We start from the raw sequence: 52,839 nt of genomic DNA, 5'->3' as shown, positions 1-52,839 counted from the left end.
GATTTTGCACTCCCCGCTGCGCTGTTTAGCGCCACGGTACAAACGCCCTGGACGGGTATTGTCGCGCAGTCGCCGCTGATTCTGGTGCTGACGCTGGCGATGTGGATCACCTACGCCGCTATCTATTTTCTGGCAACGAAGGTATTTAAAAAATCACCGCAGGATGCGGCCGTGCTGACCCTGACCGTCGCTCTGCCAAACTACGCCGCGCTTGGCCTGCCGATTCTCGGTAGCGTGCTGGGCGAAGGGCCGTCAACGTCGCTCTCCGTCGCGGTTTCCATTGCCTGCGGTTCCGTGCTGATGACGCCGTTCTGCCTGCTGATTCTGGAGCGTGAGAAAGCGCGTGCGGAAGGCGGTAACTCAGGTTCTACTCTGTCTATGCTGCCGGTGCTGATGTGGCGTTCAATCAAGAAACCGATCGTGATGGGGCCGCTGCTGGGGGTCATTCTCTCCGCTATCGGTATCAAGATGCCGGAGCTGGTTCTGGCGGCGATCAAACCGCTGGGCCTGGCCGCCACTGCGGCGGCGCTGTTCCTGACCGGGGTGATCCTTTCTGCGCGTAAGTTGCAGATCAACACGATGGTTATTACCTCCACCATTGCCAAGCTACTGATTCAACCGGCGATTGCCTGGGGGATCGTGCTGATTTTCGGCCTGCATGGCTCGGTGGCGATCACCGCTATCCTGATGATTGCGCTGTCTGCCGGTTTCTTCGGCGTGGTGTTCGGTAATCGCTTCGGCGTGCAGTCGCCGGATGCAGAAGCCGTGCTGCTGTTAAGCTCGGTCCTGTGTATCCTGTCGCTGCCGTTGTTTATCTCGTTGACTTCAGGACTCTAAAGCATGAACACAACATTACGCCCCCACGATCTTATCTGGCTTAACGCGCGAAGCGCGCTGGAAGGTGTCACGGAATCCTGGGTGGATGACGTCTGGCATACCCGCCTGCCGGTGGTGGTACGGCGTGATGTTGATGCGCAGGGGCGCATTCCCGTCGGCGTTCGCGGCATAAAGCGCGACCAGCGCGCGGCGGGCTGGGCTCAACCAGATGCCATTACCCGCGTCTGTACGCCGGAATCGCTGGTTGACCCACAGATGCTGCTGCGCTCGCCCTTTATCTCGCAGCCACCAGTTCAGGTGGCGTTATTACTGACGCAACAGGCATGGCCGTGGACGTGGGGGATTACCGGCAGTACCGGCTACGCGCTGGCGACCGGGCTCCCGGTGATCCACGCCGCAAGCGATCTGGATTTGCTGATTCGCGCCCGGCAGCCGCTCTCTCGCGAGCTGCTGGAGAAATGGCGGCAGCAACTGACGGGCGGGCTTTGCCGTGCGGATACCCAGGTGGAAACGCCGCACGGCGCGTTTGCGCTGAACGAATGGCTGCGCGATGGCAAAGCGCTGTTAAAAACGTCGCAGGGGCCGCGGCTGGTCAGCGACCCGTGGCGCAGGGAGGAGTAAATGAAAATCCTGTTTACCTTTCCGGGGCAGGGGACGCAGTATGCAGGTATGCTGCAAAACCTTCCGGGAACGGAGTTAGCGCTGGCGCGCGAGGTGCTGGGGGCGGAGGCGAATACGCTTGATACCCCGGACGCGCTGCAACATACCCGGGCGGTACAGCTTGCTCTGCTGATTGCCGGGGTGGCGTGGGCGCGCGAGCTGGAACGTCGCGGCGTCGCGCCGGATATTGTCAGCGGCCTGTCCATCGGCGCGTATCCAGCGGCGGTGATCGCCGGAGCGCTGGAGTTTACCGACGCGCTGACGCTGGTGGCCCTGCGCGGTGATTTGATGGAGCAGGCGTATCCGCACGGTTACGGCCTGACGGCGATTATGGGGCTGACCTTGCCGCAGGTGGAGTCGCTGGTTGCAGGCAGTGGAACCTTTATCGCTAACCTGAATGCGGAAACCCAGATTGTGATTGCCGGTAACGATGAGGCGATGGCGGATGTTGCGAAGCGGGCGCTGGATAAAGGCGCGAGTAAAGCCCACCGTCTGGCGGTGAGCGTGCCGTCGCACTGCGCTCTGCTGGCGGAACCGGCACAGCAGCTGGTGGAGGCGTTCCGTCATGTGACGCTCTCCCGTCCGCGCTGTGCATACCTCAGCGGTAGTACCGGGCGTGTGCTGTGGCAGCCGGAACGTATTGCTGACGACCTGGCGATGAACATGGCGCGGACGGTGCGCTGGCAGGATGCGGCGATCTCCGCCAACGAGCGCGAGGCGCGGCTGGCGATTGAAATGCCGCCCGGCGGCGTGTTGACTTGCTTAACGCGACAGGCGGAGTGGGAAGGTGAGTCTGTTTCGCTGGAGCGCAGCGGGGTGGATGTCGCGGTGCATCTGGCAAAACGGCTTAGAGGCTAGTGCGATTGCCCGATGGCGCTGCGCTTATCGGGCCTACGGCTCGCACCCGTTGTAGGCCGGATGGCCAACACGCAACCTCGTAGGCCGGATAAGACGCGCAGCGTCGCCATCCGGCGATCAGGCGCCCGGATTAAGGCTACGCGCGTACATGCGCCCTTCGGCGGCCAGCGCCAGCAGATTAGGGTCGCGCTCGCGGTTGCGGGCGAAGACAATGGCGATGAGCTGCTGCATCTGGTATGGCTGCGACAGCTTCAGCAACTGTACGGAATTCTCGTACATCTTCTTCATGCGTCCCGGCATCAGAGTGAAACCGACGCCCGCCTGCACCAGACTGAGCATCGAGAAGATGTCGTTCACACGGGTGACAATCTCTGGTTCAAACCCGGCAATATGAAAGGCTTCCTGGAAGCCCGCATAGGTGGCAAAGCCTTCCGCCAGTGAGACAAACTTCTGATCCCGGTAATCACGCAGATCGGCGGGCGAGGAGGTGTCAAGCGTTGCCGTCGCCGGTGCGGCGAGATAAATATCGTCATGAAACAGCGGCAGCACTTCCAGACTGTTGCGATCGATAGCGCTTTCCGAAATGGAGATCAGGATCGCATCCAGCATTCCGTCTTCCAGCATTCTCAGCAGCGCTTCGTTGGAGCCCATTGTCAGATCCAGTTCGAGATCCGGTCGGCGCAGTTTCATCCCCATGATCAGATGCGGGACGGTTTCCAGCGTCAGAGAGTAGAGCGTACCCACGCGCAGACGCCCCTGGCCGATCCCTGCCGTTTTGCGCGCCTCTTCCAGCCCGCGCGCCATCAACTGGCTGACCTCCTGGCAATACTCCAGCAGCGTCCACGCCGCCGGTTGCGGGATCAGATTACGTCCTTTATGCACGAACAGCGGACAGCGAACATTCTCTTCCAGCGTATGCAGCGCGCGATGAACGCTGACCCCGCTGATATCCAGCGCCTCCGCCGTCCGGGCAATATTGCCTTTCTCCATAAACGTCATGAAGATGCTTAACTTGCGAAAGGTGATATCGTTGGTTATCAGCGGATTCATCGTCATATTCCCGAAGTTAGTCGGCCAGCATCTGCTCAAGCTGTTCCTGCGCTTCCAGCCAGGCCATCTCGCACTCTTCCAGCCCGGATTTGGCGCTGGCCTGCTGTTGCAGGCATTCTGTCAGTTCCGCTTTGCGGCTCTGGTCGTACAGTTCGCTGTCGCCCAGTTTTTCTTCCGCTTGCGCCAGTTTCGCGTTCAGCTTTTCCATCTCTTTTTCCAGACGGGCGATCTCTTTACGCAGCGGCTGGGTCTGGGCACGCAGTTCGGCTTCGCGACGCTTCTGATCCTTACGCGCCTGGGCGCTGTTGGCGTTCTCTTTCGGGGCGTCATCAGGCTGGTTTTCCTGTTTCTGCACGTCGCTCAGCCACTGCTGATAGTCTTCCAGATCGCCATCGAACGGCTCGACTTTATGGTCGTGAACCAGATAGAGATCGTCGGTGGTGGAGCGTAGCAGGTGACGGTCGTGCGAGACGACCACCAGCGCGCCTTCAAATTCGATGAGCGCTTCGGTCAGCGCCTGACGCATATCGAGGTCAAGGTGGTTGGTTGGTTCATCAAGCAGCAGCAGATTAGGGCGCTGCCAGACGATCAATGCCAGCACCAGACGCGCTTTTTCACCACCGGAGAAGCGGCGGGTCTCTTCGCTGACCTTATCGCCCTGGAAGCCAAACCCGCCGAGGTAATCGCGCAGTTTCTGCTCCAGCTCCTGCGGCGCCAGTCGCGCCAGATGTTGCAGCGGCGATTCATCCGCTCGCAAATACTCCAGCTGATGCTGAGCGAAGTAACCGAGTTTAATGCCCTTCGCCAGACCGATTTCACCGCTGGCAGGCGCAAGCTCGCCCGCCAGCAGCTTGATGAGCGTTGATTTACCGGCGCCGTTGCGCCCCAACAGCCCGATGCGTGAACCGGGCACCAGATTCAGCTTAATGGAGTCCAGAATGATGCGATCGCCATACCCGGCGCTCACTTTCTCCATTTTCAGCAGCGGGTTGGGCAGGCTTTCCGGCGCGCGGAAGCTGAAGTGGAACGGGTTATCGACATGCGCGGGGGCGATAAGCTCCATACGCTCCAGCATTTTGATACGGCTCTGCGCCTGCTTCGCTTTTGTCGCTTTGGCGCGGAAACGGTCGATATAACTTTGCAGATGCGCCACGCGCTCCTGCTGGCTCTCGTACATCGCCTGCTGCTGGGCCAGCCGGGTCGCGCGCTGCACTTCAAATGCGCTGTAGTTGCCGGTGTATTCGAACAGGGTTTGCTGTTCGATATGAATGATTTTGTCTACCACCGGATCGAGGAAGTCGCGGTCGTGCGAAATCAGAATCAGAGTGCCCTGATAGCTCTTCAGCCATTTTTCCAGCCAGATAACGGCATCAAGATCGAGGTGGTTGGTCGGTTCATCGAGCAGCAGCAGGTCAGAACGGCAAATCAGCGCCTGGGCCAGGTTAAGGCGCATGCGCCAGCCACCGGAGAAGTCGCTGACCGGACGTTCAAGCTGTTCGTTGCTAAAACCGAGGCCGTGGAGCAGGCTGGCGGCGCGTGAGCGCACGGTCCAGGCGTCGATGGCGTCGAGCTTGCCGTGTACGGTGGCGATGGCGTGTCCGTCGTTACGTTCGTTGGCGTCGTGCAACTGCGCTTCCAGCTGGCGGTATTCGCGATCGCCATCAATCACGTACTCCAGCGCGGGCTGCGCAAGCGCGGGTGTTTCCTGATTCACCCACGCCAGCTGCCAGTTACCGGGAAAGGTCACGCCGCCTGCATCGGCGCTGATTTCATTTTTCAGCAATGCCAGCAGGGTAGATTTACCGCAGCCATTCTTACCCACCAGGCCGACCTTCTGTCCCGGGTTGATGGTGGCGGTGGCATTGTCCAGCAAGACGCGCACGCCGCGACGAATTTGTAACGAGGAGAAAACAATCATAAGGCGCCGTATGTTCAGACTATGTTAATTTATCATTATGATAATGTAATATGCGGGCATTCTGCCGCGCCGGAGCGCAATGGTAGCCCAAAACAATAACGATACACAAAATAACCGGGAGGGGGATGATGTCCCAGCCAGCAAAGGTACTGCTGCTGTATGCCCATCCAGAATCTCAGGACTCGGTCGCGAACCGGGTGCTGCTTAAACCGGCCATGCAACTCAGTAATGTGACGGTGCACGATCTCTACGCGCACTACCCTGATTTTTTTATCGATATCGCGCATGAGCAGGCGCTATTGCGTGAACATGACGTGATTGTTTTCCAGCATCCGCTGTATACCTATAGCTGTCCGGCGTTGCTTAAAGAGTGGTTAGACCGCGTGCTCAGCCGTGGTTTCGCCAGTGGCCCAGGGGGGAACCAACTGGCGGGAAAGTACTGGCGGAGCGTGATTACCACCGGTGAACCGGAAAGCGCGTATCGCTACGATGCGCTGAACCGCTATCCGATGACCGATGTGCTGCGGCCATTTGAGCTGACGGCGGCGATGTGCCGGATGCACTGGATGAGTCCGATTATTATCTACTGGGCCAGGCGACAAAGTGAGCAGGAACTGGCCAGCCACGCGAAAGCCTACGGCGAATGGCTGGCAAACCCTGTTCTGGCGGGAGGTCGCTAATGGAAGGTTCCGATTTATTGACGGCGGGGGTAATGTTCCTCTTCGCGGCGGTCGCTGCGGTGCCACTGGCATCGCGGCTGGGTATTGGCGCGGTACTGGGATATTTGCTGGCAGGGATTGCGATTGGCCCCTGGGGGCTGGGATTTATCAGCGACGTTGATGAAATCCTCCACTTTTCTGAGCTGGGCGTTGTCTTTCTGATGTTTATCATCGGCCTGGAACTCAACCCTTCCAAACTCTGGCAACTGCGTCGCTCTATCTTTGGCGTCGGGGCGGCCCAGGTGATGCTGAGCGCTGTTGTGCTGGCCGGGCTGCTGATGCTTACCGATTTCTCGTGGCAGGCGGCGGTGATCGGCGGGATTGGTCTGGCGATGTCATCGACCGCGATGGCGCTGCAACTGATGCGGGAAAAGGGGATGAACCGCAGCGAATCCGGCCAGTTGGGTTTTTCGGTGCTGCTGTTTCAGGATCTGGCGGTGATCCCCGCGTTGGCGCTGGTGCCGCTGCTGGCTGGCTCGGCAGATGAACATTTTGACTGGATTAAGGTCGGCATGAAGGTGCTGGCCTTTGCCGGGATGCTGATTGGCGGTCGCTATTTGCTGCGCCCGGTGTTCCGTTTTATCGCCGATTCCGGCGTGCGTGAAGTGTTTACTGCCGCCACGCTGTTGCTGGTGCTGGGGTCTGCTTTATTTATGGATGCGCTGGGGCTGTCGATGGCGCTCGGTACGTTTATCGCAGGCGTGCTGCTGGCGGAAAGCGAATACCGTCATGAGCTGGAAACGGCCATCGATCCGTTCAAAGGGCTGCTGCTGGGGTTGTTCTTTATCTCCGTGGGGATGTCGTTAAACCTTGGCGTGCTCTATACCCACCTGTTGTGGGTAGCGGTGAGCGTCATCGTGCTGGTGGCGGTGAAAACGCTGGTGCTTTATCTGCTGGCGCGTCTGTACGGGATTCGGAGTTCGGAGCGGATGCAGTTTGCGGGCGTGCTGAGTCAGGGGGGCGAGTTCGCGTTTGTGCTCTTTTCCACCGCCTCGTCCCAGCGGCTGTTTCAGGGCGACCAGATGTCGCTGCTGCTGGTCACCGTAACGCTGTCGATGATGACCACGCCGCTGCTGATGAAGCTCGTCGATAAATGGCTCTCCAGACAGCTTAACGGCCCGGAAGAGGAAGATGAAAAGCCCTGGGTGGATGATGATAAACCGCAGGTGATTGTCGTGGGATTCGGGCGTTTTGGTCAGGTAATTGGCCGTTTGTTGATGGCGAATAAAATGCGCATCACCGTACTGGAGCGCGATATCAGCGCCGTTAACCTGATGCGAAAATACGGCTACAAAGTATATTACGGCGATGCGACTCAGGTGGAGCTACTGCGTTCGGCAGGAGCGGAAGCGGCGGAGTCTATCGTCATTACCTGTAATGAACCGGAAGACACCATGAAGCTGGTGGAGATATGCCGGCAGCATTTCCCGCATTTGCATATTCTTGCGCGAGCGCGCGGACGTGTGGAAGCGCATGAGTTATTACAGGCGGGTGTCACGCAGTTTTCCCGCGAGACGTTTTCCAGCGCGCTGGAGCTGGGGCGTAAGACGCTGGTGTCGTTAGGGATGCACCCACACCAGGCGCAGCGTGCGCAACTGCATTTCCGTCGGCTGGATATGCGTATGCTAAGGGAGCTTATTCCGATGCATACCGACATGGTGCAAATTTCTCGTGCCAGAGAAGCCAGACGCGAACTGGAGGAGATTTTCCAGCGAGAGATGCAGCAAGAGCGGCGCCAGCTGGATGGCTGGGATGAGTTTGAGTAGAGGGTAGGTATGGCGATTCGTAAACGTTTTATTGCAGGGGCGACGTGTCCGGCCTGCCAGACGCAGGATTCAATGGCGATGTGGCGCGAAAATAATGTCGATATTGTTGAGTGTGTTAAGTGCGGTCATCAGATGCGTGAAGCCGATAAAGCGGCCCGCGAGCACGTTCGCAAAGAAGAGCAAGTGATCGGGATTTTTCATCCAGACTAGCGATATGCCGCAGGTTTTTTTAAGCTAGTGGGTACACGGGTGCAGAATTCCGCTACAATCTGCGCCACTATTCTTCCCATGCTCAGGAGATATCATGAAAGTAGCAAAAGACCTGGTGGTCAGCCTGGCCTATCAGGTACGTACAGAAGACGGTGTGTTGGTTGATGAGTCTCCGGTGAGTGCGCCGCTGGACTACCTGCATGGTCACGGTTCCCTGATCTCTGGCCTGGAAACAGCGCTGGAAGGTCACGACGTTGGCGACAAATTCGATGTGGCTGTTGGCGCGAACGACGCTTACGGTCAGTATGACGAAAACCTGGTGCAGCGCGTGCCTAAAGACGTCTTCATGGGCGTTGACGAGTTGCAGGTTGGCATGCGTTTCCTGGCGGAAACTGACCAGGGCCCGGTACCGGTAGAAATTACCGAAGTGGAAGACGACCACGTTGTGGTTGACGGTAACCACATGCTGGCTGGCCAGAACCTGAAATTTAACGTGGAAGTTGTGGCGATCCGCGAAGCGACCGAAGAAGAACTGGCTCATGGCCACGTTCACGGCGCGCACGGTCACGACCACGACCACGGTCACGACGGTTGCTGCGGCGGCCACGGCCACGATCATGACCACGGTCATGAGCATGGCAAAGGTGGTTGTGGCGGTAACGGCGGCTGCGGTTGCCATTAATCGTCTGTAATGCCTGATGGCGCTGCGCTTATCAGGGCTACAGTAGGCCGGATAAGGCGTTTACGCCGCCATCCGGCACAAAAAAGCGGGAATATCCCGCTTTTTTTACGTCTCAATAATGCGGTGGCGGCGTCTCTTCGGCCTGCGAGGCGATATTCGACGGTTGGCTGGCTTTAAGCTTCTCCGTCAGCAGGCGCAGATGATCGCGCAGTTTCGCCATCTCCATCTCGTGCGCGGTCACCGTTACGTTGAGTTCTTCAATGGTGATCTCCTGAAACGCCAGACGGCTCTCCAGTTCAGCCAGGCGAGCTTCCATCGTTATATCTTGCATGATTCACCTCTCTTGTTGTCTCCGGCACTTCTTGGGTCGCGGCGGATTCTACTGAACTTTATCGGATTACACAGCACTCATTCGCCCTCTACGAAACTAATTTAAACAAAAAGAGTCTGAAAAGGGGTGATAATAGGGCGTGTCCGTATGTTGATTTGTTCTACAACGTTTTATAGTACGCTTCTCATGTAAGTTAACCCTGGGGTGAGATGCCCCGGCCCTGGAGATATGGATGAAATCACTGTTTAAAGTAACGCTGCTGGCGACCACGATGGCCGTTGCTCTGCATGCACCGCTCACTTTCGCTGCGGACGCCGCGAAACCAGCTGCAACTGCTGACAGCAAAGCCGCGTTCAAGAATGACGACCAGAAATCTGCTTATGCGCTGGGCGCTTCGCTGGGTCGTTACATGGAAAACTCCCTGAAGGAACAAGAAAAACTGGGGATCAAACTGGATAAAGATCAGCTGATCGCGGGTGTCCAGGATGCATTTGCAGACAAGAGCAAACTGTCTGACCAGGAAATCGAACAGACCTTGCAGGCATTTGAAGCGCGCGTGAAGACCTCCGCTCAGGCGAAGATGGAAAAAGACGCCGCTGACAACGAAGCGAAAGGTAAAGCGTTCCGCGAGAAATTTGCTAAAGAGAAAGGGGCGAAAACCTCTTCAACAGGTCTGGTTTATAAAGTAGAGAAAGCCGGTACTGGCGAAGCGCCAAAAGACAGCGACACCGTTGTGGTTAACTACAAAGGTACGCTGATCGACGGTAAAGAGTTCGATAACTCCTACACCCGTGGCGAACCGCTCTCTTTCCGTCTGGACGGCGTGATCCCGGGCTGGACTGAAGGCCTGAAGAACATTAAGAAAGGCGGTAAGATCCAGATGGTTATCCCACCGGATCTGGCCTACGGTAAAACGGGCGTTCCGGGTATTCCGGCTAACTCCACGCTGGTATTCGATGTAGAGCTGCTGGACATCAAACCGGCGCCGAAAGCCGATGCGAAACCAGACGCAGCGGCCGACGCCAAATCGACAGATGCTGCTAAAAAATAAAAACTGAGAACCGCCGCCTGTCATGGCGGCGGTTTTTTTATTGCAGGCCGGATATAATTAATACTGGAAAGCGGAACCCCCGCTGTATTAATTTAATCATCCGCGTAAATAATGAGCCTGCCCTGAAAACATAACGACAGGCTCCTGAAAAGGAGTGTTTTTTTTCATGACCAGGTCGCTTTTAACCAACGAAACCAGTGAGCTTGACTTACTGGATCAACGTCCTTTCGATCAAACCGACTTTGATATTCTGAAATCCTACGAAGCGGTGGTGGACGGGTTAGCGATGCTCATTGGTTCCCATTGTGAAATCGTATTGCACTCTTTGCAGGATTTGAAATGCTCAGCCATTCGCATTGCCAACGGTGAACACACGGGGCGCAAAATTGGCTCGCCGATCACTGACCTTGCATTGCGCATGCTGCATGATATGACGGGTGCGGATAGCAGCGTATCGAAGTGTTACTTCACACGCGCGAAAAGCGGTGTCCTGATGAAGTCAGTGACGATTGCCATTCGCAACCGCGAGCATCGCGTAATTGGTCTGCTGTGCATCAACATGAACCTTGATGTGCCGTTCTCGCAGATTATGAATACCTTTATTCCGCCGGAAACGCCGGAAGTGGGTTCCGCCGTGAACTTTGCCTCCTCGGTGGAGGATCTGGTCACTCAGACGCTGGAATTCACCATTGAAGAGGTGAATGCCGATCGCAATGTCTCTAATAACGCGAAGAATCGTCAGATTGTGCTGAATCTGTATGAGAAGGGGATCTTCGATATTAAAGATGCGATTAACCAGGTGGCTGACCGCCTGAACATCTCCAAACATACGGTCTACCTCTATATTCGTCAGTTCAAAAGCGGCGACTTCCAGGGGCAAGATAAGTAATGCGTTTTGCCATTGTGGTGACGGGGCCAGCGTACGGAACGCAGCAAGCGAGCAGCGCGTTGCAGTTTGCACATGCCTTAGTTAACGAAGGGCATGAGCTGAGCAGCGTCTTTTTCTACCGGGAAGGCGTGTATAACGCCAACCAGTTGACCTCTCCGGCCAGCGATGAATTCGACCTGGTGCGCGCATGGCAGCAGTTGGGCGCGCAGCATGGCGTCGCGTTGAATATCTGCGTTGCGGCGGCGCTGCGTCGCGGCATTGTGGATGAGACCGAAGCAAAAAGGCTGGCGCTGGCATCAGCCAACTTACAGCCAGGGTTTTCGTTGAGCGGGCTTGGCGCGCTGGCGGAAGCCTCCCTGACCTGCGATCGCGTGGTGCAGTTTTGATGAAACGTATTGCTTTTGTATTTTCCACCACGCCGCACGGCAGCGCATCGGGTCGCGAAGGACTGGATGCGTTACTGGCGACGTCGGCGCTGACGGAAGAGACTGGCGTCTTTTTTATCGGCGACGGCGTTTTTCAGATTCTTTCGGGACAAACGCCTGACGTCGTGCTGGCGCGGGATTACATCGCCACCTTCAAACTGCTGGGGCTGTACGATATCGAGCAATGCTGGCTGTGTGCCGCCTCGTTGCGTGAGCGCGGTCTGGAGACGGGGGCGAGTTTCATCGTGGATGCGACGCCGCTTGAACCTGAAGCGTTGCGCGGTGAACTGGACAATTATGATGTTATCCTGAGGTTCTGACGTGACTATCCTGCATACATTACATCGTTCCGCATGGCTCAGTGACGTTTCCGCGCTTCTTCGCGTGTGCAAAGAAGGCGATGCGCTTTTATTGCTACAGGATGGCGTTACGGCAGCCATCGAAGGTAGCCGTTTCCTTGAAAGTTTGCGTAACGCCCCCATAACGGTTTACGCACTGAAAGAAGATATCGATGCTCGCGGTTTGAGCGGTCAAATTTCAGACAGTGTCGTCAGGGTTGACTATACTGACTTCGTCAGACTTGCGGTTAAGCATCCCAGCCAGATGGCCTGGTGATTGTGGGATCGTTGTATATTTCTTGACACCTTTTCGACACCGCCCTAAAATTCGGCGTCCTCATATTGTGTGAGGCCGTTTTATTACGTGTTTACGAAGCAAAAGCTAAAACCAGGAGCTATTTAATGGCAACAGTTAACCAGCTGGTACGCAAACCACGTGCTCGCAAAGTTGCGAAAAGCAACGTGCCTGCGCTGGAAGCATGCCCGCAAAAACGTGGCGTATGTACTCGTGTATATACTACCACCCCTAAAAAACCGAACTCCGCGCTGCGTAAAGTATGCCGTGTTCGTCTGACTAACGGTTTTGAAGTGACTTCCTACATCGGTGGTGAAGGTCACAACCTGCAGGAGCACTCCGTGATCCTGATCCGTGGCGGTCGTGTAAAAGACCTCCCGGGTGTTCGTTACCACACCGTACGTGGTGCGCTTGACTGCTCCGGCGTTAAAGACCGTAAGCAAGCTCGCTCCAAGTATGGCGTGAAGCGTCCTAAGGCTTAATGGTTCTCCGTTAAGTAAGGCCAAACGTTTTAACTTAAATGTCAAACTAAACTCGTAGAGTTTTGGACAATCCTGAATTAACAACGGAGTATTTCCATGCCACGTCGTCGCGTCATTGGTCAGCGTAAAATTCTTCCGGATCCGAAGTTCGGATCAGAACTGCTGGCTAAATTTGTAAATATCCTGATGGTAGATGGTAAAAAATCTACTGCCGAAACTATCGTATACAGCGCGCTGGAGACCCTGGCTCAGCGTTCTGGTAAATCTGAACTGGAAGCTTTCGAAGTAGCTCTCGAAAACGTGCGCCCGACTGTCGAAGTTAAGTCTCGCCGCGTTGGTGGTTCTACTTATCAGGTACCAGTTGAAGTCCGTCCGGTTCGTCGTAATGCTCTGGCAATGCGTTGGATCGTTGAAGCTGCTCGTAAACGCGGTGATAAATCCATGGCTCTGCGCCTGGCGAACGAACTCACTGATGCTGCAGACAACAAAGGTACTGCAGTTAAGAAACGTGAAGACGTTCACCGTATGGCAGAAGCCAACAAGGCGTTCGCACACTACCGTTGGTAATCCCTTCGGAATTTTAGTCACCAGGCGGGCGCTTCCAGCAAGCAGCCCGCTTTGGGCTACTTAAATTGAACGCCTAGAAGATAAAACGAGGAATCAAATGGCTCGTACAACACCCATCGCACGCTACCGTAACATCGGTATCAGTGCGCACATCGACGCCGGTAAAACCACTACTACCGAACGTATTCTGTTCTACACCGGTGTAAACCATAAAATCGGTGAAGTTCATGACGGCGCAGCTACCATGGACTGGATGGAGCAGGAGCAGGAGCGTGGTATTACCATCACCTCCGCAGCGACTACTGCATTCTGGTCTGGTATGGCTAAGCAGTATGAACCGCATCGCGTAAACATCATCGACACCCCGGGGCACGTTGACTTCACTATCGAAGTAGAACGTTCCATGCGTGTTCTTGATGGTGCAGTAATGGTTTACTGCGCAGTTGGTGGTGTTCAGCCGCAGTCTGAAACCGTATGGCGTCAGGCAAACAAATATAAAGTTCCGCGCATTGCGTTCGTTAACAAAATGGACCGTATGGGTGCGAACTTCCTGAAAGTTGTTGGTCAGATCAAAAGCCGTCTGGGCGCGAACCCTGTTCCGCTGCAACTGGCGATTGGCGCTGAAGAAGCGTTCACCGGTGTTGTTGACCTGGTGAAAATGAAAGCCATCAACTGGAACGAAGCAGATGCAGGCGTTACCTTCACTTACGAAGATATCCCGGCTGACATGCAGGAACTGGCTGAAGAATGGCACCAGAACCTGATCGAGTCCGCTGCGGAAGCTTCTGAAGAGCTGATGGAAAAATACCTGGGTGGCGAAGAACTGACTGAAGAAGAGATCAAAAAAGCTCTGCGTCAGCGTGTTCTGAGCAACGAAATCATCCTGGTAACCTGTGGTTCTGCATTTAAGAACAAAGGTGTTCAGGCGATGCTGGATGCGGTAATTGATTACCTGCCATCCCCGGTTGACGTACCTGCGATCAACGGTATCCTGGACGACGGTAAAGATACTCCGGCTGAGCGTCATGCTAGCGATGATGAGCCTTTCTCTGCACTGGCATTCAAAATTGCTACCGACCCGTTCGTGGGTAACCTGACCTTCTTCCGTGTGTACTCTGGTGTGGTTAACTCTGGTGATACCGTACTGAACTCCGTGAAATCTGCACGTGAGCGTTTCGGTCGTATCGTTCAGATGCACGCTAACAAACGTGAAGAGATCAAAGAAGTTCGCGCGGGCGACATCGCTGCTGCTATCGGTCTGAAAGACGTAACTACGGGTGACACCCTGTGTGACCCGGACGCGCCGATCATTCTGGAACGTATGGAATTCCCTGAGCCGGTAATCTCCATCGCAGTAGAACCGAAAACCAAAGCTGACCAGGAAAAAATGGGTCTGGCTCTGGGCCGTCTGGCTAAAGAAGACCCGTCTTTCCGCGTATGGACTGACGAAGAATCTAACCAGACCATTATCGCCGGTATGGGTGAGCTGCACCTCGACATCATCGTTGACCGTATGAAGCGTGAATTCAACGTTGAAGCGAACGTCGGTAAACCTCAGGTTGCTTACCGCGAAGCGATTCGCTCGAAAGTTACCGATATCGAAGGTAAACACGCCAAGCAGTCTGGTGGTCGCGGTCAGTACGGTCATGTTGTTATCGACATGTACCCGCTGGAGCCGGGTTCCAACCCGAAAGGCTACGAGTTCATCAACGACATCAAGGGTGGTGTAATCCCTGGCGAATACATCCCGGCCGTTGATAAAGGTATCCAGGAGCAGCTGAAAGCAGGCCCGCTGGCTGGCTATCCGGTTGTTGACATCGGTATCCGTCTGCACTTCGGTTCTTACCATGACGTTGACTCCTCTGAACTGGCGTTTAAACTGGCTGCGTCTATTGCCTTTAAAGAAGGCTTTAAGAAAGCGAAACCTGTTCTGCTTGAGCCGATCATGAAGGTTGAGGTAGAAACGCCGGAAGAGAACACCGGTGACGTAATTGGTGACTTGAGCCGTCGTCGCGGTATGCTGCGCGGTCAGGAATCCGAAGTTACTGGCGTTAAGATCCACGCTGAAGTACCGCTGTCTGAAATGTTCGGATATGCAACTCAGCTGCGTTCTCTGACCAAAGGTCGCGCATCATACACTATGGAATTCCTGAAGTATGATGATGCACCGAGCAACGTTGCTCAGGCCGTTATTGAAGCCCGTGGTAAATAATCCACAGGATTAAAACCTAAGTCCCGTGCTCTCTCCTGAAGGGGAGAGCACTATAGTAAGGAATATAGCCGTGTCTAAAGAAAAATTTGAACGTACAAAACCGCACGTTAACGTCGGCACCATCGGCCACGTTGACCATGGTAAAACTACTCTGACTGCTGCAATCACTACCGTACTGGCTAAAACCTACGGCGGTGCTGCTCGTGCATTCGACCAGATCGATAACGCGCCGGAAGAAAAAGCTCGTGGTATCACCATCAACACTTCTCACGTTGAATACGACACCCCGACTCGCCACTACGCGCACGTAGACTGCCCGGGCCACGCCGACTATGTTAAAAACATGATCACCGGTGCTGCGCAGATGGACGGCGCGATCCTGGTTGTTGCTGCGACTGACGGCCCGATGCCGCAGACCCGTGAGCACATCCTGCTGGGTCGTCAGGTAGGCGTTCCGTACATCATCGTGTTCCTGAACAAATGCGACATGGTTGATGACGAAGAGCTGCTGGAACTGGTTGAGATGGAAGTGCGTGAACTGCTGTCTCAGTACGATTTCCCGGGCGACGACACGCCGATCGTTCGTGGTTCTGCTCTGAAAGCGCTGGAAGGCGAAGCTGAGTGGGAAGCGAAAATCATCGAACTGGCTGGCTACCTGGATTCTTACATCCCGGAACCAGAGCGTGCGATTGACAAGCCGTTCCTGCTGCCGATCGAAGACGTATTCTCCATCTCCGGTCGTGGTACCGTTGTTACCGGTCGTGTAGAGCGCGGTATCATCAAAGTGGGCGAAGAAGTTGAAATCGTTGGTATCAAAGAGACTGCGAAGTCTACCTGTACTGGCGTTGAAATGTTCCGCAAACTGCTGGACGAAGGCCGTGCTGGTGAGAACGTAGGTGTTCTGCTGCGTGGTATCAAACGTGAAGAAATCGAACGTGGTCAGGTACTGGCTAAGCCGGGTTCCATCAAGCCGCACACCAAGTTCGAATCTGAAGTGTACATTCTGTCCAAAGATGAAGGCGGCCGTCATACTCCGTTCTTCAAAGGCTACCGTCCGCAGTTCTACTTCCGTACAACTGACGTGACTGGCACCATCGAACTGCCGGAAGGCGTAGAGATGGTAATGCCGGGCGACAACATCAAAATGGTTGTTACCCTGATCCACCCGATCGCGATGGACGACGGTCTGCGTTTCGCAATCCGTGAAGGCGGCCGTACCGTTGGCGCGGGCGTTGTTGCTAAAGTAATGAGCTAATTATTTAATAATTAGTTCTGCACTTAAAAAGGGCGCTTCGGCGCCCTTTTTGCTGTCTGTCATATCTACCTGCTATATAAAGAGTGTCATATTTAGTCGCATTTTTTATTCCTCTCCCTGCACACAAACGTATTTGTGCTATTGTAATCATAACTATTCTCATTTACACTTTGCGCAGAAATTGAACGGGAGCGATCATGTACGTTTGTTTGTGTAATGGTGTAAGTGATAAAAAAATTCGTCAGGCTGTTCGTCAGTTTCACCCTCAATCTTTCCAACAATTACGTAAGTTTATTCCTGTTGGAAATCAATGCGGTAAGTGCGTCCGGGCGGCGCGTGAAGTGATGCAGGATGAGTTAATGCAAATGCCGGAGTTTAAAGAAATCGCCTGAGTCACATTCTTTTTTTTGACATCCTTGTAGCCCCATCTACGCTCTAAGAGTGGAAGCGGAGGGACTATAAAATGAAAGGTGATGTTAAAATCATAAATTATCTCAATAAACTATTGGGAAATGAGCTTGTCGCAATCAATCAGTACTTTCTCCATGCCCGTATGTTTAAAAACTGGGGGCTCACTCGTCTGAATGACGTCGAATACCATGAATCCATCGATGAAATGAAACACGCTGATAAATATATCGAGCGTATTTTATTTCTTGAGGGTATCCCAAACTTGCAGGATCTTGGCAAGCTGGGCATTGGTGAAGATGTCGAAGAGATGTTGCAGTCAGATCTCCGTCTGGAACTGGAAGGAGCGAAGGATCTACGTGAAGCCATAGCCTACGCCGACAGCGTTCATGATTACGTTAGCCGGGACATGATGATTGAGATCCTGACAGATGAAGAAGGGCATATCGACTGGCTTGAGACGGAGCTGGATCTGATTGCAAAAATTGGTCTACAGAATTACCTGCAATCGCAGATTAAAGTGGACGATTAACTCCCCGACAGCAGTGTTTTCCAGCCAATGATAAAACCCGCAGCCGCCAGAAATGGCCCGAACGGCAGCGGGTTTTTTAATGCCCCTTTCCCGTTTATTACGTACATCGCCATCACGTTAATGCTGGCAATAAGCGCGGCCAGAAAGACCAGCAGGGGTAATGACTCCCAACGATGCCAGGCGCCAAGCGCGGCAAGAAATTTGATATCGCCGTACCCGAGCCCTTCTTTGCGATACAGCAGTCGATATCCCCAATAGAGAAGGGCGAACCCGCCGTAACCCGCAATGGCGCCCCAAAGCGCATCTGGCAAATGGTCAGGTAAACAGCACAGGTAATAAAGCAGGCCGCTCCAGAGCAGGGGACAGGTAAGCCGATCGGGCAAGAGTCCTGTTCGCGCGTCATATATCCCGGATAGCGCAGATAATAAGAGGTAGATAATCAGGAAGGGGAGGTCGGGTTGCATCATGTCATCCTCATTAAACGTTGCGCTCACCATCCGTGAAACTCATTTTCCATGCAACGGAGGAATGATGACGTTGCGCAGTGTATTCCGAAGAAAATGCGCAAAACAAAAACGGCACAATGCATGTGCGAAGTTGCTCGCATTACAGACGAAATGATTAATATCTACGCGGCACTTGCGTCAGGCTGAGATTTGCGTATAATGCGCGGGCTTGTCTTAGTTGACGGCAGGTTCGATCTGAACCTTAGGTAGCCGATTTGGTTATCTAACAATGCTCCCAATCGGGGAGCTACGTAAGAACGGTTACACTCTCCCATCAATCGTAATGGGCACGAGGAGTAATCATTTTCGTTTATAAAATAATTGGAGCTCTGGTCTCATGCAGAACCAAAGAATCCGTATCCGCCTGAAAGCGTTTGATCATCGTCTGATCGATCAATCAACCGCGGAAATCGTCGAGACTGCTAAGCGCACTGGTGCGCAAGTCCGTGGTCCGATCCCGCTGCCGACCCGCAAAGAGCGCTTTACCGTTCTGATCTCCCCGCACGTTAACAAAGACGCGCGCGATCAGTACGAAATTCGCACTCACAAGCGTCTGGTTGACATCGTTGAGCCAACCGAGAAAACCGTTGATGCTCTGATGCGTCTGGACCTGGCTGCCGGTGTAGACGTGCAGATCAGCCTGGGTTAATCAGGTCATCGAGCGATTGAGAGGTTGAAACAATGATTGGTTTAGTCGGTAAAAAAGTGGGTATGACCCGCATCTTCACTGAAGATGGCGTCTCTATCCCAGTAACCGTAATCGAAGTTGAAGCAAACCGCGTTACTCAGGTTAAAGATCTGGCTAACGATGGCTACCGCGCTGTTCAGGTTACCACTGGTGCTAAAAAAGCTAACCGTGTAACCAAGCCGGAAGCTGGCCACTTTGCTAAAGCTGGCGTAGAAGCTGGCCGCGGCCTGTGGGAGTTCCGTCTGGCAGAGGGTGAAGAATACACCGTTGGTCAGAGCATTAGCGTTGAACTGTTTGCTGACGTTAAAAAAGTTGACGTAACTGGCACCTCTAAAGGTAAAGGTTTCGCAGGTACCGTTAAGCGCTGGAACTTCCGTACCCAGGACGCTACTCACGGTAACTCCTTGTCTCACCGCGTTCCGGGTTCTATCGGTCAGAACCAGACTCCGGGCAAAGTGTTCAAAGGCAAGAAAATGGCAGGTCAGCTGGGTAACGAACGTGTAACCGTTCAGAGCCTGGACGTAGTACGTGTTGACGCTGAGCGCAACCTGCTGCTGGTTAAAGGTGGTGTTCCGGGTGCAACCGGTTGCGACCTGATCGTTAAACCAGCTGTGAAGGCGTAAGGGGATAGCAATGGAATTAGTATTGAAAGACGCGCAGAGCGCGCTGACTGTTTCCGAAACTACCTTCGGTCGTGATTTCAACGAAGCGCTGGTTCACCAGGTTGTTGTTGCTTATGCAGCTGGTGCTCGTCAGGGCACTCGTGCTCAGAAGACTCGTGCTGAAGTAACTGGTTCCGGTAAAAAACCGTGGCGCCAGAAAGGTACCGGCCGTGCGCGTTCTGGTTCTATCAAGAGCCCGATCTGGCGTTCTGGTGGCGTGACCTTCGCTGCACGTCCGCAGGACCACAGTCAAAAAGTTAACAAGAAGATGTACCGCGGCGCGCTGAAAAGCATTCTGTCCGAACTGGTACGTCAGGATCGTCTGATCGTTGTCGAGAAGTTCTCTGTAGAAGCGCCTAAAACTAAGCTGCTGGCTCAGAAACTGAAAGACATGGCTCTGGAAGATGTGCTGATCATCACCGGTGAGCTGGACGAGAACCTGTTCCTGGCTGCGCGCAACCTGCACAAGGTTGACGTACGCGATGCAACTGGTATCGACCCGGTTAGCCTGATCGCCTTCGACAAAGTCGTAATGACTGCTGATGCTGTTAAGCAAGTTGAGGAGATGCTGGCATGATTCGTGAAGAACGTCTGCTGAAGGTGCTGCGCGCACCGCACGTTTCTGAAAAAGCGTCTACTGCGATGGAAAAAACCAACACCATCGTTCTCAAAGTTGCTAAAGACGCGACCAAAGCAGAAATCAAAGCTGCTGTGCAGAAACTGTTTGAAGTCGAAGTCGAAGTCGTTAACACCCTGGTTGTTAAAGGGAAAGTTAAACGTCACGGACAGCGTATCGGTCGTCGTAGCGACTGGAAAAAAGCTTACGTCACCCTGAAAGAAGGCCAGAATCTGGACTTCGTTGGCGGCGCTGAGTAAGTCGGAGGAGTAATACAATGGCAGTTGTTAAATGTAAACCGACATCTCCGGGTCGTCGCCACGTAGTTAAAGTGGTTAACCCTGAGCTGCACAAGGGCAAACCTTTTGCTCCGTTGCTGGAAAAAAACAGCAAATCCGGTGGTCGTAACAACAATGGCCGTATCACCACTCGTCATATCGGTGGTGGCCACAAGCAGGCATACCGTATTGTTGACTTCAAACGCAACAAAGATGGTATTCCGGCAGTTGTTGAACGTCTTGAGTACGATCCGAACCGTTCCGCGAACATCGCGCTGGTTCTGTACAAAGACGGTGAGCGCCGTTACATCCTGGCCCCTAAAGGCCTGAAAGCTGGCGACCAGATTCAATCTGGCGTTGATGCTGCAATCAAACCAGGCAACACCCTGCCGATGCGCAACATCCCGGTTGGTTCTACCGTTCATAACGTAGAAATGAAACCAGGTAAAGGCGGTCAGCTGGCACGTTCCGCTGGTACTTACGTTCAGATCGTTGCGCGCGATGGTGCTTATGTCACTCTGCGTCTGCGTTCTGGTGAAATGCGTAAAGTCGAAGCAGACTGCCGTGCAACTCTGGGCGAAGTTGGCAATGCTGAGCATATGCTGCGCGTTCTGGGTAAAGCAGGTGCTGCACGCTGGCGTGGTGTTCGTCCGACCGTTCGCGGTACCGCGATGAACCCAGTAGACCACCCACATGGTGGTGGTGAAGGTCGTAACTTTGGTAAGCACCCGGTAACTCCGTGGGGCGTTCAGACCAAAGGTAAGAAGACCCGCAGCAACAAGCGTACTGATAAATTCATCGTACGTCGCCGTAGCAAATAATTTTAGAGGATAAGCCATGCCACGTTCTCTCAAGAAAGGTCCTTTTATTGACCTGCACTTGCTGAAGAAGGTAGAGAAAGCGGTGGAAAGCGGAGACAAGAAGCCCCTGCGCACTTGGTCCCGTCGTTCAACGATCTTTCCTAACATGATCGGTTTGACCATCGCTGTCCATAATGGTCGTCAGCACGTTCCGGTATTTGTAACCGATGAAATGGTCGGTCACAAACTGGGTGAATTCGCACCGACTCGTACTTATCGCGGCCACGCTGCTGATAAAAAAGCGAAGAAGAAATAAGGTAGGAGGAAGAGATGGAAACTATCGCTAAACATCGCCATGCTCGTTCTTCTGCTCAGAAGGTTCGCCTTGTTGCTGACCTGATTCGCGGTAAGAAAGTGTCGCAGGCTCTGGATATTTTGACCTACACCAACAAGAAAGCGGCTGTACTGGTCAAGAAAGTCCTGGAATCTGCCATTGCTAACGCTGAACACAACGATGGCGCTGACATTGACGATCTGAAAGTTACGAAAATTTTCGTAGACGAAGGCCCGAGCATGAAGCGCATTATGCCGCGTGCAAAAGGTCGTGCAGATCGCATCCTGAAGCGCACCAGCCACATTACTGTGGTTGTGTCCGATCGCTGAGACTCTGGAGACTAGCAATGGGTCAGAAAGTACATCCTAATGGTATTCGCCTGGGTATTGTAAAACCATGGAACTCTACCTGGTTTGCGAACACCAAAGAATTCGCTGACAACCTGGACAGCGATTTTAAAGTACGTCAGTACCTGACGAAGGAACTGGCTAAAGCGTCCGTATCTCGTATCGTTATCGAGCGTCCGGCTAAGAGCATCCGTGTGACTATTCACACTGCTCGTCCGGGTATCGTTATCGGTAAGAAAGGCGAAGACGTAGAAAAACTGCGTAAGGTCGTAGCGGATATCGCTGGCGTTCCTGCACAGATCAATATCGCCGAAGTTCGTAAGCCTGAACTGGACGCAAAATTGGTTGCTGACAGCATCACTTCTCAGCTGGAACGTCGCGTTATGTTCCGTCGTGCTATGAAGCGTGCTGTACAGAACGCAATGCGTCTGGGCGCTAAAGGTATTAAAGTTGAAGTTAGCGGCCGTCTGGGCGGCGCGGAAATCGCTCGTACCGAATGGTACCGTGAAGGTCGCGTACCGCTGCACACTCTGCGTGCTGACATCGACTACAACACCTCTGAAGCGCACACCACTTACGGTGTAATCGGCGTTAAAGTGTGGATCTTCAAAGGCGAGATCCTGGGTGGTATGGCTGCTGTTGAACAACCGGAAAAACCGGCTGCTCAACCGAAAAAGCAGCAGCGTAAAGGCCGTAAATAAGGAGCGTCGCTGATGTTACAACCAAAGCGTACAAAATTCCGTAAAATGCACAAAGGCCGTAACCGCGGTCTGGCGCAGGGTACGGATGTTAGCTTCGGCAGCTTCGGTCTGAAAGCTGTTGGCCGTGGTCGTCTGACTGCCCGTCAGATCGAAGCAGCACGTCGTGCTATGACCCGTGCAGTTAAGCGTCAAGGTAAGATCTGGATCCGTGTATTCCCGGACAAACCGATCACTGAAAAGCCGCTGGCAGTGCGTATGGGTAAAGGTAAAGGTAACGTGGAGTATTGGGTTGCCTTGATTCAGCCGGGTAAAGTCCTGTATGAAATGGACGGCGTACCGGAAGAGCTGGCCCGTGAAGCATTCAAGCTGGCAGCAGCGAAACTGCCGATTAAAACCACCTTTGTAACTAAGACGGTGATGTAATGAAAGCAAAAGAGCTGCGTGAGAAGAGTGTTGAAGAGCTGAACACCGAGCTGCTGAACCTGCTGCGTGAGCAGTTCAACCTGCGTATGCAGGCTGCAAGTGGCCAGCTGCAACAGTCTCACCTGTTGAAGCAAGTGCGTCGTGATGTCGCACGCGTTAAGACTTTACTGACTGAGAAGGCGGGTGCGTAATGACCGATAAAATCCGTACTCTGCAAGGTCGCGTTGTTAGCGACAAAATGGAGAAATCCATTGTTGTTGCTATCGAACGTTTTGTGAAACACCCGATCTACGGTAAATTCATCAAGCGTACGACCAAACTGCACGTACATGACGAGAACAACGAATGTGGTACCGGTGACGTGGTTGAAATCCGCGAATGCCGCCCACTGTCCAAGACTAAGTCCTGGACGCTGGTTCGCGTTGTAGAGAAAGCGGTTCTGTAATACAGTACCCATTCTCAACGAATAAACGGCTCAGCGATGGGCCGTTTATTTTTTCTACCCATATCGTTGAAGCGGTGTTATAATGCCGCGCCCCCGATATGGGGCTTTTTTAACGACCTGATTTTCGGGTCTCAGTAGTAGTTGACATTAGCGGAGCACTAAAATGATCCAAGAACAGACTATGCTGAACGTCGCCGACAACTCCGGTGCACGTCGCGTAATGTGTATCAAGGTTCTGGGTGGCTCGCACCGTCGCTACGCAGGCGTAGGCGACATCATCAAGATCACCATCAAAGAAGCAATTCCGCGTGGTAAGGTCAAAAAAGGTGATGTGCTGAAGGCGGTAGTGGTGCGCACCAAGAAGGGTGTTCGTCGCCCGGACGGTTCTGTCATTCGCTTCGATGGTAATGCATGCGTTATTCTGAACAATAACAGCGAGCAGCCTATCGGTACGCGTATTTTTGGGCCGGTAACTCGTGAGCTTCGTACCGAGAAGTTCATGAAAATTATCTCTCTGGCACCAGAAGTACTCTAAGGAGCGAATCATGGCAGCGAAAATCCGTCGTGATGACGAAGTTATCGTGTTAACCGGTAAAGATAAAGGTAAACGCGGTAAAGTTAAGAATGTCCTGTCTTCCGGCAAGGTCATTGTTGAAGGTATCAACCTGGTTAAGAAACACCAGAAGCCGGTTCCGGCTCTGAACCAACCGGGTGGCATCGTTGAAAAAGAAGCCGCTATTCAGGTTTCCAACATTGCAATCTTCAATGCGGCAACCGGTAAGGCTGACCGTGTAGGCTTTAGATTCGAAGACGGTAAAAAAGTCCGTTTCTTCAAATCTAACAGCGAAACTATCAAGTAATTTGGAGTAGTACGATGGCGAAACTGCATGATTACTACAAAGACGAAGTAGTTAATAAACTCATGACTGAGTTTAACTACAATTCTGTCATGCAAGTCCCTCGGGTCGAGAAGATCACCCTGAACATGGGTGTTGGTGAAGCGATCGCTGACAAGAAACTGCTGGATAACGCAGCAGCTGACCTGGCAGCAATCTCCGGTCAAAAGCCGTTGATCACCAAAGCACGCAAATCTGTTGCAGGCTTCAAAATCCGTCAGGGCTATCCGATCGGCTGTAAAGTAACTCTGCGTGGCGAACGCATGTGGGAGTTCTTTGAGCGCCTGATCACTATTGCTGTACCGCGTATCCGTGACTTCCGTGGCCTGTCCGCTAAGTCTTTCGACGGTCGTGGTAACTACAGCATGGGTGTCCGTGAGCAGATCATCTTCCCAGAAATCGACTACGATAAAGTCGACCGCGTTCGTGGTTTGGATATTACCATTACCACTACTGCGAAATCTGACGAAGAAGGCCGTGCTCTGCTGGCTGCCTTTGACTTCCCGTTCCGCAAGTAAGGTAGGGTTACTGAATGGCTAAGCAATCAATGAAAGCACGCGAAGTAAAACGCGTAGCTTTAGCTGATAAATACTTCGCGAAACGCGCTGAACTGAAAGCGATCATCTCTGATGTGAACGCTTCCGACGAAGATCGTTGGAACGCTGTTCTTAAGCTGCAGACTCTGCCGCGTGATTCCAGCCCGTCTCGTCAGCGTAACCGCTGCCGTCAAACAGGTCGTCCACATGGTTATGTGGGCAAGTTCGGGTTGAGCCGTATCAAGTTACGTGAAGCCGCTATGCGCGGTGAAGTACCAGGCTTGAAAAAGGCTAGCTGGTAATTGTCACCAATTGAATCACGGGAGTAAAGACAGATGAGCATGCAAGATCCGATCGCGGATATGCTGACCCGTATCCGTAACGGTCAGGCCGCGAACAAAGCTGCGGTCACCATGCCTTCCTCCAAGCTGAAAGTGGCAATTGCCAACGTGCTGAAGGAAGAAGGTTTTATCGAAGATTTTAAAGTTGAAGGCGACACCAAGCCGGAACTGGAACTGACTCTTAAGTATTTCCAGGGTAAAGCTGTTGTAGAAAGCATTCAGCGTGTCAGCCGCCCAGGTCTGCGCATCTACAAACGTAAAGATGAGCTGCCGAAAGTTATGGCGGGTCTGGGTATCGCAGTTGTTTCTACCTCTAAAGGTGTTATGACTGATCGTGCAGCGCGCCAGGCTGGTCTTGGTGGCGAAATTATCTGCTACGTAGCCTAATCGGAGGAAAAAATGTCTCGTGTTGCTAAAGCACCGGTCGTTGTTCCTGCCGGCGTTGATGTAAAAATCAACGGTCAGGTTATTACGATCAAAGGTAAAAACGGCGAGCTGACTCGTACTCTCAACGATGCTGTTGAAGTTAAACATGCAGATAATGCACTGACCTTCGGTCCGCGTGATGGTTACGTAGACGGTTGGGCTCAGGCTGGTACCGCGCGTGCCCTGCTGAACTCAATGGTTATCGGTGTTACCGAAGGCTTCACTAAGAAGCTGCAGCTGGTTGGTGTAGGTTATCGTGCAGCGGTTAAAGGGAATGTAGTAAACCTGTCCTTAGGTTTCTCTCACCCGGTTGACCACCAGCTGCCAGCAGGTATTACTGCAGAATGTCCGACTCAGACTGAAATCGTGCTGAAAGGTGCTGATAAGCAGGTGATCGGTCAGGTTGCAGCAGATCTGCGCGCCTACCGTCGTCCTGAGCCTTACAAAGGCAAGGGTGTTCGTTACGCCGACGAAGTCGTGCGTACCAAAGAGGCTAAGAAGAAGTAAGGTAACACTATGGATAAGAAATCTGCTCGTATCCGTCGTGCGACCCGCGCACGCCGCAAGCTCCAGGAGCTGGGCGCAACTCGCCTGGTGGTACATCGTACCCCGCGTCACATTTACGCACAGGTAATTGCACCGAACGGTTCTGAAGTTCTGGTAGCTGCTTCTACTGTAGAAAAAGCTATCGCTGAACAACTGAAGTACACCGGTAACAAAGACGCGGCTGCAGCTGTGGGTAAAGCTGTCGCTGAACGCGCTCTGGAAAAAGGCATCAAAGATGTGTCCTTTGACCGTTCCGGGTTCCAATATCATGGTCGTGTCCAGGCACTGGCAGATGCTGCCCGTGAAGCTGGCCTTCAGTTCTAAGGTAGAGGTGTAAGATGGCTCACATCGAAAAACAAGCTGGCGAACTGCAGGAAAAGCTGATCGCGGTAAACCGCGTATCTAAAACCGTTAAAGGTGGTCGTATTTTCTCCTTCACAGCTCTGACTGTAGTTGGCGATGGTAACGGTCGCGTTGGTTTTGGTTACGGTAAAGCGCGTGAAGTTCCAGCAGCGATCCAGAAAGCGATGGAAAAAGCCCGTCGCAATATGATTAACGTCGCGCTGAACAACGGCACCCTGCAACACCCGGTTAAAGGTGTTCACACGGGTTCTCGTGTATTCATGCAGCCAGCTTCCGAAGGTACCGGTATCATCGCCGGTGGTGCAATGCGCGCCGTTTTGGAAGTTGCTGGGGTTCATAACGTTCTGGCTAAAGCATATGGTTCCACCAACCCGATCAACGTGGTTCGTGCAACTATTGATGGCCTGGAAAATATGAATTCTCCAGAAATGGTCGCTGCCAAGCGTGGTAAATCCGTTGAAGAAATTCTGGGGAAATAAACCATGGCAAAGACTATTAAAATTACTCAAACCCGCAGTGCAATCGGTCGTCTGCCGAAACACAAGGCAACGCTGCTTGGCCTGGGTCTGCGTCGTATTGGTCACACCGTAGAGCGCGAGGATACTCCTGCTGTTCGTGGTATGGTCAACGCGGTTTCCTTCATGGTTAAAGTTGAGGAGTAAGAGATGCGTTTAAATACTCTGTCTCCGGCCGAAGGCTCCAAAAAGGCGGGTAAACGCCTGGGTCGTGGTATCGGTTCTGGCCTCGGTAAAACCGGTGGTCGTGGTCACAAAGGTCAGAAGTCTCGTTCTGGCGGTGGCGTACGTCGCGGTTTCGAGGGTGGTCAGATGCCTCTGTACCGTCGTCTGCCGAAATTCGGCTTCACTTCTCGCAAAGCAGCGATTACAGCCGAAGTTCGTCTGTCTGACCTGGCTAAAGTAGAAGGCGGCGTAGTAGACCTGAACACGCTGAAAGCGGCTAACATTATCGGTATCCAGATCGAGTTCGCGAAAGTGATCCTGGCTGGTGAAGTCACTACTCCGGTAACTGTTCGTGGCCTGCGTGTTACTAAAGGCGCTCGTGCTGCTATCGAAGCTGCTGGCGGTAAAATCGAGGAATAAGTAGCAGATGGCTAAACAACCGGGATTAGATTTTCAAAGCGCCAAAGGTGGCTTAGGCGAGCTGAAACGCAGACTGCTGTTTGTTATCGGCGCGCTGATTGTGTTCCGTATTGGCTCTTTTATTCCGATCCCTGGTATTGATGCCGCTGTACTTGCCAAACTGCTTGAGCAACAGCGAGGCACCATCATTGAAATGTTTAACATGTTCTCTGGTGGTGCACTCAGCCGTGCTTCTATCTTTGCTCTGGGTATCATGCCGTATATTTCGGCGTCGATTATTATCCAGCTGCTGACGGTGGTTCACCCAACGCTGGCAGAAATTAAGAAAGAAGGGGAGTCTGGTCGTCGTAAGATCAGCCAGTACACCCGCTACGGTACTCTGGTGCTGGCGATATTCCAGTCGATCGGTATTGCTACCGGTCTGCCGAATATGCCTGGTATGCAAGGCCTGGTAATGAATCCGGGCTTTGCATTCTATTTCACCGCTGTTGTAAGTCTGGTTACAGGAACCATGTTCCTGATGTGGTTGGGCGAACAGATTACTGAACGTGGTATCGGCAACGGTATCTCAATCATTATCTTCGCCGGTATTGTCGCGGGACTCCCGCCAGCCATTGCCCATACTATCGAGCAAGCGCGTCAAGGCGACCTGCACTTCCTCGTGTTGCTGTTGGTTGCAGTATTAGTATTTGCAGTGACGTTCTTTGTTGTATTTGTTGAGCGTGGTCAACGCCGCATTGTGGTAAACTACGCAAAACGTCAGCAGGGTCGTCGTGTCTATGCTGCACAGAGCACACATTTACCGCTGAAAGTGAATATGGCGGGGGTAATCCCGGCAATTTTCGCTTCCAGTATTATTCTGTTCCCGGCAACCATCGCGTCATGGTTCGGGGGCGGTACTGGTTGGAACTGGCTGACAACAATTTCGCTGTATTTGCAGCCTGGGCAACCGCTTTATGTGTTACTCTATGCGTCTGCAATCATCTTCTTCTGTTTCTTCTACACGGCGTTGGTTTTCAACCCGCGTGAAACAGCAGATAACCTGAAGAAGTCCGGTGCATTTGTACCAGGAATTCGTCCGGGAGAGCAAACGGCGAAGTATATCGATAAAGTAATGACCCGCCTGACTTTGGTTGGTGCGCTTTACATTACCTTTATCTGCCTGATCCCGGAGTTCATGCGTGATGCAATGAAAGTACCGTTCTACTTTGGTGGGACCTCACTGCTTATCGTTGTCGTCGTGATTATGGACTTTATGGCTCAAGTGCAAACTCTGATGATGTCCAGTCAGTATGAGTCTGCATTGAAGAAGGCGAACCTGAAAGGCTACGGCCGTTAATTGGTCGCCCGAGAAGTTACGGAGAGTAAAAATGAAAGTTCGTGCTTCCGTCAAGAAATTATGCCGTAACTGCAAAATCGTTAAGCGTGATGGCGTCATCCGCGTGATTTGCAGTGCCGAGCCGAAGCATAAACAGCGCCAAGGCTGATTTATTCGCATATTTTTCTTGCAAAGTTGGGTTGAGCTGGCTAGATTAGCCAGCCAATCTTTTGTATGTCTGTACGTTTCCATTTGAGTATCCTGAAAACGGGCTTTTCAGCATGGTGCGTACATATTAAATAGTAGGAGTGCATAGTGGCCCGTATAGCAGGCATTAACATTCCTGATCAGAAACATGCTGTGATCGCGTTAACTTCGATCTACGGCGTCGGTAAGACCCGTTCTAAAGCCATTCTGGCTGCAGCGGGTATCGCTGAAAATGTTAAGATCAGTGAGCTGTCTGAAGAACAAATCGACACGCTGCGTGACGAAGTTGCCAAATTTGTCGTTGAAGGTGATCTGCGCCGTGAAATCAGCATGAGCATCAAGCGCCTGATGGATCTTGGTTGCTATCGCGGTTTGCGTCATCGTCGTGGTCTCCCGGTTCGCGGTCAGCGTACCAAGACCAACGCACGTACCCGTAAGGGTCCGCGCAAACCGATCAAGAAATAATCGGGGTGATTGAATAATGGCAAAGGCACCAATTCGTGCACGTAAACGTGTAAGAAAACAAGTCTCTGACGGCGTGGCTCATATCCATGCTTCTTTCAACAACACCATCGTGACTATCACTGATCGTCAGGGTAACGCGCTGGGTTGGGCAACAGCCGGTGGTTCCGGTTTCCGTGGTTCTCGCAAATCCACTCCGTTTGCAGCTCAGGTTGCAGCAGAGCGTTGCGCTGACGCCGTAAAAGAATACGGTATCAAGAATCTGGAAGTTATGGTTAAAGGTCCGGGTCCAGGTCGCGAATCTACCATTCGTGCACTGAACGCCGCTGGTTTCCGCATCACTAATATTACTGATGTGACTCCGATCCCTCATAACGGTTGTCGTCCGCCGAAAAAACGTCGCGTATAACGCTTCGTTTTCCAGGTTTGTTGGAGAAAGAAAATGGCAAGATATTTGGGTCCTAAGCTCAAGCTGAGCCGTCGTGAGGGCACCGACTTATTCCTTAAGTCTGGCGTTCGCGCGATCGATACCAAGTGTAAAATTGAACAAGCTCCTGGCCAGCACGGTGCGCGTAAACCGCGTCTGTCTGACTATGGTGTGCAGTTGCGTGAAAAGCAAAAAGTTCGCCGTATCTATGGTGTGCTGGAGCGTCAGTTCCGTAACTACTACAAAGAAGCAGCGCGTCTGAAAGGCAACACCGGTGAAAACCTGTTGGCTCTGCTGGAAGGTCGTCTGGACAACGTTGTATACCGTATGGGCTTCGGCGCCACTCGTGCAGAAGCACGCCAGCTGGTTAGCCATAAAGCAATTATGGTAAACGGTCGTGTTGTTAACATCGCTTCTTATCAGGTTAGTCCGAATGACGTTGTTAGCATTCGTGAGAAAGCGAAGAAGCAGTCTCGCGTGAAAGCCGCTCTGGAGCTGGCTGAGCAGCGTGAAAAGCCAACCTGGCTGGAAGTTGATGCTGGCAAGATGGAAGGTACGTTTAAGCGTAAGCCTGAGCGTTCTGATCTGTCTGCGGACATTAACGAACACCTGATCGTCGAGCTTTACTCCAAGTAAAGCTTAGTACCAAAGAGAGGACACAATGCAGGGTTCTGTGACAGAGTTTCTAAAACCGCGCCTGGTAGATATCGAGCAAGTGAGTTCGACGCACGCCAAGGTGACCCTTGAGCCTTTAGAGCGTGGCTTTGGCCATACTCTGGGTAACGCACTGCGCCGTATTCTGCTCTCATCGATGCCGGGTTGCGCGGTGACCGAGGTTGAGATTGATGGTGTACTACATGAGTACAGCACCAAAGAAGGCGTTCAGGAAGACATCCTGGAAATCCTGCTCAACCTGAAAGGGCTGGCGGTGAGAGTTCAGGGTAAAGATGAAGTTATTCTTACCTTGAATAAATCTGGCATTGGCCCTGTGACTGCAGCCGACATTACCCATGACGGGGATGTCGAAATCGTCAAGCCGCAGCACGTGATCTGCCACCTGACCGATGAGAACGCGTCTATTAGCATGCGTATCAAAGTTCAGCGCGGTCGTGGTTATGTGCCGGCTTCTACCCGAATTCATTCGGAAGAAGATGAGCGCCCAATCGGCCGTCTGCTGGTCGACGCATGCTACAGCCCTGTAGAGCGTATTGCCTACAATGTTGAAGCAGCGCGTGTAGAACAGCGTACCGACCTGGACAAGCTGGTCATCGAAATGGAAACCAACGGCACAATCGATCCTGAAGAGGCGATTCGTCGTGCGGCAACCATTCTGGCTGAACAACTGGAAGCTTTCGTTGACTTACGTGATGTACGTCAGCCGGAAGTGAAAGAAGAGAAACCAGAATTCGATCCGATCCTGCTGCGCCCTGTTGACGATCTGGAATTGACTGTCCGCTCTGCTAACTGCCTTAAAGCAGAAGCTATCCACTATATCGGTGATCTGGTACAGCGTACCGAGGTTGAGCTTCTTAAGACGCCTAACCTAGGTAAAAAATCTCTTACTGAGATTAAAGACGTGCTGGCTTCCCGTGGACTGTCTCTGGGCATGCGCCTGGAAAACTGGCCACCGGCAAGCATCGCTGACGAGTAACCGGATCACAGGTTAAGGTTTTACTGAGAAGGATAAGGTCATGCGCCATCGTAAGAGTGGTCGTCAACTGAACCGCAACAGCAGCCATCGCCAGGCTATGTTCCGCAACATGGCAGGTTCACTGGTTCGTCATGAGATCATCAAGACGACCCTGCCTAAAGCGAAAGAGCTGCGTCGCGTAGTTGAGCCGCTGATTACTCTTGCCAAGACTGATAGCGTAGCTAATCGTCGTCTGGCATTCGCCCGTACTCGTGATAACGAGATCGTGGCAAAACTGTTTAACGAACTGGGCCCGCGTTTCGCGAGCCGCGCCGGTGGTTACACTCGCATTCTGAAGTGTGGCTTCCGTGCAGGCGACAACGCGCCGATGGCATACATCGAGCTGGTTGATCGTTCTGAGTCGAAAGCAGAAGCTGCTGCAGAGTAATCTGTAGTAACGTAAAAAAACCCGCTCCGGCGGGTTTTTTTATATCCGCCGTATCCCCACTTATCTACAATATCTGTACTCTTTTTGTTCATCCCCTGGAGTTGTTGTATGTGGTTACTGGACCAGTGGGCAGAGCACCATATTATCGATGCACAGACTAAAGGTGAGTTTGATAATCTGCCCGGCAGCGGTGAGCCGCTGGCCCTGGATGATGACTCACATGTGCCGCCTGAATTACGGACTGGCTACCGTTTACTCAAAAATGCCGGTTGCCTTCCCCCGGAGCTTGAACAGCGTAAAGAAGCCATTCAGCTACTGGATCTACTTAAAGGTATTCGTCAGGACGATCCACGGTATCAGGAAGTGAGCCGTCGTTTATCGCTCCTTGAACTAAAACTACGACAGGCGGGGCTGAGTACCGGGTTTTTACGCGGTGAATATGCAGATAAATTGCTGCATAAGATTAATGATGACTAACGGAGCTTATATGTATCGTATTGGTGAACTGGCAAAGCTGGCAGAAGTGACGCCTGATACCATCCGCTACTATGAAAAGCAGCAGATGATGGAGCATGAAGTGCGTACGGAAGGTGGTTTCCGACTCTACACGGAAAACGATCTTCAGCGCCTTAAGTTTATCCGCTATGCCCGGCAGTTGGGCTTTACGCTTGAGTCGATCCGAGAACTGTTGTCGATCCGTGTCGATCCTGAACACCATACCTGCCAGGAGTCGAAAGGAATCGTGCAGGAAAGGCTGAAAGAGGTCGAATCACGAATTGCGGAATTACAGAGTATGCAGCGTTCATTGCAGAGGCTGAACGATGCCTGCTGTGGAACGGCACACAGCAGCGTCTATTGTTCAATTCTGGAAGCACTGGAACAAGGTGCCAGCGGAGTAAAGCAGGAGTGTTGATTTATTGACCTGATGAGCCTACACTCGCGCCGTTAAACCATACAAACTGGAGTTATTATGAGTCGTTATCAGCATACGAAAGGGCAGATAAAAGACAACGCCATTGAGGCATTACTGCACGATCCGCTTTTCAGACAACGTGTTGAAAAAAATAAGAAAGGGAAAGGAAGTTATCTGCGTAAAGGCAAACATGGCAATCGGGGTAACTGGGAGGCCAGTGGCAAGAAAGTGAATCACTTTTTTACCACTGGCTTTCTGCTTATTAAGGCTTGTTAAGAACGGTTGTTTTGTTCTTTCAGAAGATCGCGGATCTCAGAAAGCAATACTTCTTCCGTTGTCGGCGCTGGCGCTTCCGTCGGTTCTTCTTTCTTACGATTCAGTTTGTTGATCAGTTTGATAGCCATGAAGATAGCAAACGCCACAATAACAAAATCAAAGACGTTCTGAATAAACACACCGTAATGCATCACGACTGCCGGGATATCTCCCTGCGCTTCGCGTAGCGTAAAGGCAAACTGTTTAAAATCGATCCCGCCAATTAACAAACCCAGAGGCGGCATAATGATATCAGCAACCAGAGAAGAAACGATCTTCCCGAATGCCGCACCAATAATCACACCCACTGCCAAATCAACAACATTCCCGCGCATCGCGAATTCGCGAAACTCTTTAATAAAGCTCATTTTATTCTCCCTATGCAACTGACGTTTATAAGTTTAACAAATGTTAAGGCATTTTCCATTTATGGATTGTTTAAAGGAGCATTTATTAAGCCCTGATAAAACAGGGGAATTAAAGAGGGCGCTGCATTAGCGCCCAAATAATTACAGGAAGAAAGGACTTGGCTGGAATAAGCGTTCGACGTCGGTAATAAACTTTTTATCCGTCAGGAACATAATCACATGATCGCCTTGTTCAATGCGCAAATTGTCATTGGCAATCATTACATCGTTACCGCGAACCACAGCGCCAATTATTGTTCCTGGTGGAAGTTTAATTTCATCAATGGCGCGGCCTACGACGCGAGATGTACTTTCATCACCGTGGGCAACGGCTTCAATTGCTTCTGCTACACCACGACGTAGCGATGACACTCCCACAATATCGGCTTTACGCACATGGCTGAGTAACGCGGAAATCGTGGCCTGCTGTGGCGAAATGGCAATATCAATGACGCTCCCCTGGACGAGATCCACATAGGCGCGACGTTGAATGAGCACCATTACTTTCTTCGCACCCATCCGTTTGGCCAGCATTGCCGACATAATGTTGGCTTCATCATCGTTGGTGACTGCAATAAACAGATCAACCTGATCAATATGCTCTTCAGCCAGCAGTTCCTGATCCGACGCATCGCCAAAAAAGACGATTGTATTTTGCAGTTTTTCGGCAAGTTCGGAGGCCCGCTGTTGATCGCGCTCGATCAGTTTGACGCTGTAATCTTTTTCCAGACGACGCGCGAGACCGGCACCGATATTTCCCCCTCCGACTAACATAATACGCTTATAGGGTTTCTCCAGACGTTGCAGTTCGCTCATTACCGCGCGGATATGCTGTGATGCGGCAATAAAAAAGACTTCATCGCCTGCTTCTACAATAGTCGAACCCTGGGGACGAATGGGGCGGTCATGACGGAATATCGCGGCGACGCGGGTATCAATATGTGGCATATGCTCACGCATCGTGGATAACGCGTTCCCGATCAGTGGCCCGCCATAATAGGCTTTCACTACCGCAAGACTGACTTTACCTTCGGCGAAATTAACGACCTGCAATGCGCCGGGATATTCGATCAGGCGATAAATGTTATCGATGACCAGTTGCTCTGGCGCAATAAGATGGTCGATGGGGACAGCTTCAGAGTGGAAGAGTTTATCCGCATCGCGGACATAATCTGGCGAACGGATACGGGCGATACGATTTGGCGTATTGAAGAGTGAATAGGCCACCTGGCAGGCGACCATATTCGTTTCATCGGAACTGGTCACGGCGACCAGCATATCCGCATCGTCTGCACCCGCTTCACGCAGCACGCGAGGGTGAGAGCCATGCCCTTGCACGACGCGGAGATCGAACTTGTCCTGTAAACTACGCAGGCGTTCGCCATTGATATCGACCACCGTGATGTCGTTGTTCTCTCCGACCAAGTTTTCAGCCAGCGTGCCGCCGACTTGCCCTGCGCCCAGAATGATAATTTTCATCAGTCGCGACCCGTTATCTCATCACTTTTTGATTAGCTTAGCGTAAAAGAAGCCGTCACCTTCTTCCGCACCAGGCAGATTTTGCACGCCCGGTTGAGCGGGGGTTCCGGTGCCGGTCAGGGTGGCGTCCGGGGTGCGCTGTAAAAAGGCCAGAATCTGTTGGCTATTCTCTTCCGGCAGGACAGAACAGGTCGCGTAGACCAGTGTTCCGCCTGACTTTAAATGTGGCCATATGGCATCCAGAATTTCCGACTGTAATTTTGCCAGTTCAGCAATATCACGATCGCGGCGTAGCCATTTGATATCCGGGTGACGACGAATGACGCCGGTGGCTGAACAAGGCGCATCCAGCAGAATACGGTCAAATTTCTGCTCGCCACACCATTGCGCGGGATATCGACCATCACCCTGTTTGACGGTTGCCTTCATCCCCAGACGTTTAAGGTTATCGTAAACGCGTGAAAGACGCTGTTCGTCGACATCGACAGCTAACACCTGCGCTTCAGGCGCGGCTTCGAGTATATGCGTTGTTTTACCCCCCGGTGCGGCGCACAAATCCAGGATTTTCTCGCCGTTTTGCGGGGCGAGGAAGCTAACACAGCCTTGCGCGGAAGCATCCTGAACCGTTACCCAACCCTCTTCAAAACCGGGTAAGGCATGAACCGGAGCCGGAGACTCAAGACGTAGGGCGTCAGGATAGGCCGAATGGGGAAAACCATTCATTCCTGCGTCCTGTAATAACGTGAGCCAGCTGTCGCGTGAATGATGTGTACGGTTCACGCGTAACCACATTGGAGGACGTTGGTTGTTGGCTTCGACAATCGCTTCCCATTGGGTGGGATAGGATTTTTGCAGGCGCTTTAGCAGCCAGGACGGATGCAGAAAACGCGCCTCGCTGGTCGCAAACTCAGCCAGCAACGCCTCCTGCTGACGCTGAAACTGACGCAAAACGCCATTGATCAGCCCTTTAAGCTGTGGGCGCTTAATAGCAACAGCACCTTCAACCGTTTCCGCGAGGGCTGCATGTGGTGGAATTCGTGTGTGCAATAGCTGGTAAAACCCTACCATGATCAGGTAATGCACGGTGCGTTGCTTACCGGTCATCGGGCGAGACATTAATTTATTAATCAGCCACTCCAGCTGCGAAAGGGTGCGCAACACGCCAAAGCACAGCTCCTGAAGCAGCGCTTTGTCTTTATCGGAGACTTTTTGCTGTAGTGGTGGCAGGACATTACTTAAGGATTGCCCTTGCTCAACGACCTGCTCAACGGCCTGTGCCGCCAGACTGCGTAAATTTTGTTTTTTCATAACCGCAAAAATAAAAATGCCCGGTAACACCGGGCGTAGTAAGACGTGACCGTCAGGCCAGACGGTTGCCAGGAATAAACCATTCCCGACGTGAATTTAAAAGATCCTGCGCGCTCATTGCCTTCTTACCTGCGGGTTGAAGGGAGAGCAGGTTCAGGATGCCGTTGCCGGTTGCAACCTGAATACCTTGTTTAGTCGCGTCAAGAATGGTGCCCGGTTCCGCTTGCGTTACGCGCTCTATCACTGACGCCTGCCACACTTTTACCGGCTGACCGTCAATTTCCATCCAGCTCATTGGCCAGGGATTAAAGGCGCGGATGCAGCGTTCAAGCTGTGCAGCAGAGAGAGACCAGTCCATACGCGCCTCTTCTTTGCTAAGTTTCTCAGCGTGAGTGGCCAGGGCGTTGTCCTGTACTTCTGGCTTCGCGGTACCGTTTTCTAACTGTTTCAGCGTTTCAATCAGCCCCTGTGGACCAAGATCCGCCAGCTTGTCATACAGCGTGCCGCTGGTGTCTTTCTCGGTGATTGGACAGGCAAGTTTATAGAGCATATCGCCAGTATCCAGACCCACATCCATTTGCATGATGGTTACGCCCGTTTCGGCATCACCAGCCCAAAGTGAACGTTGGATCGGCGCTGCGCCACGCCAGCGCGGGAGCAGGGAACCGTGAACGTTGATGCAGCCGAGTCGCGGCATATCCAGCACCGCTTTTGGCAGAATCAGGCCATACGCCACCACGACCATTACGTCAGCGTGTAAGTCTGCGACTAAATGCTGGTTTTCTTGTGGGCGCAAGGAGGCGGGCTGAAAAACCGCTATTCCTTTCTCTTCCGCCAACACTTTCACCGGGCTGGGCATCAGCTTTTTACCGCGTCCAGCCGGGCGGTCGGGTTGGGTAAACACGCCAACGATGTTGTGTCCAGAAGACAACAGCGCGTCAAGATGACGCGCTGCAAAGTCAGGTGTACCCGCAAAAATAATACGTAGTGAGTCTGACACGTTGATTCTTGTCCTTAAGCTCGGGCGTTCAGGCGGTCGAGTTTCTCAACTTTCTGACGAATACGTTGTTGCTTCAGCGGCGACAGATAATCGATAAACAGTTTACCGACCAGGTGATCCATCTCGTGCTGAATACAGATAGCCAACAGGCCGTCTGCTTCCAGCTCAAAAGATTTACCGTCGCGGTCGAGTGCGCGAATTTTCACTTTCTCCGCACGCGGCACTAAAGCTCGCTGTTCAGGAATAGACAGACAGCCTTCTTCAATCCCCGTCTCACCGCTTTTTTCCAGCAGTTCCGGGTTGATTAACACCAGACGCTCGTCGCGGTTTTCCGAAACATCAATCACGATGATACGTTGATGAATATCGACCTGCGTTGCCGCCAGGCCAATACCTTCTTCTGCATACATCGTTTCGAACATATCATCGACGATACGCTGAATTTCTGCATTCACTTCTTCTACCGGTTTTGCGACTTTGCGAAGACGCTCGTCCGGAATATGTAACACTTGCAAAACTGCCATAATTATCCAGAGTTGTGTTCAGGAGTTGGAAAGATTATTACCTCTATTCTAGACAAAACCCCCTCCGATTGACAGCATCAGTGACCAATCGCAAAGATTGCCAGGACAGCTTGTGGCAGGGGGATAAAGGATGACCTGTACCGAAATTTGGTTACGTTTGATGCATGTGAGTGAATTGTATGGCGATGCAATGTTGAGCATTGCGAATTTGCTCATACAACAGCGTCAGATTGATAAGACTTTGCTTCAGAACGCAGGGTTAACGTCCCGACAAGCGGAACGCTTTTTAACCGTCCCGCAAAAAGCGCTGGATGACGCGCAGCACTGGCTTGAGCAACCTCATCACCATTTGATTCTGGCCGGCAGCGCGCGTTATCCGGCACAGTTGAATGCGATTGCAGATTATCCCGGCGCTTTTTTTGTTGCGGGTGATCCAGAATGTCTCCAGAACTTCCAGCTTGGCGTCGTAGGAAGCCGGACACCTTCCTGGTATGGCGAGCGATGGGGGCGCTTGTTCTGTGAAAGTCTTGCCGTAAAAGGGGTGACGATTACCAGCGGGCTGGCGAGAGGAGTTGATGGCGTTGCGCATAAAGCCGCCTTAAACGCGAACGGGAAAAGCGTGGCTGTGCTGGGCAACGGTCTGGGAAGTATCCATCCCCGACGACATACCCGGCTGGCTGAGGGGCTGATAGACGCCGGTGGCGCGCTGGTGTCGGAGTTTCCATTAGCGACGTTCCCTTTACCGCACCATTTTCCCCGACGAAACCGCATCATTAGCGGCCTGAGCAAAGGCGTGCTGGTTGTTGAAGCGGCACTACGAAGCGGCTCTTTGGTTACCGCGCGCTGTGCGCTGGAGCAAGGGAGGGATGTCTTTGCCTTGCCAGGGCCGATAGGCAGCCCTGGCAGTGAAGGGCCGCATTGGTTGATCAAACAGGGCGCCACTCTTGTGACGGCGCCAGAGGATATTCTGGAAAATTTGCAATACGGCTTACATTGGCTGCCAGATGAGGCCGAAAATTCACTTTATTCACCAGATCAGGAAGTCGCAGCATTGCCATTTCCTATGCTCCTGGCTAACGTAGGAGATGAGGTAACACCTGTTGACGTCGTCGCTGAACGTGCCGGCCAACCTGTGCCAGAGGTAGTGGCTCAGCTACTCGAACTGGAGTTAGCAGGATGGATCGCAGCTGTACCCGGCGGCTATGTCCGATTAAGGAGGGCAAGCCATGTTCGACGTACTAATGTATTTGTTTGAGACTTACATCCATAACGAAGCTGAATTGCGTGTGGATCAGGACAAACTGGAACGGGATCTTACCGACGCTGGCTTTGACCGTGAAGACATCTACAACGCGCTACTGTGGCTGGAAAAGCTTGCTGATTATCAGGAAGGCCTCGCCGAACCTATGCAACTGGCTTCCGATCCGCTCTCCGTACGTATTTACACGGCAGAGGAGTGCAATCGACTGGATGCCAGCTGTCGGGGGTTTCTGTTATTCCTCGAGCAGATTCAGGTGCTAAACCTCGAAACGCGAGAAATGGTGATTGAACGCGTGCTCGCGCTGGATACCGCAGAATTCGATCTGGAAGACCTGAAGTGGGTGATCCTGATGGTTTTATTTAACATTCCGGGTTGTGAAAATGCGTATCAGCAAATGGAAGAATTACTCTTTGAAGTGAATGAAGGTATGCTGCATTAATCGATCTTCATTCAGCATGAGTTGTTATGGCTAAATCAGCACTGTTTACGGTGCATAAAAATGAGCCCTGCCCACAGTGCGGGGCTGAACTTGTTATTCGCTCCGGGAAACACGGTCCTTTTCTCGGCTGCTCACACTATCCAGAATGTGATTATGTCCGTCCGCTGAAATCGTCAGCAGACGGACATATCGTCAAAGTTCTGGAGGGGAAGTTTTGCCCGGCATGTGGCGCGGAGCTGGTATTGCGGCAGGGGCGGTTCGGCATGTTTATCGGTTGCAGTGACTACCCCGCGTGTGGCCATACCGAACTGATCGACAAACCAGACGAAACTGCCATTACCTGCCCTCAGTGCCAAAAAGGTCATCTGGTTCAACGGCGTTCCCGTTATGGTAAAACCTTTCATTCCTGCGATCGCTATCCTGAATGTCAGTTTGTCATTAACTTCAAACCGATAGCCGGAGAGTGTCCTGAATGTCACTATCCGCTACTCATCGAAAAGAAAACCGCGCAGGGTGTGAAGCACTTTTGCGCCAGTAAACAATGTGGAAAGCCGGTTCCGGCGGAACAACAAAGTGAATAATAACCTGCCTACAGACGCTATCGCGGCAGCGGTAGCGGTACTGCATAAAGAATGTGTCATCGCGTATCCCACAGAAGCTGTTTTCGGTGTCGGGTGCGATCCTGATAGTGAAACGGCGGTCAACCGCTTACTTGAATTGAAACAGCGTCCGGTTGAAAAAGGCCTCATTTTAATTGCGGCAAATTTTGAGCAGCTTAAGCCATATATTGATGACAGCATGCTGACAGATACGCAACGAGAAGCGATCTTTGCGTGCTGGCCTGGCCCGGTGACGTTTGTTTTTCCTGCACCGGCGACAACGCCGCGCTGGTTGACGGGACGTTTTGATTCGCTGGCGGTTCGCGTTACGGATCACCCGCTGGTGGTCTCATTGTGCCAGGCTTATGGCAAACCGTTAGTTTCCACCAGTGCGAATTTGACAGGGTTGCCTCCCTGCCGCACGGTCGAAGAAGTACGGGCGCAGTTTGGCGCGGATTTCCCCGTTGTTGAGGGGGAAACGGGAGGACGTCTGAATCCTTCTGAAATTCGTGATGCCCTGACGGGCGAGCTGTTTCGACAGGGGTAATACGATGGAAACCTATGCCGTTTTTGGTAACCCGATTGCGCACAGCAAGTCGCCATTTATTCATCAGCAGTTTGCGCAGCAACTGAAGATAGATCATCCCTATGGGCGTGTTCTGGCGCCGGTTGATGATTTCGTGAATACCCTTAATGCCTTTTTTGCGCAAGGAGGGAAAGGGGCGAACGTTACCGTTCCTTTTAAAGAGGAAGCGTTTGCACGCGCAGATGAACTGACGGAGCGTGCGGCGCTTGCCGGGGCGGTGAATACCCTGAAACGCCTTGATGATGGTCGCTTGCTGGGGGATAACACCGACGGCATCGGCCTGTTGAGCGATCTTGAACGTTTGTCTTTCATTCGTCCGGGGCTACGCATCCTGCTGATTGGGGCAGGGGGGGCTTCTAGGGGCGTACTGTTACCGCTGCTATCAATGGATTGTGCGGTTACTATTGCGAACCGAACCGCTTCCCGTGCTGAAGAACTGGCGCAAATATTCGCTCATACCGGCAGTGTTCAGGCCCTTCGTCTTGATGCGCTGGAAGGCCATGAATTCGATCTGATCATCAATGCGACATCCAGTGGAATTAGCGGTGATATTCCCGCGATCCCGTCATCGCTCATTCATCCTGCTGTCTGTTGCTACGATATGTTTTATCAAAAGGGAAATACGCCGTTCCTTGCCTGGTGTGCGGAGCAAGGGGCAAAGCGGTATGCCGATGGTTTGGGGATGCTGGTGGGGCAAGCCGCGCATGCTGTTTTTCTCTGGCATGGCGTATTGCCTGACGTGGAACCTGTTATTGCAACGCTGAAGCAGGAACTGTTGGCATGAACCAGGCTATTCAGTTTCCTGACAGAGAAGAGTGGGACGCGGACCTTGAGGCCGTTAGCTTTCCCGCACTGGTGAATGGGATGCAGTTAATGTGTGCTATCAAGGGAACCACGCTGGCGCATCGCTTTGGCGGCGATACGCCAGAACGGTGGTTGGCAGACTTTTGTGAACATCGCTGGGATCTGGAAGAAGAAGCGGAAGCGTTGATCCAGTCCCAGCAGGAAGACGATCAGGGTTGGGTCTGGCTGTCCTGACTCAGGTATTCATCTTTCCATTTCACATAGTTATTTGCGGAGTACTGTAGCCCGGCTTTCTCTTCATCACTTAGCGGACGGATCTGCTTCACCGGACTCCCCAGATACAGATAGCCGCTTTCCAGGCGCTTGTTTTGCGGCACCAGGCTGCCAGCGCCGATCATGACGTCATCTTCTATTACCGCGCCATCCAGCAGAATGGACCCCATGCCAACCAGAACCCGGTTGCCGATAGTGCAGCCGTGGAGCATGACTTTATGCCCGACAGTGACATCTTCACCCACAATAAGCGGATTACCTTGCGGGTTAGTGGTGGATTTGTGCGTCACATGCAGCACGCTGCCGTCCTGGATATTTGAGCGGGCGCCAATCTCTACATAGTTCACATCGCCACGAATGACGACCAGCGGCCAGATCCCGACGTCATCAGCCAGACGAACATCGCCAATGACGACGCTACTGGAATCGATCATCACGCGTTGCCCGATCTGTGGGAAAAGATCCTTATAAGGACGTAATACGTCAGACATGTTCACCTCAACGAAAGAGAACAGTAATGAAGACTTTGGTTGGATTATTGGCGCTACGCAAGTGTTTCAGGTATCAAAAATCAGCCAAATTGCGCAGGAATGTAGCGAAAGGGGTAAAAAACAGGCATTCAGCAAAAAAGATCCAAAAAACGCTTGTGCAAAAAAATGGGATCCCTATAATGCGCCTCCGTTGAGACGACAAAGTGAAACGCTTCACAAGATGGTCGGAACAACGAAGAGAAAAATCCTGAAAAATGGGGTTGACTCTGAAAGAGGAAAGCGTAATATACGCCACCTCGCGACAGAGCGCTAAAGCGCGTCGCAACTGCTCTTTAACAATTTATCAGACAATCTGTGTGGGCACTCAAAGTGACATGGATTCTTAATGTCTTCGGACAATAAATGAATACCAAGTCTCTGAGTGAACACGTAATTCATTACGAAGTTTAATTCACGAGCATCAAACTTAAATTGAAGAGTTTGATCATGGCTCAGATTGAACGCTGGCGGCAGGCCTAACACATGCAAGTCGAACGGTAACAGGAAGCAGCTTGCTGCTTTGCTGACGAGTGGCGGACGGGTGAGTAATGTCTGGGAAACTGCCTGATGGAGGGGGATAACTACTGGAAACGGTAGCTAATACCGCATAACGTCGCAAGACCAAAGAGGGGGACCTTCGGGCCTCTTGCCATCAGATGTGCCCAGATGGGATTAGCTTGTTGGTGGGGTAACGGCTCACCAAGGCGACGATCCCTAGCTGGTCTGAGAGGATGACCAGCCACACTGGAACTGAGACACGGTCCAGACTCCTACGGGAGGCAGCAGTGGGGAATATTGCACAATGGGCGCAAGCCTGATGCAGCCATGCCGCGTGTATGAAGAAGGCCTTCGGGTTGTAAAGTACTTTCAGCGGGGAGGAAGGTGTTGTGGTTAATAACCACAGCAATTGACGTTACCCGCAGAAGAAGCACCGGCTAACTCCGTGCCAGCAGCCGCGGTAATACGGAGGGTGCAAGCGTTAATCGGAATTACTGGGCGTAAAGCGCACGCAGGCGGTCTGTTAAGTCAGATGTGAAATCCCCGGGCTCAACCTGGGAACTGCATCTGATACTGGCAGGCTTGAGTCTCGTAGAGGGGGGTAGAATTCCAGGTGTAGCGGTGAAATGCGTAGAGATCTGGAGGAATACCGGTGGCGAAGGCGGCCCCCTGGACGAAGACTGACGCTCAGGTGCGAAAGCGTGGGGAGCAAACAGGATTAGATACCCTGGTAGTCCACGCCGTAAACGATGTCGACTTGGAGGTTGTGCCCTTGAGGCGTGGCTTCCGGAGCTAACGCGTTAAGTCGACCGCCTGGGGAGTACGGCCGCAAGGTTAAAACTCAAATGAATTGACGGGGGCCCGCACAAGCGGTGGAGCATGTGGTTTAATTCGATGCAACGCGAAGAACCTTACCTGGTCTTGACATCCACGGAAGTTTTCAGAGATGAGAATGTGCCTTCGGGAACCGTGAGACAGGTGCTGCATGGCTGTCGTCAGCTCGTGTTGTGAAATGTTGGGTTAAGTCCCGCAACGAGCGCAACCCTTATCCTTTGTTGCCAGCGGTTAGGCCGGGAACTCAAAGGAGACTGCCAGTGATAAACTGGAGGAAGGTGGGGATGACGTCAAGTCATCATGGCCCTTACGACCAGGGCTACACACGTGCTACAATGGCATATACAAAGAGAAGCGACCTCGCGAGAGCAAGCGGACCTCATAAAGTATGTCGTAGTCCGGATTGGAGTCTGCAACTCGACTCCATGAAGTCGGAATCGCTAGTAATCGTGGATCAGAATGCCACGGTGAATACGTTCCCGGGCCTTGTACACACCGCCCGTCACACCATGGGAGTGGGTTGCAAAAGAAGTAGGTAGCTTAACCTTCGGGAGGGCGCTTACCACTTTGTGATTCATGACTGGGGTGAAGTCGTAACAAGGTAACCGTAGGGGAACCTGCGGTTGGATCACCTCCTTACCTGAAAGAACCTGCCTTTGCAGTGCCCACACAGATTGTCTGATGAAAAGAAAGAAGCAAGGCGTCTTGCGATTGAGACTTCAGTGTCCCCTTCGTCTAGAGGCCCAGGACACCGCCCTTTCACGGCGGTAACAGGGGTTCGAATCCCCTAGGGGACGCCACTTGCTGGTTCGTGAGTGAAAGTCACCTGCCTTAATATCTCAAAACTCATCTTCGGGTGACGTTTGAGATATTTGCTCTTTAAAAATCTGGATCAAGCTGAAAATTGAAACGACACACGTAAAGTGTGTATGAGTCTCTCAAATTTTCGCAACACGAAGTGTTTCACGAAACATCTTCGGGTTGTGAGGTTAAGCGACCAAGCGTACACGGTGGATGCCCTGGCAGTCAGAGGCGATGAAGGACGTGCTAATCTGCGAAAAGCGCCGGCGAGGTGATATGAACCCTTGACCCGGCGATGTCCGAATGGGGAAACCCAGTGTGATTCGTCACACTATCGTTAGCTGAATACATAGGCTAACGAGGCGAACCGGGGGAACTGAAACATCTAAGTACCCCGAGGAAAAGAAATCAACCGAGATTCCCCCAGTAGCGGCGAGCGAACGGGGAGGAGCCCAGAGCCTGAATCAGCTTGTGTGTTAGTGGAAGCGTCTGGAAAGTCGCACGGTACAGGGTGAAAGTCCCGTACACGAAAACGCACAGGCTGTGAGCTCGATGAGTAGGGCGGGACACGTGGTATCCTGTCTGAATATGGGGGGACCATCCTCCAAGGCTAAATACTCCTGACTGACCGATAGTGAACCAGTACCGTGAGGGAAAGGCGAAAAGAACCCCGGCGAGGGGAGTGAAAAAGAACCTGAAACCGTGTACGTACAAGCAGTGGGAGCCTCTTTATGGGGTGACTGCGTACCTTTTGTATAATGGGTCAGCGACTTATATTCTGTAGCAAGGTTAACCGAATAGGGGAGCCGAAGGGAAACCGAGTCTTAACTGGGCGTTAAGTTGCAGGGTATAGACCCGAAACCCGGTGATCTAGCCATGGGCAGGTTGAAGGTTGGGTAACACTAACTGGAGGACCGAACCGACTAATGTTGAAAAATTAGCGGATGACCTGTGGCTGGGGGTGAAAGGCCAATCAAACCGGGAGATAGCTGGTTCTCCCCGAAAGCTATTTAGGTAGCGCCTCGTGAACTCATCTCCGGGGGTAGAGCACTGTTTCGGCTAGGGGGCCATCCCGGCTTACCAACCCGATGCAAACTGCGAATACCGGAGAATGTTATCACGGGAGACACACGGCGGGTGCTAACGTCCGTCGTGAAGAGGGAAACAACCCAGACCGCCAGCTAAGGTCCCAAAGTCATGGTTAAGTGGGAAACGATGTGGGAAGGCCCAGACAGCCAGGATGTTGGCTTAGAAGCAGCCATCATTTAAAGAAAGCGTAATAGCTCACTGGTCGAGTCGGCCTGCGCGGAAGATGTAACGGGGCTAAACCATGCACCGAAGCTGCGGCAGCGACACTATGTGTTGTTGGGTAGGGGAGCGTTCTGTAAGCCGTTGAAGGTGTGCTGTGAGGCATGCTGGAGGTATCAGAAGTGCGAATGCTGACATAAGTAACGATAAAGCGGGTGAAAAGCCCGCTCGCCGGAAGACCAAGGGTTCCTGTCCAACGTTAATCGGGGCAGGGTGAGTCGACCCCTAAGGCGAGGCCGAAAGGCGTAGTCGATGGGAAACAGGTTAATATTCCTGTACTTGGTGTTACTGCGAAGGGGGGACGGAGAAGGCTATGTCGGCCGGGCGACGGTTGTCCCGGTTTAAGCGTGTAGGTGTGTGCTCCAGGCAAATCCGGTGCACTTTAACACTGAGGCGTGATGACGAGGCACTACGGTGCTGAAGTGACAAATGCCCTGCTTCCAGGAAAAGCCTCTAAGCATCAGGTAACACGAAATCGTACCCCAAACCGACACAGGTGGTCAGGTAGAGAATACCAAGGCGCTTGAGAGAACTCGGGTGAAGGAACTAGGCAAAATGGTGCCGTAACTTCGGGAGAAGGCACGCTGATATGTAGGTGAAGTGGTTTACCCATGGAGCTGAAATCAGTCGAAGATACCAGCTGGCTGCAACTGTTTATTAAAAACACAGCACTGTGCAAACACGAAAGTGGACGTATACGGTGTGACGCCTGCCCGGTGCCGGAAGGTTAATTGATGGGGTTATCCTCGCGGAGAAGCTCTTGATCGAAGCCCCGGTAAACGGCGGCCGTAACTATAACGGTCCTAAGGTAGCGAAATTCCTTGTCGGGTAAGTTCCGACCTGCACGAATGGCGTAATGATGGCCAGGCTGTCTCCACCCGAGACTCAGTGAAATTGAACTCGCTGTGAAGATGCAGTGTACCCGCGGCAAGACGGAAAGACCCCGTGAACCTTTACTATAGCTTGACACTGAACACTGGTCCTTGATGTGTAGGATAGGTGGGAGGCTTTGAAGTGTGGACGCCAGTCTGCATGGAGCCGCCCTTGAAATACCACCCTTTAATGGCTGGTGTTCTAACGTGGGCCCGTAATCCGGGTTGCGGACAGTGTCTGGTGGGTAGTTTGACTGGGGCGGTCTCCTCCTAAAGAGTAACGGAGGAGCACGAAGGTCAGCTAATCCTGGTCGGACATCAGGAGGTTAGTGCAATGGCATAAGCTGGCTTGACTGCGAGCGTGACGGCGCGAGCAGGTGCGAAAGCAGGTCATAGTGATCCGGTGGTTCTGAATGGAAGGGCCATCGCTCAACGGATAAAAGGTACTCCGGGGATAACAGGCTGATACCGCCCAAGAGTTCATATCGACGGCGGTGTTTGGCACCTCGATGTCGGCTCATCACATCCTGGGGCTGAAGTAGGTCCCAAGGGTATGGCTGTTCGCCATTTAAAGTGGTACGCGAGCTGGGTTTAGAACGTCGTGAGACAGTTCGGTCCCTATCTGCCGTGGGCGCTGGAGAACTGAGGGGGGCTGCTCCTAGTACGAGAGGACCGGAGTGGACGCATCACTGGTGTTCGGGTTGTCATGCCAATGGCACTGCCCGGTAGCTAAATGCGGAAGAGATAAGTGCTGAAAGCATCTAAGCACGAAACTTGCCCCGAGATGAGTTCTCCCTGACTCCTTGAGAGTCCTGAAGGAACGTTGAAGACGACGACGTTGATAGGCCGGGTGTGTAAGCGCAGCGATGCGTTGAGCTAACCGGTACTAATGAACCGTGAGGCTTAACCTTACAACGCCGAAGATGTTTTGGCGATTTGAGAGACGATTTTCAGCCTGATACAGATTAGTGTTTAATGCGAGAGGCATTAGACGAACAGAATTTGCCTGGCGGCCGTAGCGCGGTGGTCCCACCTGACCCCATGCCGAACTCAGAAGTGAAACGCCGTAGCGCCGATGGTAGTGTGGGGTCTCCCCATGCGAGAGTAGGGAACTGCCAGGCATCAAATTTAGCGTGCTGATATGGCTCAGTTGGTAGAGCGCACCCTTGGTAAGGGTGAGGTCCCCAGTTCGACTCTGGGTATCAGCACCACTTAATATGGTTAAAGTTCGGCGCTTTAGAAAAGAATTTGTCTGGCGGCCGTAGCGCGGTGGTCCCACCTGACCCCATGCCGAACTCAGAAGTGAAACGCCGTAGCGCCGATGGTAGTGTGGGGTCTCCCCATGCGAGAGTAGGGAACTGCCAGACATCAAATCAAGCGAAGGGCCCGGTCGAAAGACCGGGCCTTTTTGCGTTTACGCGCCCTGAGAACTGCCGGATGGCGGCGGTGCCTTATCCGGCTCACGTTCCACCAGATAAGCGCAGCGCCACCGGACAGTTAGTGAATGACTTGAGACAAAAACGCCCGGGTACGCTCTGATTTAGGATGGGCAAAAAACTCTTCCGGTGGCGCCTGCTCAACAATTTCACCGCGATCCATAAAGATCACCCTGTCTGCTACCGTTCGGGCAAAGCCCATTTCGTGGGTGACGCAAAGCATTGTCATCCCGGACTGTGCCAGACCAATCATGGTATCCAGCACCTCTTTCACCATCTCAGGATCCAGCGCGGAAGTCGGTTCATCAAACAGCATAATTTTGGGCTTCATGCATAGCGAACGTGCAATGGCCACGCGCTGCTGTTGCCCGCCGGAAATCTGCCCTGGAAACTTATGGGCGTGCTCAGCGATGCGCACACGTTCCAGGTAATGCATCGCCAGTGCTTCAGCTTCTTTCTTTGGCATCTTCCGCACCCAAATCGGCGCCAGAGTACAGTTTTGCAGTACCGTCAGATGTGGGAAGAGGTTGAAGTGCTGGAACACCATACCGACTTCCTGTCTTACCCGCTCGATATTGCGAATGTCTTCATTGAGTTCAATACCGTCTACCACAATACGCCCTTGTTGATGTTCCTCCAGATGATTAATACAGCGAATGGTCGTGGATTTACCCGAGCCGGAAGGGCCACACAGCACGATACGCTCCCCCTGTTTCACGTTCAGATTAATGTCTTTCAGAACATGAAACTGACCGTACCATTTATTGACGTTTTCCAGCGTGATCATCGCGTCGGCAGGTTGAATTAATAATTGGCTCATAAAATCCTCAGTGCGGCGTACGCCCGGTGTTAAAACGTTTCTCCAGATGCTGGCTGTAACGCGACATGCTGAAGCAGAAAATCCAGTAAATCAGTGCGGCAAAAACATACCCTTCGGTCGACATCCCCAGCCATGCAGGGTCAACAGTTGCTTGCTGAACGCTACTGAAAAGGTCAAATAAACCGATAATGATCACCAGGCTGGTATCTTTAAACAGGGCGATAATGGTGTTCACCAGACCCGGGATTACCAGCTTCAACGCCTGGGGGAGAATGACCAGTCCCTGGGTTTTCCAGTACCCGAGCGCCAGAGATTCCGCGGCCTCATACTGCCCTTTCGGTAATGCCTGTAACCCTCCGCGTACGACCTCTGCGACGTAGGCAGACTGAAAAAGGATCACCCCGACCAGCGCCCGGATAAGTTTGTCGATACTGGTTCCTTCCGACATAAACAGCGGCAGCATGACCGAAGACATAAACAGCACGGTGATTAACGGTACGCCTCGCCAGAACTCGATAAAGATAACGGAGAGCATCCGAACGATCGGCATATGAGAGCGACGGCCCAGCGCCAGCAAAATTCCCAGAGGAAGGGCACCCGCAATACCGACGGAAGCGATGATCAACGTGAGCGTTAATCCTCCCCATTGCCGCGTTTCTACCCGCTCCAGCCCGAAGAAACCGCCATACATCAGCCACCAGACAACAATAGGATAGATAACCGCCCATGCGGCGATGTAGCGCCCGCGACGGGGCATTGCTTTCCAGAACATCGGCACAATGGAGGCCAGACCAACGAGTAATGCCAGGTTGATGCGCCAGCGTTGGTCATGTGGATAAAGCCCATACATAAACTGACCAAAACGTTCGTGGATAAATACCCAGCAGGCACCCGCTTTCGTGCAATCAGCACGCGTCGAACCCACCCAGTTAGCCTGTAGAAACGCCCAGTTCAGCAAGGGGGGAATGAGTATCCACATGAGCCACAGACAAAAAAGGGTTAGCAGGCTATTGGACCAACTGGAAAAGAGATTTTTACGTACCCACAAAATTATGCGACCTGCGCCGTTATTGGCCGGGCGCATGGGATGAGACAGAAGAGCTTTTGTCATCATGGTTCCTTAGCGCTCAATCAGGGCGATACGGCGGTTATAAATATTCATCAGCAGGGAAATACTGAGGCTGATGATCAGATATACCGACATGGTGATGGCGATGGTTTCAATGGCCTGACCCGTCTGGTTCAGTACCGTTCCGGCAAACAGGGAAACCATATCCGGGTAGCCGATAGCGGCGGCAAGCGATGAGTTCTTCACGATATTCAGATACTGGCTGGTCAATGGAGGAATGATCACGCGCAGTGCCTGGGGAATGATGACCTGACGCAGCGTTACCGGATTAGGGAGGCCCAGTGAACGCGCGGCTTCATGCTGGCCGTGGGGAACCGCCTGGATACCGGAACGGATGATCTCAGCAATAAATGCCGAGGTGTATACCGAAAGCGCCAGCGTCAACGCAGCCAGTTCTGGAATTAATGCCATTCCTCCCCGGAAGTTAAACCCGCGTAACTCAGGCACATCCCAGTGTAGCGCCGCGCCAAATAGCCACTGAGCGACAGCCGGCAATAGCACGATGAGCGCCAACGCTGTAGGCCATGTTCGGCGCAATTGCCCCGTCTTAATCTGGTGCGTTTTATTGAAGCGAAAGAGCCCGGTGGAGATGACGATCGCCAGAAGGATTGCCACACAAAAAGCGATAACGCCTTCACCCAGCTGTGGTGCCGGAATATAGAGTCCCCGATTACTCAGAAAAACCAAATCCAGCGCGCTGACCGCCTGCCGTGGCCCGGGTAAATTACGCAGGACGGCAAAGTACCAGAAGAAGATTTGCAGCAATGGCGGAATATTGCGAAAGGTTTCGATGTAAATGGTCGATAACTTACGCAATAACCAGTTATCCGACAGGCGTGCAAGGCCGAGGAAAAAACCTAAAAATGACGCAAAAACAATACACAGTGCGGAGACCAACAGGGTATTGAGCAAGCCGACCAGAAAGACGCGGCCGTATGTATCCCCTTGCTCGTAGTCGATCAGGTGCTGAACAATACCAAACCCGGCGCTGCGATCGAGAAACGCGAATCCTGAGGTAATCCCCCGGCTGCTCAGATTGTTAATCGTATTATGAATTAAATAGACCGCAACACTGACAACCGCAATAACGGCGAGTATTTGAAATAACCAGGCGCGGACCGCAGGGTTAGAAAAGGAGAGTATTCCTTTTACGGTTGAGCGGCGATGGGACATAAGAAAACCTCGGTAACCATAACTCTGGGCTGAGCGCCACAGGTGCGGCGCCCGTTACATCACAACGGCTTAGCGTACGGGTGGTGCGTACTGAATGCCGCCGTTATTCCAGAGATTGTTCTGGCCTCGTTTGATCTTCAGCGGGCTTTCCGATCCCACGTTACGTTCAAAGATCTCCGCGTAGTTACCAACCTGTTTAATGATGTTGTAGGCCCATTTGTTATCCAGTTTCAGATCCTTACCGTAATCTCCTTCTTTGCCCAACAAATGCGCCATGTCCGGTGTTGCCGGATTCGCCGCTTTCTCATCTACGTTCTGCGAGTTAATCCCCATTTCTTCAGCATTCAGCATAGCGAACAGCGTCCAGCGGACGACAGAGAACCACTCATCATCACCACGGCGCACAACGGGGCCCAGAGGCTCTTTTGAGATGACTTCAGGCAAGACGATCCATTCGGCAGGGTCGCTCAGCTTGATTCGCAGGGCATATAACTGAGACTGGTCAGAAGCCAGCGTGTCACAGCGGCCCGATTCCAGCGCTTTGGCTGACTCATCAGAGCGATCAAAAGTGACCGGGGTGTATTTCATTTTGTTGGCTTTAAAGTAATCGGCCACGTTCAGTTCGGTATCCGTGCCTGCCTGTATACAGACGGTGGCGCCGTCCAGCTCTTTAGCGCTTTTTAACCCCGCTTTGTTATGCGTCAGGAAACCAATCCCGTCGTAATACGTCACGCCAGTGAATGACATGCCCATACCTGCGTCGCGTGAAGAGGTCCAGGTTGTATTACGGGATAACAGATCGACTTCGCCGGATTGCAAGGCGGTGAAGCGTTCCTTTGCAGTGAGTGGGGTATATTTTACTTTTGTATCATCGCCAAAGACGGCTGCGGCAACGCCACGACAAACATCGACGTCAATACCCGTGAATTTACCGCTTGCATCTGCATAAGAAAAACCAGGCAGGCCGTCACTGATCCCACATTGTACGAATCCTTTTTTCTTTACGGCATCCAGTGTTGCGCCAGCATGCGCCTGATTTGCAACAGCAAGCAGCACGCCGACCGCAGCCAGGCTGGCTATCATCATCTTTTTCATAATGCATCCTGTGTGGAGAAATTATCGTTATAGAGAGACGTTCTGGAACGTCTTTACCTGTCTGTGGCTTTGGCCATACTCTTTTAAGCAAAGGTAGTGCCAGGTTTTGCGAACGAATGCTCGACGCAATATGCAGAGTGTAGACAGGAAAAAATAAATGCAGCGCCCTGAAATGGTGCGAAAATGAAACGTAAGCCACATTTTGGAGCAAAATATTTAAATTTACGGGCGCTGTGCGGAATAACGATTTCGCCCGTTAATATCGGCAGGATAAGTATGATAAATGCAGTTTCACTAAGACAGAATAATGAAAAGCGCCAATCTTATAGAGTAGATATGTGAGAGAAATCTATAATTGATGATTAATAATAAATCGATTGTCCAGAGCTTTGTCTTATATTAAAAGCGCGGGTTGCCGCGCTTTTAATAAAACCTATTTCGTCAGGGCAA

The 52,839-nt window shown here is 52.5% G+C and carries 71 protein-coding genes, 2 tRNA genes and 4 rRNA genes (2 of these 77 only partly in view); 62 read left to right on the top strand and 15 right to left on the bottom strand.

All coding sequences use genetic code 11. The annotated features are described in order from the left end of the window. The 3 genes in view from CKO_RS20330 to mdcH are tightly spaced (at most 3 nt apart) and all read left to right on the top strand, a layout consistent with a single transcriptional unit that may run on beyond the window. A protein-coding gene (locus CKO_RS20330) for an AEC family transporter (protein WP_012135451.1) crosses the window boundary here: on the top strand, positions 1-837 show its 3' portion. Its footprint begins 123 nt before the window's first position; 837 of the gene's 960 nt are visible here — the last part of the coding sequence; its start codon lies beyond the left edge, outside the window; it ends in the stop codon at positions 835-837. Positions 838-840: 3 nt separating this feature from the next. After that, positions 841-1,458 carry a malonate decarboxylase holo-ACP synthase gene (locus tag CKO_RS20325; protein WP_012135450.1) on the top strand — a complete coding sequence of 206 codons (618 nt, stop codon included), beginning with the start codon at positions 841-843 and terminating at the stop codon, positions 1,456-1,458. Beyond that, positions 1,459-2,355, top strand: a complete 897-nt coding sequence (gene mdcH / locus CKO_RS20320) for a malonate decarboxylase subunit epsilon (protein ID WP_012135449.1) — start codon at positions 1,459-1,461, stop codon at positions 2,353-2,355. Positions 2,356-2,472: 117 nt separating this feature from the next. Here the strand turns inward: mdcH and CKO_RS20315 are convergent, their stop codons facing one another. After that, a complete protein-coding gene (locus tag CKO_RS20315) occupies positions 2,473-3,405 on the bottom strand; it encodes a LysR family transcriptional regulator (protein WP_024131007.1) in 933 nt (310 codons plus the stop codon). Between the two features lie 16 nt (positions 3,406-3,421). After that, positions 3,422-5,323, bottom strand: coding sequence for an ABC transporter ATP-binding protein (locus CKO_RS20310; protein WP_012135447.1), 1,902 nt, complete (start codon positions 5,321-5,323; stop codon positions 3,422-3,424). Between the two features lie 128 nt (positions 5,324-5,451). Here CKO_RS20310 and kefG point away from each other — a divergent pair, with 128 nt between their 5' ends. From kefG to slyD, 4 genes are all read left to right on the top strand, one after another. Next, positions 5,452-6,003, top strand: a complete 552-nt coding sequence (kefG, locus tag CKO_RS20305; RefSeq protein WP_024131006.1) for a glutathione-regulated potassium-efflux system ancillary protein KefG — start codon at positions 5,452-5,454, stop codon at positions 6,001-6,003. Continuing rightward, complete coding sequence (gene kefB / locus CKO_RS20300; protein ID WP_012135445.1) at positions 6,003-7,808, top strand: glutathione-regulated potassium-efflux system protein KefB; 1,806 nt, start codon at positions 6,003-6,005, stop codon at positions 7,806-7,808. The genes kefG and kefB overlap by 1 nt, the downstream gene beginning before the upstream one ends. Before the next feature lie 9 nt (positions 7,809-7,817). Beyond that, complete coding sequence (locus CKO_RS20295) at positions 7,818-8,018, top strand: YheV family putative zinc ribbon protein (RefSeq protein WP_012135444.1); 201 nt, start codon at positions 7,818-7,820, stop codon at positions 8,016-8,018. Positions 8,019-8,112: 94 nt separating this feature from the next. After that, positions 8,113-8,700: a peptidylprolyl isomerase gene (slyD, locus tag CKO_RS20290; RefSeq protein ID WP_012135442.1), complete on the top strand. Its 588-nt coding sequence runs from the start codon at positions 8,113-8,115 to the stop codon at positions 8,698-8,700. 112 nt (positions 8,701-8,812) lie between these two features. On the opposite strand, the gene CKO_RS20285 is transcribed toward slyD, so the two are convergent. After that, a complete protein-coding gene (locus CKO_RS20285; RefSeq protein WP_012135441.1) occupies positions 8,813-9,031 on the bottom strand; it encodes a protein SlyX in 219 nt (72 codons plus the stop codon). A 232-nt stretch (positions 9,032-9,263) separates the two neighbouring features. On the opposite strand from CKO_RS20285, the gene fkpA reads away from it, so the two are divergent. From fkpA to bfr, 11 genes are all read left to right on the top strand, one after another. Continuing rightward, entirely contained in the window at positions 9,264-10,082 is an 819-nt protein-coding gene (fkpA, locus tag CKO_RS20280; RefSeq protein ID WP_012135440.1) for an FKBP-type peptidyl-prolyl cis-trans isomerase, read from the top strand. A 166-nt stretch (positions 10,083-10,248) separates the two neighbouring features. Continuing rightward, the gene (locus CKO_RS20275) at positions 10,249-10,971 is read left to right on the top strand and encodes a helix-turn-helix transcriptional regulator (RefSeq protein ID WP_012135439.1); all 723 of its coding nucleotides are present in this window, start codon (positions 10,249-10,251) and stop codon (positions 10,969-10,971) included. Further along, positions 10,971-11,357: a sulfurtransferase complex subunit TusD gene (gene tusD / locus CKO_RS20270; protein WP_012135438.1), complete on the top strand. Its 387-nt coding sequence runs from the start codon at positions 10,971-10,973 to the stop codon at positions 11,355-11,357. The genes CKO_RS20275 and tusD overlap by 1 nt, the downstream gene beginning before the upstream one ends. Beyond that, on the top strand, positions 11,357-11,716 hold the full coding sequence (gene tusC, locus CKO_RS20265) for a sulfurtransferase complex subunit TusC (RefSeq protein WP_012135437.1): 360 nt from the start codon (positions 11,357-11,359) through the stop codon (positions 11,714-11,716). The genes tusD and tusC overlap by 1 nt, the downstream gene beginning before the upstream one ends. 7 nt (positions 11,717-11,723) lie before the next feature. Next, positions 11,724-12,011, top strand: coding sequence for a sulfurtransferase complex subunit TusB (gene tusB, locus CKO_RS20260; RefSeq protein ID WP_024131005.1), 288 nt, complete (start codon positions 11,724-11,726; stop codon positions 12,009-12,011). Between the two features lie 125 nt (positions 12,012-12,136). Next, positions 12,137-12,511, top strand: a complete 375-nt coding sequence (rpsL, locus tag CKO_RS20255) for a 30S ribosomal protein S12 (protein WP_000246815.1) — start codon at positions 12,137-12,139, stop codon at positions 12,509-12,511. 96 nt (positions 12,512-12,607) lie between these two features. Continuing rightward, entirely contained in the window at positions 12,608-13,078 is a 471-nt protein-coding gene (gene rpsG / locus CKO_RS20250; protein ID WP_002920113.1) for a 30S ribosomal protein S7, read from the top strand. Positions 13,079-13,175: 97 nt separating this feature from the next. After that, positions 13,176-15,290 carry an elongation factor G gene (fusA, locus tag CKO_RS20245; protein ID WP_012135435.1) on the top strand — a complete coding sequence of 705 codons (2,115 nt, stop codon included), beginning with the start codon at positions 13,176-13,178 and terminating at the stop codon, positions 15,288-15,290. Positions 15,291-15,360: 70 nt separating this feature from the next. Then, a complete protein-coding gene (tuf, locus tag CKO_RS20240; RefSeq protein WP_024131004.1) occupies positions 15,361-16,545 on the top strand; it encodes an elongation factor Tu in 1,185 nt (394 codons plus the stop codon). 197 nt (positions 16,546-16,742) lie between these two features. Further along, the gene (bfd, locus tag CKO_RS20235) at positions 16,743-16,937 is read left to right on the top strand and encodes a bacterioferritin-associated ferredoxin (RefSeq protein ID WP_012135433.1); all 195 of its coding nucleotides are present in this window, start codon (positions 16,743-16,745) and stop codon (positions 16,935-16,937) included. A gap of 71 nt (positions 16,938-17,008) precedes the next feature. Beyond that, entirely contained in the window at positions 17,009-17,485 is a 477-nt protein-coding gene (bfr, locus tag CKO_RS20230; protein ID WP_012135432.1) for a bacterioferritin, read from the top strand. On the opposite strand, the gene CKO_RS20225 is transcribed toward bfr, so the two are convergent. After that, entirely contained in the window at positions 17,482-17,949 is a 468-nt protein-coding gene (locus CKO_RS20225; protein WP_024131003.1) for a prepilin peptidase, read from the bottom strand. The genes bfr and CKO_RS20225 overlap by 4 nt on opposite strands. Positions 17,950-18,328: 379 nt before the next feature. On the opposite strand from CKO_RS20225, the gene rpsJ reads away from it, so the two are divergent. The 31 genes from rpsJ to arfA all read left to right on the top strand — a co-directional run bounded on the left by rpsJ (position 18,329) and on the right by arfA (position 33,174). Further along, on the top strand, positions 18,329-18,640 hold the full coding sequence (gene rpsJ, locus CKO_RS20220; protein ID WP_001181005.1) for a 30S ribosomal protein S10: 312 nt from the start codon (positions 18,329-18,331) through the stop codon (positions 18,638-18,640). A 32-nt stretch (positions 18,641-18,672) separates the two neighbouring features. Next, positions 18,673-19,302: a 50S ribosomal protein L3 gene (rplC, locus tag CKO_RS20215; protein WP_000579837.1), complete on the top strand. Its 630-nt coding sequence runs from the start codon at positions 18,673-18,675 to the stop codon at positions 19,300-19,302. A 10-nt stretch (positions 19,303-19,312) separates the two neighbouring features. Continuing rightward, positions 19,313-19,918, top strand: coding sequence for a 50S ribosomal protein L4 (gene rplD / locus CKO_RS20210; RefSeq protein ID WP_000424395.1), 606 nt, complete (start codon positions 19,313-19,315; stop codon positions 19,916-19,918). Further along, positions 19,915-20,217 (top strand): 50S ribosomal protein L23, encoded by a 303-nt coding sequence (rplW, locus tag CKO_RS20205; protein ID WP_000617546.1) that lies wholly within the window; start codon positions 19,915-19,917, stop codon positions 20,215-20,217. The genes rplD and rplW overlap by 4 nt, the downstream gene beginning before the upstream one ends. A gap of 17 nt (positions 20,218-20,234) precedes the next feature. Beyond that, complete coding sequence (gene rplB, locus CKO_RS20200) at positions 20,235-21,056, top strand: 50S ribosomal protein L2 (protein ID WP_000301864.1); 822 nt, start codon at positions 20,235-20,237, stop codon at positions 21,054-21,056. 16 nt (positions 21,057-21,072) lie between these two features. Then, positions 21,073-21,351: a 30S ribosomal protein S19 gene (gene rpsS / locus CKO_RS20195; RefSeq protein ID WP_001138117.1), complete on the top strand. Its 279-nt coding sequence runs from the start codon at positions 21,073-21,075 to the stop codon at positions 21,349-21,351. A 14-nt stretch (positions 21,352-21,365) separates the two neighbouring features. After that, a complete protein-coding gene (gene rplV / locus CKO_RS20190; RefSeq protein WP_000447529.1) occupies positions 21,366-21,698 on the top strand; it encodes a 50S ribosomal protein L22 in 333 nt (110 codons plus the stop codon). 17 nt (positions 21,699-21,715) lie between these two features. Further along, the gene (gene rpsC, locus CKO_RS23190) at positions 21,716-22,417 is read left to right on the top strand and encodes a 30S ribosomal protein S3 (protein WP_000529945.1); all 702 of its coding nucleotides are present in this window, start codon (positions 21,716-21,718) and stop codon (positions 22,415-22,417) included. 12 nt (positions 22,418-22,429) lie between these two features. Next, on the top strand, positions 22,430-22,840 hold the full coding sequence (gene rplP / locus CKO_RS23185; RefSeq protein WP_000941212.1) for a 50S ribosomal protein L16: 411 nt from the start codon (positions 22,430-22,432) through the stop codon (positions 22,838-22,840). Then, positions 22,840-23,031, top strand: coding sequence for a 50S ribosomal protein L29 (gene rpmC / locus CKO_RS20175; RefSeq protein WP_000644742.1), 192 nt, complete (start codon positions 22,840-22,842; stop codon positions 23,029-23,031). Before rplP ends, rpmC begins: the two co-directional genes overlap by 1 nt. Further along, complete coding sequence (gene rpsQ, locus CKO_RS20170) at positions 23,031-23,285, top strand: 30S ribosomal protein S17 (protein ID WP_003031120.1); 255 nt, start codon at positions 23,031-23,033, stop codon at positions 23,283-23,285. Before rpmC ends, rpsQ begins: the two co-directional genes overlap by 1 nt. A 163-nt stretch (positions 23,286-23,448) precedes the next feature. After that, positions 23,449-23,820, top strand: a complete 372-nt coding sequence (rplN, locus tag CKO_RS20165; protein ID WP_002919748.1) for a 50S ribosomal protein L14 — start codon at positions 23,449-23,451, stop codon at positions 23,818-23,820. A 10-nt stretch (positions 23,821-23,830) separates the two neighbouring features. Next, positions 23,831-24,145 (top strand): 50S ribosomal protein L24, encoded by a 315-nt coding sequence (rplX, locus tag CKO_RS20160; protein ID WP_012135426.1) that lies wholly within the window; start codon positions 23,831-23,833, stop codon positions 24,143-24,145. 14 nt (positions 24,146-24,159) lie between these two features. Beyond that, on the top strand, positions 24,160-24,699 hold the full coding sequence (rplE, locus tag CKO_RS20155) for a 50S ribosomal protein L5 (protein WP_007702494.1): 540 nt from the start codon (positions 24,160-24,162) through the stop codon (positions 24,697-24,699). A 14-nt stretch (positions 24,700-24,713) separates the two neighbouring features. Further along, positions 24,714-25,019 carry a 30S ribosomal protein S14 gene (gene rpsN / locus CKO_RS23180; protein WP_012135425.1) on the top strand — a complete coding sequence of 102 codons (306 nt, stop codon included), beginning with the start codon at positions 24,714-24,716 and terminating at the stop codon, positions 25,017-25,019. 33 nt (positions 25,020-25,052) lie between these two features. Beyond that, entirely contained in the window at positions 25,053-25,445 is a 393-nt protein-coding gene (rpsH, locus tag CKO_RS23175) for a 30S ribosomal protein S8 (protein ID WP_000062611.1), read from the top strand. Positions 25,446-25,457: 12 nt separating this feature from the next. Continuing rightward, entirely contained in the window at positions 25,458-25,991 is a 534-nt protein-coding gene (rplF, locus tag CKO_RS23170) for a 50S ribosomal protein L6 (RefSeq protein WP_012135817.1), read from the top strand. A gap of 9 nt (positions 25,992-26,000) precedes the next feature. Next, positions 26,001-26,354, top strand: a complete 354-nt coding sequence (rplR, locus tag CKO_RS23165; RefSeq protein ID WP_000358960.1) for a 50S ribosomal protein L18 — start codon at positions 26,001-26,003, stop codon at positions 26,352-26,354. A gap of 14 nt (positions 26,355-26,368) precedes the next feature. Then, positions 26,369-26,872 carry a 30S ribosomal protein S5 gene (gene rpsE, locus CKO_RS20130; protein ID WP_000940121.1) on the top strand — a complete coding sequence of 168 codons (504 nt, stop codon included), beginning with the start codon at positions 26,369-26,371 and terminating at the stop codon, positions 26,870-26,872. Positions 26,873-26,875: 3 nt separating this feature from the next. Then, positions 26,876-27,055: a 50S ribosomal protein L30 gene (gene rpmD, locus CKO_RS23160; RefSeq protein WP_001140434.1), complete on the top strand. Its 180-nt coding sequence runs from the start codon at positions 26,876-26,878 to the stop codon at positions 27,053-27,055. A gap of 3 nt (positions 27,056-27,058) precedes the next feature. Then, positions 27,059-27,493: a 50S ribosomal protein L15 gene (gene rplO / locus CKO_RS20120; RefSeq protein WP_001238917.1), complete on the top strand. Its 435-nt coding sequence runs from the start codon at positions 27,059-27,061 to the stop codon at positions 27,491-27,493. A gap of 7 nt (positions 27,494-27,500) precedes the next feature. Beyond that, on the top strand, positions 27,501-28,832 hold the full coding sequence (gene secY, locus CKO_RS20115; RefSeq protein ID WP_001118864.1) for a preprotein translocase subunit SecY: 1,332 nt from the start codon (positions 27,501-27,503) through the stop codon (positions 28,830-28,832). Positions 28,833-28,863: 31 nt separating this feature from the next. Continuing rightward, on the top strand, positions 28,864-28,980 hold the full coding sequence (gene rpmJ / locus CKO_RS20110) for a 50S ribosomal protein L36 (protein WP_000868187.1): 117 nt from the start codon (positions 28,864-28,866) through the stop codon (positions 28,978-28,980). A 146-nt stretch (positions 28,981-29,126) separates the two neighbouring features. Then, the gene (rpsM, locus tag CKO_RS20105; RefSeq protein WP_000090780.1) at positions 29,127-29,483 is read left to right on the top strand and encodes a 30S ribosomal protein S13; all 357 of its coding nucleotides are present in this window, start codon (positions 29,127-29,129) and stop codon (positions 29,481-29,483) included. A 16-nt stretch (positions 29,484-29,499) separates the two neighbouring features. Continuing rightward, the gene (rpsK, locus tag CKO_RS20100; RefSeq protein ID WP_001029684.1) at positions 29,500-29,889 is read left to right on the top strand and encodes a 30S ribosomal protein S11; all 390 of its coding nucleotides are present in this window, start codon (positions 29,500-29,502) and stop codon (positions 29,887-29,889) included. A gap of 33 nt (positions 29,890-29,922) precedes the next feature. After that, complete coding sequence (rpsD, locus tag CKO_RS20095; protein ID WP_000135224.1) at positions 29,923-30,543, top strand: 30S ribosomal protein S4; 621 nt, start codon at positions 29,923-29,925, stop codon at positions 30,541-30,543. Positions 30,544-30,568: 25 nt separating this feature from the next. Next, positions 30,569-31,558 (top strand): DNA-directed RNA polymerase subunit alpha, encoded by a 990-nt coding sequence (locus tag CKO_RS20090; protein WP_001162094.1) that lies wholly within the window; start codon positions 30,569-30,571, stop codon positions 31,556-31,558. A gap of 40 nt (positions 31,559-31,598) precedes the next feature. Further along, on the top strand, positions 31,599-31,985 hold the full coding sequence (gene rplQ / locus CKO_RS20085) for a 50S ribosomal protein L17 (RefSeq protein ID WP_001216372.1): 387 nt from the start codon (positions 31,599-31,601) through the stop codon (positions 31,983-31,985). A gap of 108 nt (positions 31,986-32,093) precedes the next feature. Further along, positions 32,094-32,462: a DnaJ family domain-containing protein gene (locus CKO_RS20080; protein WP_012135424.1), complete on the top strand. Its 369-nt coding sequence runs from the start codon at positions 32,094-32,096 to the stop codon at positions 32,460-32,462. Between the two features lie 10 nt (positions 32,463-32,472). Next, a complete protein-coding gene (gene zntR, locus CKO_RS20075) occupies positions 32,473-32,898 on the top strand; it encodes a Zn(2+)-responsive transcriptional regulator (RefSeq protein ID WP_024131002.1) in 426 nt (141 codons plus the stop codon). A 57-nt stretch (positions 32,899-32,955) separates the two neighbouring features. Continuing rightward, on the top strand, positions 32,956-33,174 hold the full coding sequence (arfA, locus tag CKO_RS20070; protein ID WP_012135422.1) for an alternative ribosome-rescue factor ArfA: 219 nt from the start codon (positions 32,956-32,958) through the stop codon (positions 33,172-33,174). On the opposite strand, the gene mscL is transcribed toward arfA, so the two are convergent. The 5 genes from mscL to def form a co-directional block, all read right to left on the bottom strand. Next, complete coding sequence (gene mscL, locus CKO_RS20065; RefSeq protein ID WP_012135421.1) at positions 33,171-33,581, bottom strand: large-conductance mechanosensitive channel protein MscL; 411 nt, start codon at positions 33,579-33,581, stop codon at positions 33,171-33,173. The two genes, arfA and mscL, sit on opposite strands and share 4 nt — an antisense overlap. A gap of 141 nt (positions 33,582-33,722) precedes the next feature. Beyond that, a complete protein-coding gene (gene trkA, locus CKO_RS20060) occupies positions 33,723-35,099 on the bottom strand; it encodes a Trk system potassium transporter TrkA (RefSeq protein WP_012135420.1) in 1,377 nt (458 codons plus the stop codon). A gap of 21 nt (positions 35,100-35,120) precedes the next feature. Next, complete coding sequence (gene rsmB / locus CKO_RS20055) at positions 35,121-36,407, bottom strand: 16S rRNA (cytosine(967)-C(5))-methyltransferase RsmB (RefSeq protein WP_012135419.1); 1,287 nt, start codon at positions 36,405-36,407, stop codon at positions 35,121-35,123. A 52-nt stretch (positions 36,408-36,459) separates the two neighbouring features. Further along, a complete protein-coding gene (fmt, locus tag CKO_RS20050) occupies positions 36,460-37,407 on the bottom strand; it encodes a methionyl-tRNA formyltransferase (RefSeq protein ID WP_024131001.1) in 948 nt (315 codons plus the stop codon). A 14-nt stretch (positions 37,408-37,421) separates the two neighbouring features. Continuing rightward, the gene (gene def / locus CKO_RS20045; protein WP_012135417.1) at positions 37,422-37,931 is read right to left on the bottom strand and encodes a peptide deformylase; all 510 of its coding nucleotides are present in this window, start codon (positions 37,929-37,931) and stop codon (positions 37,422-37,424) included. 130 nt (positions 37,932-38,061) lie between these two features. Here def and dprA point away from each other — a divergent pair, with 130 nt between their 5' ends. From dprA to CKO_RS20015, 6 genes are read left to right on the top strand one after another with little or no spacing between them, the layout of a single operon-like run. Further along, positions 38,062-39,186, top strand: coding sequence for a DNA-protecting protein DprA (gene dprA / locus CKO_RS20040; protein ID WP_024131000.1), 1,125 nt, complete (start codon positions 38,062-38,064; stop codon positions 39,184-39,186). Next, the gene (gene smg, locus CKO_RS20035; protein ID WP_024130999.1) at positions 39,158-39,631 is read left to right on the top strand and encodes a DUF494 family protein Smg; all 474 of its coding nucleotides are present in this window, start codon (positions 39,158-39,160) and stop codon (positions 39,629-39,631) included. The genes dprA and smg overlap by 29 nt, the downstream gene beginning before the upstream one ends. A 26-nt stretch (positions 39,632-39,657) precedes the next feature. Continuing rightward, positions 39,658-40,212: a DNA topoisomerase family protein gene (locus CKO_RS20030; protein ID WP_012135414.1), complete on the top strand. Its 555-nt coding sequence runs from the start codon at positions 39,658-39,660 to the stop codon at positions 40,210-40,212. Beyond that, a complete protein-coding gene (tsaC, locus tag CKO_RS20025) occupies positions 40,205-40,777 on the top strand; it encodes an L-threonylcarbamoyladenylate synthase type 1 TsaC (protein ID WP_024130998.1) in 573 nt (190 codons plus the stop codon). Before CKO_RS20030 ends, tsaC begins: the two co-directional genes overlap by 8 nt. 4 nt (positions 40,778-40,781) lie before the next feature. Further along, on the top strand, positions 40,782-41,600 hold the full coding sequence (gene aroE / locus CKO_RS20020; RefSeq protein WP_012135412.1) for a shikimate dehydrogenase: 819 nt from the start codon (positions 40,782-40,784) through the stop codon (positions 41,598-41,600). Beyond that, positions 41,597-41,854, top strand: coding sequence for a DUF1488 family protein (locus tag CKO_RS20015; protein WP_012135411.1), 258 nt, complete (start codon positions 41,597-41,599; stop codon positions 41,852-41,854). Before aroE ends, CKO_RS20015 begins: the two co-directional genes overlap by 4 nt. Here CKO_RS20015 and CKO_RS20010 read toward each other — a convergent pair. Further along, positions 41,830-42,384, bottom strand: coding sequence for a gamma carbonic anhydrase family protein (locus CKO_RS20010; RefSeq protein WP_012135410.1), 555 nt, complete (start codon positions 42,382-42,384; stop codon positions 41,830-41,832). The genes CKO_RS20015 and CKO_RS20010 overlap by 25 nt on opposite strands. Here CKO_RS20010 and CKO_RS20005 point away from each other — a divergent pair. The 7 genes from CKO_RS20005 to rrf (CKO_RS19975) all read left to right on the top strand — a co-directional run bounded on the left by CKO_RS20005 (position 42,383) and on the right by rrf (CKO_RS19975) (position 48,103). Beyond that, positions 42,383-42,697, top strand: a complete 315-nt coding sequence (locus tag CKO_RS20005) for a hypothetical protein (protein WP_012135409.1) — start codon at positions 42,383-42,385, stop codon at positions 42,695-42,697. The two genes, CKO_RS20010 and CKO_RS20005, sit on opposite strands and share 2 nt — an antisense overlap. Positions 42,698-42,852: 155 nt before the next feature. After that, positions 42,853-44,394: ribosomal RNA gene (locus CKO_RS20000) — 16S ribosomal RNA — on the top strand. Positions 44,395-44,479: 85 nt separating this feature from the next. Continuing rightward, positions 44,480-44,555: transfer RNA gene (locus tag CKO_RS19995), tRNA-Glu, on the top strand. Positions 44,556-44,742: 187 nt separating this feature from the next. After that, positions 44,743-47,647: ribosomal RNA gene (locus CKO_RS19990) — 23S ribosomal RNA — on the top strand. 94 nt (positions 47,648-47,741) lie between these two features. Continuing rightward, positions 47,742-47,857 (top strand): 5S ribosomal RNA (gene rrf / locus CKO_RS19985). 14 nt (positions 47,858-47,871) lie between these two features. Then, positions 47,872-47,947: transfer RNA gene (locus CKO_RS19980), tRNA-Thr, on the top strand. A 40-nt stretch (positions 47,948-47,987) separates the two neighbouring features. Next, positions 47,988-48,103: ribosomal RNA gene (gene rrf, locus CKO_RS19975) — 5S ribosomal RNA — on the top strand. Together the 16S, 23S and 5S rRNA genes with 2 tRNA genes alongside form the textbook arrangement of a ribosomal RNA operon. Positions 48,104-48,233: 130 nt before the next feature. On the opposite strand, the gene CKO_RS19970 is transcribed toward rrf (CKO_RS19975), so the two are convergent. The 5 genes from CKO_RS19970 to CKO_RS19950 all read right to left on the bottom strand — a co-directional run. Continuing rightward, positions 48,234-48,992, bottom strand: coding sequence for an amino acid ABC transporter ATP-binding protein (locus tag CKO_RS19970; RefSeq protein WP_012135408.1), 759 nt, complete (start codon positions 48,990-48,992; stop codon positions 48,234-48,236). A gap of 7 nt (positions 48,993-48,999) precedes the next feature. Continuing rightward, the gene (locus CKO_RS19965) at positions 49,000-50,103 is read right to left on the bottom strand and encodes an amino acid ABC transporter permease (protein ID WP_024130997.1); all 1,104 of its coding nucleotides are present in this window, start codon (positions 50,101-50,103) and stop codon (positions 49,000-49,002) included. A 9-nt stretch (positions 50,104-50,112) separates the two neighbouring features. After that, entirely contained in the window at positions 50,113-51,294 is a 1,182-nt protein-coding gene (locus CKO_RS19960) for an amino acid ABC transporter permease (RefSeq protein WP_012135406.1), read from the bottom strand. A 69-nt stretch (positions 51,295-51,363) separates the two neighbouring features. Next, on the bottom strand, positions 51,364-52,389 hold the full coding sequence (locus CKO_RS19955; RefSeq protein WP_012135405.1) for an amino acid ABC transporter substrate-binding protein: 1,026 nt from the start codon (positions 52,387-52,389) through the stop codon (positions 51,364-51,366). Between the two features lie 433 nt (positions 52,390-52,822). Continuing rightward, positions 52,823-52,839: the final stretch of a putative periplasmic lipoprotein gene (locus CKO_RS19950; RefSeq protein ID WP_012135403.1), read on the bottom strand. 205 nt of this gene lie beyond the right edge of the window; the window shows 17 of its 222 coding nt (coding positions 206-222); its start codon lies beyond the right edge, outside the window; its stop codon occupies positions 52,823-52,825.

It is taken from the genome of Citrobacter koseri ATCC BAA-895, from assembly GCF_000018045.1.
GTDB lineage: Bacteria > Pseudomonadota > Gammaproteobacteria > Enterobacterales > Enterobacteriaceae > Citrobacter_B > Citrobacter_B koseri.
The sequence above is the reverse complement of the archived record's forward strand: the minus strand, read 5'-3'. Positions and strand labels throughout refer to the sequence as shown.

Excerpts from the sequence above, each read along its gene's own strand:
- rpsJ (WP_001181005.1), top strand. The coding sequence starts at position 18,329 with ATGCAGAACCAAAGAATCCGTATCCGCCTGAAAGCGTTTGATCATCGT.
- rplC (WP_000579837.1), top strand. The coding sequence starts at position 18,673 with ATGATTGGTTTAGTCGGTAAAAAAGTGGGTATGACCCGCATCTTCACT.
- fusA (WP_012135435.1), top strand. The coding sequence starts at position 13,176 with ATGGCTCGTACAACACCCATCGCACGCTACCGTAACATCGGTATCAGT.
- arfA (WP_012135422.1), top strand. The coding sequence starts at position 32,956 with ATGAGTCGTTATCAGCATACGAAAGGGCAGATAAAAGACAACGCCATT.
- rpsE (WP_000940121.1), top strand. The coding sequence starts at position 26,369 with ATGGCTCACATCGAAAAACAAGCTGGCGAACTGCAGGAAAAGCTGATC.
- CKO_RS19970 (WP_012135408.1), bottom strand. The coding sequence starts at position 48,992 with ATGAGCCAATTATTAATTCAACCTGCCGACGCGATGATCACGCTGGAA.
- mdcH (WP_012135449.1), top strand. The coding sequence starts at position 1,459 with ATGAAAATCCTGTTTACCTTTCCGGGGCAGGGGACGCAGTATGCAGGT.
- bfr (WP_012135432.1), top strand. The coding sequence starts at position 17,009 with ATGAAAGGTGATGTTAAAATCATAAATTATCTCAATAAACTATTGGGA.
- rpsH (WP_000062611.1), top strand. The coding sequence starts at position 25,053 with ATGAGCATGCAAGATCCGATCGCGGATATGCTGACCCGTATCCGTAAC.
- rpsK (WP_001029684.1), top strand. The coding sequence starts at position 29,500 with ATGGCAAAGGCACCAATTCGTGCACGTAAACGTGTAAGAAAACAAGTC.
- rplF (WP_012135817.1), top strand. The coding sequence starts at position 25,458 with ATGTCTCGTGTTGCTAAAGCACCGGTCGTTGTTCCTGCCGGCGTTGAT.
- CKO_RS20080 (WP_012135424.1), top strand. The coding sequence starts at position 32,094 with ATGTGGTTACTGGACCAGTGGGCAGAGCACCATATTATCGATGCACAG.
- rplX (WP_012135426.1), top strand. The coding sequence starts at position 23,831 with ATGGCAGCGAAAATCCGTCGTGATGACGAAGTTATCGTGTTAACCGGT.
- CKO_RS20090 (WP_001162094.1), top strand. The coding sequence starts at position 30,569 with ATGCAGGGTTCTGTGACAGAGTTTCTAAAACCGCGCCTGGTAGATATC.
- tusC (WP_012135437.1), top strand. The coding sequence starts at position 11,357 with ATGAAACGTATTGCTTTTGTATTTTCCACCACGCCGCACGGCAGCGCA.
- CKO_RS20225 (WP_024131003.1), bottom strand. The coding sequence starts at position 17,949 with ATGCAACCCGACCTCCCCTTCCTGATTATCTACCTCTTATTATCTGCG.
- secY (WP_001118864.1), top strand. The coding sequence starts at position 27,501 with ATGGCTAAACAACCGGGATTAGATTTTCAAAGCGCCAAAGGTGGCTTA.
- bfd (WP_012135433.1), top strand. The coding sequence starts at position 16,743 with ATGTACGTTTGTTTGTGTAATGGTGTAAGTGATAAAAAAATTCGTCAG.
- rplQ (WP_001216372.1), top strand. The coding sequence starts at position 31,599 with ATGCGCCATCGTAAGAGTGGTCGTCAACTGAACCGCAACAGCAGCCAT.
- rplE (WP_007702494.1), top strand. The coding sequence starts at position 24,160 with ATGGCGAAACTGCATGATTACTACAAAGACGAAGTAGTTAATAAACTC.
- kefG (WP_024131006.1), top strand. The coding sequence starts at position 5,452 with ATGTCCCAGCCAGCAAAGGTACTGCTGCTGTATGCCCATCCAGAATCT.
- rplN (WP_002919748.1), top strand. The coding sequence starts at position 23,449 with ATGATCCAAGAACAGACTATGCTGAACGTCGCCGACAACTCCGGTGCA.
- CKO_RS19960 (WP_012135406.1), bottom strand. The coding sequence starts at position 51,294 with ATGTCCCATCGCCGCTCAACCGTAAAAGGAATACTCTCCTTTTCTAAC.
- CKO_RS20285 (WP_012135441.1), bottom strand. The coding sequence starts at position 9,031 with ATGCAAGATATAACGATGGAAGCTCGCCTGGCTGAACTGGAGAGCCGT.
- rplW (WP_000617546.1), top strand. The coding sequence starts at position 19,915 with ATGATTCGTGAAGAACGTCTGCTGAAGGTGCTGCGCGCACCGCACGTT.
- CKO_RS20325 (WP_012135450.1), top strand. The coding sequence starts at position 841 with ATGAACACAACATTACGCCCCCACGATCTTATCTGGCTTAACGCGCGA.
- rpsQ (WP_003031120.1), top strand. The coding sequence starts at position 23,031 with ATGACCGATAAAATCCGTACTCTGCAAGGTCGCGTTGTTAGCGACAAA.
- rplV (WP_000447529.1), top strand. The coding sequence starts at position 21,366 with ATGGAAACTATCGCTAAACATCGCCATGCTCGTTCTTCTGCTCAGAAG.
- rpsG (WP_002920113.1), top strand. The coding sequence starts at position 12,608 with ATGCCACGTCGTCGCGTCATTGGTCAGCGTAAAATTCTTCCGGATCCG.
- rpsL (WP_000246815.1), top strand. The coding sequence starts at position 12,137 with ATGGCAACAGTTAACCAGCTGGTACGCAAACCACGTGCTCGCAAAGTT.
- rplD (WP_000424395.1), top strand. The coding sequence starts at position 19,313 with ATGGAATTAGTATTGAAAGACGCGCAGAGCGCGCTGACTGTTTCCGAA.
- CKO_RS20010 (WP_012135410.1), bottom strand. The coding sequence starts at position 42,384 with ATGTCTGACGTATTACGTCCTTATAAGGATCTTTTCCCACAGATCGGG.
- rplB (WP_000301864.1), top strand. The coding sequence starts at position 20,235 with ATGGCAGTTGTTAAATGTAAACCGACATCTCCGGGTCGTCGCCACGTA.
- rpsD (WP_000135224.1), top strand. The coding sequence starts at position 29,923 with ATGGCAAGATATTTGGGTCCTAAGCTCAAGCTGAGCCGTCGTGAGGGC.
- mscL (WP_012135421.1), bottom strand. The coding sequence starts at position 33,581 with ATGAGCTTTATTAAAGAGTTTCGCGAATTCGCGATGCGCGGGAATGTT.
- slyD (WP_012135442.1), top strand. The coding sequence starts at position 8,113 with ATGAAAGTAGCAAAAGACCTGGTGGTCAGCCTGGCCTATCAGGTACGT.
- rpmJ (WP_000868187.1), top strand. The coding sequence starts at position 28,864 with ATGAAAGTTCGTGCTTCCGTCAAGAAATTATGCCGTAACTGCAAAATC.
- CKO_RS19955 (WP_012135405.1), bottom strand. The coding sequence starts at position 52,389 with ATGAAAAAGATGATGATAGCCAGCCTGGCTGCGGTCGGCGTGCTGCTT.
- trkA (WP_012135420.1), bottom strand. The coding sequence starts at position 35,099 with ATGAAAATTATCATTCTGGGCGCAGGGCAAGTCGGCGGCACGCTGGCT.
- rplR (WP_000358960.1), top strand. The coding sequence starts at position 26,001 with ATGGATAAGAAATCTGCTCGTATCCGTCGTGCGACCCGCGCACGCCGC.
- CKO_RS20015 (WP_012135411.1), top strand. The coding sequence starts at position 41,597 with ATGAACCAGGCTATTCAGTTTCCTGACAGAGAAGAGTGGGACGCGGAC.
- tusD (WP_012135438.1), top strand. The coding sequence starts at position 10,971 with ATGCGTTTTGCCATTGTGGTGACGGGGCCAGCGTACGGAACGCAGCAA.
- CKO_RS20005 (WP_012135409.1), top strand. The coding sequence starts at position 42,383 with ATGTTCACCTCAACGAAAGAGAACAGTAATGAAGACTTTGGTTGGATT.
- aroE (WP_012135412.1), top strand. The coding sequence starts at position 40,782 with ATGGAAACCTATGCCGTTTTTGGTAACCCGATTGCGCACAGCAAGTCG.
- kefB (WP_012135445.1), top strand. The coding sequence starts at position 6,003 with ATGGAAGGTTCCGATTTATTGACGGCGGGGGTAATGTTCCTCTTCGCG.
- CKO_RS20030 (WP_012135414.1), top strand. The coding sequence starts at position 39,658 with ATGGCTAAATCAGCACTGTTTACGGTGCATAAAAATGAGCCCTGCCCA.
- rplO (WP_001238917.1), top strand. The coding sequence starts at position 27,059 with ATGCGTTTAAATACTCTGTCTCCGGCCGAAGGCTCCAAAAAGGCGGGT.
- def (WP_012135417.1), bottom strand. The coding sequence starts at position 37,931 with ATGGCAGTTTTGCAAGTGTTACATATTCCGGACGAGCGTCTTCGCAAA.
- zntR (WP_024131002.1), top strand. The coding sequence starts at position 32,473 with ATGTATCGTATTGGTGAACTGGCAAAGCTGGCAGAAGTGACGCCTGAT.
- fkpA (WP_012135440.1), top strand. The coding sequence starts at position 9,264 with ATGAAATCACTGTTTAAAGTAACGCTGCTGGCGACCACGATGGCCGTT.
- CKO_RS20295 (WP_012135444.1), top strand. The coding sequence starts at position 7,818 with ATGGCGATTCGTAAACGTTTTATTGCAGGGGCGACGTGTCCGGCCTGC.
- smg (WP_024130999.1), top strand. The coding sequence starts at position 39,158 with ATGTTCGACGTACTAATGTATTTGTTTGAGACTTACATCCATAACGAA.
- rpmC (WP_000644742.1), top strand. The coding sequence starts at position 22,840 with ATGAAAGCAAAAGAGCTGCGTGAGAAGAGTGTTGAAGAGCTGAACACC.
- CKO_RS20315 (WP_024131007.1), bottom strand. The coding sequence starts at position 3,405 with ATGAATCCGCTGATAACCAACGATATCACCTTTCGCAAGTTAAGCATC.
- CKO_RS20310 (WP_012135447.1), bottom strand. The coding sequence starts at position 5,323 with ATGATTGTTTTCTCCTCGTTACAAATTCGTCGCGGCGTGCGCGTCTTG.
- rplP (WP_000941212.1), top strand. The coding sequence starts at position 22,430 with ATGTTACAACCAAAGCGTACAAAATTCCGTAAAATGCACAAAGGCCGT.
- rpsC (WP_000529945.1), top strand. The coding sequence starts at position 21,716 with ATGGGTCAGAAAGTACATCCTAATGGTATTCGCCTGGGTATTGTAAAA.
- rpsN (WP_012135425.1), top strand. The coding sequence starts at position 24,714 with ATGGCTAAGCAATCAATGAAAGCACGCGAAGTAAAACGCGTAGCTTTA.
- rsmB (WP_012135419.1), bottom strand. The coding sequence starts at position 36,407 with ATGAAAAAACAAAATTTACGCAGTCTGGCGGCACAGGCCGTTGAGCAG.
- CKO_RS19965 (WP_024130997.1), bottom strand. The coding sequence starts at position 50,103 with ATGACAAAAGCTCTTCTGTCTCATCCCATGCGCCCGGCCAATAACGGC.
- rpsS (WP_001138117.1), top strand. The coding sequence starts at position 21,073 with ATGCCACGTTCTCTCAAGAAAGGTCCTTTTATTGACCTGCACTTGCTG.
- rpmD (WP_001140434.1), top strand. The coding sequence starts at position 26,876 with ATGGCAAAGACTATTAAAATTACTCAAACCCGCAGTGCAATCGGTCGT.
- dprA (WP_024131000.1), top strand. The coding sequence starts at position 38,062 with ATGACCTGTACCGAAATTTGGTTACGTTTGATGCATGTGAGTGAATTG.
- CKO_RS20275 (WP_012135439.1), top strand. The coding sequence starts at position 10,249 with ATGACCAGGTCGCTTTTAACCAACGAAACCAGTGAGCTTGACTTACTG.